Annotated in this window: 49 protein-coding genes, 1 tRNA gene and 1 pseudogene (1 of these 51 cut by a window edge); 19 read left to right on the forward strand and 32 right to left on the reverse strand. The window is 68.3% G+C overall.

Annotated features, from left to right (window positions below; genetic code table 11):
• A pseudogene (locus tag RHOFW104R8_RS07710) lies at positions 1 to 769 on the forward strand (glycosyl transferase); the annotation flags it as partial.
• Here RHOFW104R8_RS07710 and RHOFW104R8_RS07715 read toward each other — a convergent pair.
• Positions 766 to 1,659 carry an arginase family protein gene (locus tag RHOFW104R8_RS07715; protein ID WP_068094228.1) on the reverse strand — a complete coding sequence of 298 codons (894 nt, stop codon included), beginning with the start codon at positions 1,657 to 1,659 and terminating at the stop codon, positions 766 to 768. The pseudogene RHOFW104R8_RS07710 and the gene RHOFW104R8_RS07715 sit on opposite strands and share 4 nt — an antisense overlap.
• Positions 1,652 to 2,722, reverse strand: coding sequence for a GNAT family N-acetyltransferase (locus RHOFW104R8_RS07720; RefSeq protein WP_068094230.1), 1,071 nt, complete (start codon positions 2,720 to 2,722; stop codon positions 1,652 to 1,654). Before RHOFW104R8_RS07720 ends, RHOFW104R8_RS07715 begins: the two co-directional genes overlap by 8 nt.
• A gap of 95 nt (positions 2,723 to 2,817) precedes the next feature.
• Between RHOFW104R8_RS07720 and RHOFW104R8_RS07725 the strand changes: the two genes are divergently transcribed.
• Both RHOFW104R8_RS07725 and RHOFW104R8_RS07730 read left to right on the forward strand, forming a co-directional pair.
• A complete protein-coding gene (locus tag RHOFW104R8_RS07725; RefSeq protein WP_068094232.1) occupies positions 2,818 to 3,090 on the forward strand; it encodes an acyl carrier protein in 273 nt (90 codons plus the stop codon).
• Positions 3,090 to 4,322: a beta-ketoacyl synthase gene (locus tag RHOFW104R8_RS07730; RefSeq protein WP_068094236.1), complete on the forward strand. Its 1,233-nt coding sequence runs from the start codon at positions 3,090 to 3,092 to the stop codon at positions 4,320 to 4,322. The genes RHOFW104R8_RS07725 and RHOFW104R8_RS07730 overlap by 1 nt, the downstream gene beginning before the upstream one ends.
• A 408-nt stretch (positions 4,323 to 4,730) precedes the next feature.
• On the opposite strand, the gene RHOFW104R8_RS07735 is transcribed toward RHOFW104R8_RS07730, so the two are convergent.
• From RHOFW104R8_RS07735 to RHOFW104R8_RS07755, 5 genes are all read right to left on the reverse strand, one after another.
• Entirely contained in the window at positions 4,731 to 5,738 is a 1,008-nt protein-coding gene (locus RHOFW104R8_RS07735; RefSeq protein ID WP_068094240.1) for a hypothetical protein, read from the reverse strand.
• A 268-nt stretch (positions 5,739 to 6,006) separates the two neighbouring features.
• Positions 6,007 to 6,303, reverse strand: coding sequence for a HigA family addiction module antitoxin (locus RHOFW104R8_RS07740; protein ID WP_068094583.1), 297 nt, complete (start codon positions 6,301 to 6,303; stop codon positions 6,007 to 6,009).
• A 20-nt stretch (positions 6,304 to 6,323) separates the two neighbouring features.
• On the reverse strand, positions 6,324 to 6,602 hold the full coding sequence (locus RHOFW104R8_RS07745) for a type II toxin-antitoxin system RelE/ParE family toxin (RefSeq protein ID WP_063089526.1): 279 nt from the start codon (positions 6,600 to 6,602) through the stop codon (positions 6,324 to 6,326).
• Positions 6,603 to 6,855: 253 nt separating this feature from the next.
• Entirely contained in the window at positions 6,856 to 8,256 is a 1,401-nt protein-coding gene (locus RHOFW104R8_RS07750) for an aspartate aminotransferase family protein (RefSeq protein ID WP_068094244.1), read from the reverse strand.
• A 62-nt stretch (positions 8,257 to 8,318) separates the two neighbouring features.
• Positions 8,319 to 9,017 (reverse strand): MtnX-like HAD-IB family phosphatase, encoded by a 699-nt coding sequence (locus RHOFW104R8_RS07755; protein ID WP_068094248.1) that lies wholly within the window; start codon positions 9,015 to 9,017, stop codon positions 8,319 to 8,321.
• Between the two features lie 178 nt (positions 9,018 to 9,195).
• Here RHOFW104R8_RS07755 and RHOFW104R8_RS07760 point away from each other — a divergent pair, with 178 nt between their 5' ends.
• The 5 genes from RHOFW104R8_RS07760 to RHOFW104R8_RS07780 all read left to right on the forward strand — a co-directional run bounded on the left by RHOFW104R8_RS07760 (position 9,196) and on the right by RHOFW104R8_RS07780 (position 16,641).
• Positions 9,196 to 9,972 (forward strand): MipA/OmpV family protein, encoded by a 777-nt coding sequence (locus RHOFW104R8_RS07760; RefSeq protein WP_068094251.1) that lies wholly within the window; start codon positions 9,196 to 9,198, stop codon positions 9,970 to 9,972.
• 75 nt (positions 9,973 to 10,047) lie between these two features.
• Positions 10,048 to 11,442: a TolC family protein gene (locus RHOFW104R8_RS07765; RefSeq protein ID WP_082823563.1), complete on the forward strand. Its 1,395-nt coding sequence runs from the start codon at positions 10,048 to 10,050 to the stop codon at positions 11,440 to 11,442.
• Complete coding sequence (locus tag RHOFW104R8_RS07770; RefSeq protein WP_235604384.1) at positions 11,439 to 12,527, forward strand: efflux RND transporter periplasmic adaptor subunit; 1,089 nt, start codon at positions 11,439 to 11,441, stop codon at positions 12,525 to 12,527. Before RHOFW104R8_RS07765 ends, RHOFW104R8_RS07770 begins: the two co-directional genes overlap by 4 nt.
• Positions 12,528 to 12,538: 11 nt before the next feature.
• Entirely contained in the window at positions 12,539 to 15,589 is a 3,051-nt protein-coding gene (locus RHOFW104R8_RS07775; RefSeq protein ID WP_068094587.1) for an efflux RND transporter permease subunit, read from the forward strand.
• Positions 15,590 to 15,621: 32 nt separating this feature from the next.
• Positions 15,622 to 16,641 carry a YncE family protein gene (locus tag RHOFW104R8_RS07780; protein ID WP_068094256.1) on the forward strand — a complete coding sequence of 340 codons (1,020 nt, stop codon included), beginning with the start codon at positions 15,622 to 15,624 and terminating at the stop codon, positions 16,639 to 16,641.
• A gap of 8 nt (positions 16,642 to 16,649) precedes the next feature.
• Here the strand turns inward: RHOFW104R8_RS07780 and RHOFW104R8_RS07785 are convergent, their stop codons facing one another.
• Positions 16,650 to 18,044, reverse strand: a complete 1,395-nt coding sequence (locus RHOFW104R8_RS07785) for a HAMP domain-containing sensor histidine kinase (RefSeq protein WP_068094260.1) — start codon at positions 18,042 to 18,044, stop codon at positions 16,650 to 16,652.
• A complete protein-coding gene (locus tag RHOFW104R8_RS07790) occupies positions 18,041 to 18,706 on the reverse strand; it encodes a response regulator (protein WP_068094263.1) in 666 nt (221 codons plus the stop codon). The genes RHOFW104R8_RS07785 and RHOFW104R8_RS07790 overlap by 4 nt, the downstream gene beginning before the upstream one ends.
• A gap of 298 nt (positions 18,707 to 19,004) precedes the next feature.
• On the opposite strand from RHOFW104R8_RS07790, the gene RHOFW104R8_RS07795 reads away from it, so the two are divergent.
• The 6 genes from RHOFW104R8_RS07795 to mnhG are packed head-to-tail and all read left to right on the forward strand — an operon-like array spanning position 19,005 to position 24,960.
• Positions 19,005 to 21,911, forward strand: a complete 2,907-nt coding sequence (locus RHOFW104R8_RS07795; protein ID WP_068094269.1) for a monovalent cation/H+ antiporter subunit A — start codon at positions 19,005 to 19,007, stop codon at positions 21,909 to 21,911.
• On the forward strand, positions 21,911 to 22,252 hold the full coding sequence (locus RHOFW104R8_RS07800) for a Na+/H+ antiporter subunit C (RefSeq protein WP_068094272.1): 342 nt from the start codon (positions 21,911 to 21,913) through the stop codon (positions 22,250 to 22,252). The genes RHOFW104R8_RS07795 and RHOFW104R8_RS07800 overlap by 1 nt, the downstream gene beginning before the upstream one ends.
• Positions 22,249 to 23,847, forward strand: a complete 1,599-nt coding sequence (locus tag RHOFW104R8_RS07805; RefSeq protein WP_068094275.1) for a monovalent cation/H+ antiporter subunit D — start codon at positions 22,249 to 22,251, stop codon at positions 23,845 to 23,847. Before RHOFW104R8_RS07800 ends, RHOFW104R8_RS07805 begins: the two co-directional genes overlap by 4 nt.
• Complete coding sequence (locus RHOFW104R8_RS07810) at positions 23,844 to 24,332, forward strand: Na+/H+ antiporter subunit E (protein WP_068094278.1); 489 nt, start codon at positions 23,844 to 23,846, stop codon at positions 24,330 to 24,332. The genes RHOFW104R8_RS07805 and RHOFW104R8_RS07810 overlap by 4 nt, the downstream gene beginning before the upstream one ends.
• Complete coding sequence (locus RHOFW104R8_RS07815; protein WP_068094287.1) at positions 24,329 to 24,610, forward strand: K+/H+ antiporter subunit F; 282 nt, start codon at positions 24,329 to 24,331, stop codon at positions 24,608 to 24,610. The genes RHOFW104R8_RS07810 and RHOFW104R8_RS07815 overlap by 4 nt, the downstream gene beginning before the upstream one ends.
• Positions 24,607 to 24,960 (forward strand): monovalent cation/H(+) antiporter subunit G, encoded by a 354-nt coding sequence (gene mnhG / locus RHOFW104R8_RS07820; protein WP_068094288.1) that lies wholly within the window; start codon positions 24,607 to 24,609, stop codon positions 24,958 to 24,960. Before RHOFW104R8_RS07815 ends, mnhG begins: the two co-directional genes overlap by 4 nt.
• A 48-nt stretch (positions 24,961 to 25,008) precedes the next feature.
• On the opposite strand, the gene RHOFW104R8_RS07825 is transcribed toward mnhG, so the two are convergent.
• The 16 genes from RHOFW104R8_RS07825 to RHOFW104R8_RS07900 form a co-directional block, all read right to left on the reverse strand.
• Positions 25,009 to 25,206 (reverse strand): CsbD family protein, encoded by a 198-nt coding sequence (locus tag RHOFW104R8_RS07825; RefSeq protein WP_068094291.1) that lies wholly within the window; start codon positions 25,204 to 25,206, stop codon positions 25,009 to 25,011.
• A gap of 241 nt (positions 25,207 to 25,447) precedes the next feature.
• Positions 25,448 to 26,752 carry an McrC family protein gene (locus tag RHOFW104R8_RS07830; RefSeq protein WP_068094589.1) on the reverse strand — a complete coding sequence of 435 codons (1,305 nt, stop codon included), beginning with the start codon at positions 26,750 to 26,752 and terminating at the stop codon, positions 25,448 to 25,450.
• Positions 26,753 to 26,756: 4 nt separating this feature from the next.
• Complete coding sequence (locus RHOFW104R8_RS07835) at positions 26,757 to 29,285, reverse strand: AAA family ATPase (RefSeq protein ID WP_068094294.1); 2,529 nt, start codon at positions 29,283 to 29,285, stop codon at positions 26,757 to 26,759.
• 3 nt (positions 29,286 to 29,288) lie between these two features.
• Positions 29,289 to 31,574 (reverse strand): restriction endonuclease subunit S, encoded by a 2,286-nt coding sequence (locus RHOFW104R8_RS07840; protein WP_082823565.1) that lies wholly within the window; start codon positions 31,572 to 31,574, stop codon positions 29,289 to 29,291.
• Positions 31,571 to 33,028 (reverse strand): class I SAM-dependent DNA methyltransferase, encoded by a 1,458-nt coding sequence (locus tag RHOFW104R8_RS07845; RefSeq protein WP_068094296.1) that lies wholly within the window; start codon positions 33,026 to 33,028, stop codon positions 31,571 to 31,573. The genes RHOFW104R8_RS07840 and RHOFW104R8_RS07845 overlap by 4 nt, the downstream gene beginning before the upstream one ends.
• Before the next feature lie 6 nt (positions 33,029 to 33,034).
• On the reverse strand, positions 33,035 to 33,880 hold the full coding sequence (locus RHOFW104R8_RS07850; RefSeq protein WP_068094298.1) for an FRG domain-containing protein: 846 nt from the start codon (positions 33,878 to 33,880) through the stop codon (positions 33,035 to 33,037).
• Between the two features lie 2 nt (positions 33,881 to 33,882).
• Entirely contained in the window at positions 33,883 to 36,339 is a 2,457-nt protein-coding gene (hsdR, locus tag RHOFW104R8_RS07855) for an EcoAI/FtnUII family type I restriction enzme subunit R (protein ID WP_068094300.1), read from the reverse strand.
• Between the two features lie 242 nt (positions 36,340 to 36,581).
• Positions 36,582 to 36,657 (reverse strand) — tRNA-Ile (locus RHOFW104R8_RS07860).
• Between the two features lie 113 nt (positions 36,658 to 36,770).
• Positions 36,771 to 37,307 carry a lipocalin family protein gene (locus RHOFW104R8_RS07865; RefSeq protein WP_068094302.1) on the reverse strand — a complete coding sequence of 179 codons (537 nt, stop codon included), beginning with the start codon at positions 37,305 to 37,307 and terminating at the stop codon, positions 36,771 to 36,773.
• Positions 37,308 to 37,342: 35 nt separating this feature from the next.
• Entirely contained in the window at positions 37,343 to 38,425 is a 1,083-nt protein-coding gene (locus RHOFW104R8_RS07870; RefSeq protein ID WP_068094304.1) for a cyclopropane-fatty-acyl-phospholipid synthase family protein, read from the reverse strand.
• Positions 38,422 to 39,204 carry a DUF1295 domain-containing protein gene (locus RHOFW104R8_RS07875; RefSeq protein ID WP_068094307.1) on the reverse strand — a complete coding sequence of 261 codons (783 nt, stop codon included), beginning with the start codon at positions 39,202 to 39,204 and terminating at the stop codon, positions 38,422 to 38,424. Before RHOFW104R8_RS07875 ends, RHOFW104R8_RS07870 begins: the two co-directional genes overlap by 4 nt.
• Entirely contained in the window at positions 39,201 to 39,761 is a 561-nt protein-coding gene (locus RHOFW104R8_RS07880) for a DUF2878 domain-containing protein (protein ID WP_068094310.1), read from the reverse strand. Before RHOFW104R8_RS07880 ends, RHOFW104R8_RS07875 begins: the two co-directional genes overlap by 4 nt.
• Complete coding sequence (locus RHOFW104R8_RS07885) at positions 39,758 to 41,053, reverse strand: cyclopropane-fatty-acyl-phospholipid synthase family protein (protein WP_068094312.1); 1,296 nt, start codon at positions 41,051 to 41,053, stop codon at positions 39,758 to 39,760. Before RHOFW104R8_RS07885 ends, RHOFW104R8_RS07880 begins: the two co-directional genes overlap by 4 nt.
• Before the next feature lie 20 nt (positions 41,054 to 41,073).
• Positions 41,074 to 41,874, reverse strand: a complete 801-nt coding sequence (locus tag RHOFW104R8_RS07890) for a DUF1365 domain-containing protein (protein WP_068094314.1) — start codon at positions 41,872 to 41,874, stop codon at positions 41,074 to 41,076.
• Positions 41,871 to 43,169 (reverse strand): NAD(P)/FAD-dependent oxidoreductase, encoded by a 1,299-nt coding sequence (locus tag RHOFW104R8_RS07895; RefSeq protein ID WP_068094315.1) that lies wholly within the window; start codon positions 43,167 to 43,169, stop codon positions 41,871 to 41,873. Before RHOFW104R8_RS07895 ends, RHOFW104R8_RS07890 begins: the two co-directional genes overlap by 4 nt.
• 4 nt (positions 43,170 to 43,173) lie before the next feature.
• Entirely contained in the window at positions 43,174 to 44,073 is a 900-nt protein-coding gene (locus RHOFW104R8_RS07900; RefSeq protein ID WP_068094592.1) for an acyl-CoA desaturase, read from the reverse strand.
• 276 nt (positions 44,074 to 44,349) lie between these two features.
• Here RHOFW104R8_RS07900 and RHOFW104R8_RS07905 point away from each other — a divergent pair, with 276 nt between their 5' ends.
• The gene (locus RHOFW104R8_RS07905) at positions 44,350 to 44,838 is read left to right on the forward strand and encodes a TspO/MBR family protein (RefSeq protein ID WP_068094316.1); all 489 of its coding nucleotides are present in this window, start codon (positions 44,350 to 44,352) and stop codon (positions 44,836 to 44,838) included.
• A 9-nt stretch (positions 44,839 to 44,847) separates the two neighbouring features.
• Here RHOFW104R8_RS07905 and RHOFW104R8_RS07910 read toward each other — a convergent pair whose 3' ends face one another.
• The 5 genes from RHOFW104R8_RS07910 to RHOFW104R8_RS07930 form a co-directional block, all read right to left on the reverse strand.
• Complete coding sequence (locus RHOFW104R8_RS07910; protein WP_068094317.1) at positions 44,848 to 46,260, reverse strand: deoxyribodipyrimidine photo-lyase; 1,413 nt, start codon at positions 46,258 to 46,260, stop codon at positions 44,848 to 44,850.
• Between the two features lie 31 nt (positions 46,261 to 46,291).
• On the reverse strand, positions 46,292 to 46,957 hold the full coding sequence (locus RHOFW104R8_RS07915) for a ChrR family anti-sigma-E factor (RefSeq protein WP_068094318.1): 666 nt from the start codon (positions 46,955 to 46,957) through the stop codon (positions 46,292 to 46,294).
• Entirely contained in the window at positions 46,954 to 47,589 is a 636-nt protein-coding gene (locus tag RHOFW104R8_RS07920; RefSeq protein WP_068094594.1) for a sigma-70 family RNA polymerase sigma factor, read from the reverse strand. Before RHOFW104R8_RS07920 ends, RHOFW104R8_RS07915 begins: the two co-directional genes overlap by 4 nt.
• 269 nt (positions 47,590 to 47,858) lie before the next feature.
• Complete coding sequence (locus RHOFW104R8_RS07925; RefSeq protein ID WP_068094320.1) at positions 47,859 to 48,530, reverse strand: PQQ-binding-like beta-propeller repeat protein; 672 nt, start codon at positions 48,528 to 48,530, stop codon at positions 47,859 to 47,861.
• Positions 48,531 to 48,539: 9 nt separating this feature from the next.
• Entirely contained in the window at positions 48,540 to 49,760 is a 1,221-nt protein-coding gene (locus RHOFW104R8_RS07930; protein ID WP_068094322.1) for a DNA-binding protein, read from the reverse strand.
• Between the two features lie 150 nt (positions 49,761 to 49,910).
• Here RHOFW104R8_RS07930 and RHOFW104R8_RS07935 point away from each other — a divergent pair, with 150 nt between their 5' ends.
• From RHOFW104R8_RS07935 to RHOFW104R8_RS07950, 4 genes are all read left to right on the forward strand, one after another.
• Positions 49,911 to 50,564, forward strand: a complete 654-nt coding sequence (locus RHOFW104R8_RS07935) for a glutathione S-transferase family protein (protein WP_068094598.1) — start codon at positions 49,911 to 49,913, stop codon at positions 50,562 to 50,564.
• A 20-nt stretch (positions 50,565 to 50,584) separates the two neighbouring features.
• Positions 50,585 to 51,373, forward strand: a complete 789-nt coding sequence (locus RHOFW104R8_RS07940; protein ID WP_068094324.1) for a DUF899 domain-containing protein — start codon at positions 50,585 to 50,587, stop codon at positions 51,371 to 51,373.
• A gap of 3 nt (positions 51,374 to 51,376) precedes the next feature.
• Entirely contained in the window at positions 51,377 to 52,231 is an 855-nt protein-coding gene (locus RHOFW104R8_RS07945; protein WP_068098861.1) for a DUF2182 domain-containing protein, read from the forward strand.
• A 169-nt stretch (positions 52,232 to 52,400) separates the two neighbouring features.
• Entirely contained in the window at positions 52,401 to 53,255 is an 855-nt protein-coding gene (locus RHOFW104R8_RS07950; RefSeq protein ID WP_082823566.1) for a CHAD domain-containing protein, read from the forward strand.
• Between the two features lie 18 nt (positions 53,256 to 53,273).
• On the opposite strand, the gene RHOFW104R8_RS07955 is transcribed toward RHOFW104R8_RS07950, so the two are convergent.
• On the reverse strand, positions 53,274 to 55,079 hold the full coding sequence (locus RHOFW104R8_RS07955) for a GGDEF domain-containing protein (protein ID WP_068094330.1): 1,806 nt from the start codon (positions 55,077 to 55,079) through the stop codon (positions 53,274 to 53,276).
• Between the two features lie 18 nt (positions 55,080 to 55,097).
• Positions 55,098 to 55,894, reverse strand: partial view of a methyl-accepting chemotaxis protein gene (locus tag RHOFW104R8_RS07960; protein WP_068094332.1) — the 3' end only. Its footprint extends 841 nt past the window's final position; only the last 797 of its 1,638 coding nucleotides appear in the window; its start codon lies off the right edge, out of view; the stop codon is at positions 55,098 to 55,100.

The following is a 55,894-nucleotide window of genomic DNA, read 5'->3' on the forward strand; positions in this document are numbered from 1 at the left end:
GGTGGCCTCGACCGGGCGCGTCGCGTCCGCATCCGCTTCCATCGGCGGGGTGGTGGACCGCTTCGTGGCGGCCGCGTTCGTTCCCGGCTTCGTCGTATTCAGCCTGATCAGCGGCAAGCAGCCGCATTACCTGCTGCCGCTGCTGCCGGCGCTGGCCCTGGCCGGCGGGGTGCGCCTCGGCGCCGGCCGCTGGCGCGTGGTGGGCTGGCGCGTCGGGCTGGTGCTGGCGCTCATCGGCATCGCGGTGGCGATCGGCCTGGGCCGGCTGGCCACCGATCGCGCCGGCCGTGCGGGAGCCATCGCCTGCGGCGTACTCATCGTCATCGTGGGACTGGCGTACGTGTGGCAGCGGGCGCCGTCGCTGCCGGTGAGCCTCGCCGCGCTGGGCATGCTGGCGGCGCTGCTGCTGTGCAAGCTTGCCTTCGTGCTCGGCGCCGGCCCCCACTACGACGTCAAGACGGCGGCCCGGCGCGTGGCCGCCGCGCAGCAGGCGGGTGTCCCGCTGCTGTTCGCCGGGCCACAGTACGGCCTGCTCACCTTTGCCGGGCGGCTGACTGCGCCGATCCCGGCGACCACCGACCCGGCCGCTGTCGCGGCGTGGGCGCGCGTGCATCCGCAAGGGTGGGTCATCAGCGGCGAGCCGGGCTACCAGTACCCGGCCCCGCCGTTGTACCGGCAGCCCTATCGCGACGGCAGCCTGCGCATCTGGCATGCCGGCGACATCGTGGGGACGGCAGCGGCGCCACCGGTGGATCCTCGGCGTGGCTAGTAGGCGGCCCGGCCGGAACGCGCCGCGATCGCCTGCAGCAGTTCGAGGTTCAGTGCGTGCTGTTGCGCCTGCCAGCCGGCGAGCTGCGCGGGGTCGATCACCGGCTGCTCGTCCAGCGCAGACAGCTTGCGCTTCCACCATTGGCGGTAGCGGTAGTGCGAGACCTCGCCATTGATGTCGCTGCCGACCAGGCCGTGGCGCAGGCTGTCGATCAGCGCCCGCGCATGGTCGAGCTGCAGGCGGCCCTGGTCCCAGTTGGTGCGGGCCACCTCGGGCGCGAACGCGTCCTTGTCGATCGACAGGTAGCTCGGCGCGGCCTGCGTGCGCTGGTGCTCGACAAACGCGTCGACCAGCGCCGCAGGCGTATCGAAACCGTGGAACGCCCGCGCCAATCCGAGCCGGCGCGCCCAGCTGGTATCCACGCCGAGGCTCCAGTAGCTCAGCTTGCCGCGCCACAGCGGCGCGAGGTAGTTCTCCCAGGCGTGGCCGCCGCCGATGTCGGGCGAGGTAATGCCGAGCACGTGCACGTGGCTCACCTGCGGCAGCATCGCCACCTTGCGCACCCACGAGCCGCAATGCACGCCGAACGGGAAGCGCATGTTGTCCGGGTGGTTGTCCAGCACCACGACCTGGAACGGCGCGGCCGGCCGCAAGCGCGCGATCAGCGGCCAGCTGAGGTGGTGGAAATCGCCGCTGCCCAGGAACACGGTGCCGTACTCGGCCGGCAGCAGCTCGTCCAGCATGGTGCGGAAACGCCGCATGTCCGCCAGCGAGCAGCCGAAGCGGATCGACTCCTGCCAGTGTTCCAGCGGCAGCACCAGCCGGCCGGGCAGGGGGCCGACCGAGCGGTCGATGTCGAGCACGACGGGGCGGTTCGCGAGGTCATTCATCGGCGGCTTCCGCGGCCGCCTGCCAGTGGCGGTCGCTCTCGAAATGGCTGCCCAGCCGGCGCAGCAGCGCGCGCAGCAGGGGATTGCGGGCGTACACCGCATGGCGGGTGAAGGTCATGCGGGCGCCGAGGAAGGATTTCACCTCGGGGTCGGTCCAGCCGGCCACGTAATGGCTCAGGCCGCGCCGGCGCGCATGCCCGAGGTTGTGCATCCAGCTGACGAAGTACAGGTTGTGCTCGCGCGCCGCGGGGTAGGCGAGGCCGATGTACTTGTCGACCAGCTTGCCGCCGTACTCGTAGCACAGGTTCCAGCCGATCATCCTGCCTTGGTGGCGGTAGACGAACACCACGCCGCCGCTGGCCGCGTCCTGCAGCAGCAGGCGGAAGAAGTCCGCGCCGAGGCGGTCGAAGTGGATGGTGCTCTGCGCGTACACGTTGTCGAACAGCGCCTGGAACGCGGCCAGCGTCGCCTCGTCGCGGAAGCAGGCGTCGCCGGTGCGCAGCGTCTCGATCTCGAGATCGGCGCGCGAGCGCAGCTTGCGCCGGATGTTCTTCCGCCGGCTGTAGCTGAGCCTGGCCAGGTATTCGTCGTCCGAGCCGAAGTCGATCGGCACGAAGGCCAGCGCCTGGCCTTCCAGCAGCACGAAGCCCGCCGCCGCGCAGGCCGCGGCGAAGGCGCGCGCGTGGGCGTTGGCCGCGTCGTCCAGCAGCGGCGAATCCTGCGCGATGTCCTTCACGATCAGCAGGGCGCATTCGCCCCCGAAGGCGGCTTTCAGCCCCTGCGCCAGCGCCGCCGGCGCCACGTCCGGCGGCAGCGGCGCGTACTCGGTCACCGTGGTGCCCGCGAAGCGGGTGCGCCAGCGCAGCAGGCGGCTCCAGTGGCGGTACAGCGGCAGCGCGGCCACGCGGCGGCGCAGCGCGTCGTCGGCCGTGGTCAGCAGGTCGAACGGCGCCACGAAGGCCGGCATGCCCTGCGGCGAATGGTCCACCTCGAAGCCGGCCGGCGGCTCGGCCATGAACGCGGCGAGCAGCGCGTCCGGTTCCAGTTGCGAAATGAAAGGCATGCGTAAGCGAGTTTGCCTAGACTGTGCTGGCCAATAGCTTGACCGGCCCACCTTGCGCCGGCCTTCCATTGTCGCCCGCCACCAAGGACCCCGCCATGACCGGAACGATCCAGCAGCAAGTGTTCGAGCTCGTCGCCACACAGGCCAAGGTCGACGTGGCCAGCGTGAAGCCCGAGTCCACCCTGAAGGACCTCGGCATCGCCTCGCTGGAGGCGATCGAGCTGATCTTCGATATCGAAGAGCACTTCAACATCAACTTCCCCGACCAGCAGGGCGCCAATTTCGACAGCGACACGGCGCAGAGCCTGGTCGACGCCGTGCAGAAGGCGCTGGACGAAAAGGCCGCCGCCGGCGAGGGCGCGAAGTGATGCAAGGTGATCCGGCACGCCGTATCGCCATCACCGGGATGGGCGCGATCAGCCCGCTCGGCGTCGGCGCCGGGGCGCTGTGGCAGGGCCTGCGCGAAGGCCGCAGCGCGATCGGCCCGCTGCAGCATCCCGATGCCGGGCGGCTGCGCGTGAAGGTCGCCGCGCAGGTGCCCGGCAGCTTCGACCCGGCGGCGAACATCGACGAGCGCACCCTGCCGATGCTCGATCGCACCTCGGAATTCGCGCTGCACGCGGCGCGCGAGGCGGTCACGCAGTCCGGGCTGGACTTTCGCCAGGGCCAGCTCGGCCTGCGCACCGCAGTGATCGTCGGCACCGGCGTGGGCGGCGAAACCACCCAGGACGAACAGAGCCGGCGCCTGTACGGAGAGAATTCCAATCGCGCCCATCCACTGACCATCGTGCGGCTGATGACCAACGCCTCGGCCAGCCAGATCAGCATTGCCTGGGGCCTGCGCGGCCCCACCTTCGCGGTGGCCAGCGCTTGCGCTTCGGCCAATCATGCGATCATCCAGGCGGCGCAGATGATCCGCTGGGGCCTGGCCGACGTCGCCATCACCGGCGGCACCGAGGCCTGCCTCACCTACGGCGCGCTGCGCGCCTGGGAAGCGATGCGCGTGCTCGCCGACGACACCTGCCGCCCGTTCAGCGCGAACCGGCGCGGCCTGGTGCTCGGCGAGGGCGCCGGCATCTTCGTGCTGGAATCCATGGAACATGCGCAGGCGCGCGGCGCCACCATCCTCGCCGAACTGGCCGGCAGCGGCATGACCGCCGACGCCACCGACATCGTGATGCCCAGCGCCGATGGCGCGGCCGCCGCGATGGGCCAGGCGCTGGCCGACGCCGGGCTGAATCCCGCGGACGTCGACTACATCAACGCCCACGGCACCGGCACGCAGGCCAACGACGTCACCGAGACCCGCGCGATCCGGCTCGCCTTCGGCGCGCACGCCGACCGCCTCGCGGTGTCCTCGACCAAGTCCATGCACGGCCACGCGCTGGGCGCCTCCGGCGCGCTGGAGCTGGTGGCGGTGATCGGCGCGCTGCGCGACGGCGTGGTGCCGCCCACCGCGAACCTGGACCAGGTCGATCCGGCCTGCGACCTGGACTACGTGCCGAACGTGGCGCGCGAGATGCCGGTGCGCGCGGTGCTCAGCAACTCGTTCGCGTTCGGCGGGTTGAACGCGGTGCTGGCGTTGAAGCGGGCGCCGTGAGCGGCGGCGCCTCAAGCAAGCCCGCCTCCCGCTCGTCATTCCTGCGAAGGCAGGAATCGCAGTGCCTTAGCCTTTGTGTTGCTACAAGTCACAAAGCGGTTTCGTGCGCCTGCCGGTGCCCGAGTTACTTTCTCTTTGCGTGCTCAAAGAGAAAGTAACCAAAGAGAAAGAGCACCCCGATTGGCGCTTGCCGCCCATCCATGGGCGGCAAGTCTGTGAGGCGGGGCCTGGCTTTTCGGCCGGGCCTCCTGCCCGGTCGAAAAGGCATCGCCCTCCATGGCGATGCCCGCTGCGCGGCCTGATCGTCCACGCCTCACCGCCGCCGAGGAGCCCCGAAGAGTAGGCGCGCGTCGTGCGCGCCAGAAGCCAAGTGCCGCGAGCTTGCGGGCCATTGCCCCCGACAGCTTTTCACTTGACGGGTTTTGCGCTGATCACCGACGCACGTGAGATTTTTTCGCGCAGCATCTCCGCCTCGATGCTCAGAGTGACCAAGGATTTGCTCCATTCCGCATCTTGGATGGCTTGCTTGTCGTTCGGTGGTAAGTCGCCCATGACATCGGCAACGAACTGCAGCTGATCCGACTGACGGCGAACCGTGACGCGGAATCCATCCCCCTTATCCGTACGGTTGCCAATGATCGCGAAGTCGCCTTGAATATCCAGCACCTTGGAATGCTCACGCTCGGGCTGCGCAATTTCATGAGCTTCTTCAGCGGTAACCGGTACACCTTTGGTCTCGAACCTGTCGCCCGGGCGCGTGGCCTTCAAGAATCGGTTCGCCGTGATCTGTACATCCTCTTCAACGCTACGAAGCGCTGGCTGCCGAGTCATCGCATCACGCATGATTTCCATGCGCCGCGTCTCTTCCTGTGACTGCTGAATCCTGGCCTCGATATTCTTGCTGTCCAGTTCCGCGCGACTCTGCAGCTCTTTCTCTTTGATGCGGTGATTCAGCCACGCCTTGTACATCACGGGCGAGGTGATCATGAGCCCAATGCTCAGCACAGCAATCAATGCTTCCACACCGTTCATGCGTCCGATTGCCGCCTCTGTGATTTTAATGAGCTGATCCGACAGGTCCGCCGTGAACAGCGACGACCCCTTCTCGACTTTGACCACCACTTCAAGCTCGTCGCGCTCATCATCGCGTAAGCGACGCAGGTTTGCATCGCCGTATCGTACCCCCGCAAAGGCACGATTAATGTCCTTCTGAACATCGAGGAGCGGCGGCATGATGCGTGTGGGCACCGTGCTTTGCCAATCGTGTCCCTTCGCATCTAGCGACCAAACCGGCCAGCCCGCGAAGCGCAAACGCGCGGCATCGAGAGATGCTTCGCCGGAAACCGCTGCCTCCAAGGTATCCCATGCGTCCTCTTCGCTACGAATGACCAATGCGTTGCCGTCATCGTCACCCATGTATGTACTTGCTCCTGCCATTGCTTCTCTCCCCCTGTATCCAAAACGGGAGCAGAGTAGCTTGTCTGACAAACTGAGTGCACGCTCTGGACCTTTGAATTGACCGCGATGCTCGATGTGGTACTTCTGGCGCGCAGGATGCACGCCCGCTGTCCCGGGCCCTTCGACGGCGGTGGGAAAAAGGTGCCGCAAGGAAAAAGGTGCCAGGGACAAATAGCTGCAAAGCGAGGTCAGATTCAATTACCACAGCCCCACCATCCAGCACGGCTCACGCAGCCCGCGGCTGGATATGCGCCAAAGCCCCCTGCAACTCGCGCCGTGCGACCTCCAGTTCGTAACGCTTCTGCAGGTTCATCCACAGCTCGGGCGTGGTGCCGAAATAGCGGGCAAGGCGCAGTGCGCTGTCGGCGGTGATGCCGCGCTTTTCGTTGGCGATGTCGTTCACCCGTGCAGCCGTGACGCCAATGGCGCGCGCCAGCGCGTTGCTCGACAGGTCGAGTGGCCGCATGAACTCCTCGCGGAGGATTTCGCCCGGATGCACCGGCGGCAGCAGTTTGGTGGCCATGGTCGTTTCCATTCCCGTCGTCAGTGGTAGTCGCAGATTTCCACGTCGAAGGCGTCGCCGCCGTTCCATCGGAAGCACACGCGGAACTGGTCGTTCACCCGGATGCTGTGCTGGCCGGCACGATTGCCCTTGAGCGCCTCCAGACGGTTGCCAGGTGGTATCCGCAAATCTGCCAATACCGCCGCTGCGTCCAGGTACTCCAGCTTGCGGCGAGCAGGTCCTTCGATGTTCGCGAAGCGACGGACACGCGTGCCGTTGAACAAGGCTTCCGTATCCTCGTCGGCAAACGTCTTTATCATGAACTTACCGTATATCGAGTAACGATAAGTTGCAAGTCGGTGCGTTGCCGCTCTGATGCTTGCGGAGGCGGTGAGGCAAGGGCCTCCTCCCCCAACCCTTCTCCCGCAAGCGGACGGGGGGAGAGCGAGATCATCGCGAGCACCCCCTCACCCCAGCCCTCTCCCCGAAGGGGAGAGGGAGAAAGGCGAAGGACCGAAAAACAAAAGGCCCGGCGGTTTCCCCCCGGGCCTTTCGTTTGTACCGTGAGCGCGATCAGCCCTTCTTGGCCTTCGTCAGCAACTGATCCAGCAGCGACATCGCCAGATCGATCTCCTCGTGCGTGATGTCCAGCGACGGCGCGAAGGTGATCACGTTCTTGTACCAGCCGCCCACGTCGAGCACGAGGCCGATCTTCTTGCCGTTGTGTTCCAGGTCGCCGGCGAGGCCGATGTCGACCATCTTGTCGAGCAGGGCCTTGTTCGGGGTGAAGCCGTCCTCGGTGCAGATCTCGGCGCGCAGCGCCAGGCCGAGGCCGTCGACGTCGCCGATTTCCTTGTGCTTCTTCTGCAGCCCGCGCAGGCCTTCGAGGAAATGCGCGCCCTTCACCGGCACGGTTTTCTCGTAGTCCAGCTCGTAGCCCATCTTGATGACTTCGAGGCCCAGCGAGGTGCCCAGCGGGTTGGAGTTGAACGTGCTGTGCGTGGAGCCCGGCGGGAAGATCGTCGGGTTGATCAGCTCCTCGCGCGCCCACAGCCCGGACAGCGGGTTGAGGCCGTTGGTGAGCGCCTTGCCGAACACGATCACGTCCGGGGTCACGCCGAAGTGCTCGATCGACCACAGCTTGCCGGTGCGCCAGAAGCCCATCTGGATCTCGTCCACCACCATCAGGATGCCGTACTGGTCGAGCACCTTCTTCAGGTCCTTGAAGAAGTTCATCGGCGGCACGACGTAGCCGCCGGTGCCCTGGATCGGCTCGACGTAGAACGCGGCGTACTCGCACTGGTTGGTCTTGGGGTCCCACACGCCGTTGTATTCGGTCTCGAACAGGCGCGCGAACTGGCGCACGCAGCTGTCCGAATATTCTTCCGCCGTCATGCCCTTGGGGCGGCGGAACGGGTACGGGAACGGCAGGAACATCGCGCGCTCGCCGAAGTGGCCGAAGCGGCGGCGGTAGCGGTAGCTCGAGGTGATCGACGAGGCGCCCAGGGTGCGGCCGTGGTAGCCGCCCTCGAAGGCGAACATCAGGCTCTTGCCCTGCTTGTAGTTGCGCACCAGCTTCAGCGAATCCTCGATCGCCTGCGCGCCGCCCACGTTGAAGTGCACGCGGCCGTCGAGGCCGAACTTCTTCTTCGCGTCCAGCGCCACCGTCTTGGCCAGCTCGATGCGGGTCTGGTGCAGGTACTGGCTGGCGACCTGCGGCAGCACGTCGATCTGGCGCTTCAGCGCGTCGTTGAGGCGCTTGTTGCCGTAGCCGAAGTTGACCGCCGAATACCACATCTGCAGGTCGAGGAACGGCGTGCCGGCGGTGTCGTACATGTAGCTGCCTTCGCCGTGGCGGAAGATCTTCGGCGGGTCGACGTAGTGCACGGTGTCGCCGAAGGAGCTGTACTTCGCCTCATCGGCGAGCAGTTGCGCGTCGTCGATGAAACCGACGGCGTTCTTGTCGATTTTCATGGTCTGGGTCCGGGAAACGGTTTCTGGGGATGCTGCGGGGAAGGGGCAGGCGGCGCCGGCGGTCAGGCTGCCGCTGCCTCGTGGTAGCGCACGTGATGCACCAGGCTACCGTCGAGCAGGCGCGGCAGGTACTCCAGCGCGTCCTCGAAGCCGGTGATCGGCATGTAGGGGATGCCGGCGGCGCGGCAATGCTCGATCAGGCGGTGCTTGGCGAACACGAAGTCGACGCGGTCGGCCGCGCAGAAATCCGAGGCGCCGTCGCCGATCAGCAGGGTCTTCGCGCCGCCCTGGCGGGCCTGCGCCACGCAGGCGCACTTGCAGGTGCCGCTGCGGCAGCCGTCGGCCTGGAACGGCGAGGTCAGCTGCCACTGCTTCGGCGGCTCGGCCGGCGCCAGGTGGTTGGCGGCCAGCGGCAGATCGTCCAGGCCGTAGCGGCCGAGGATCTGGTGGATCGCGTAGTCGAGGCCGTCGCTGACGATGCGGATCGGCACGCCCAGCTCGCGTGCCTTCGCCACGAAGCCGGGGAACGCATGGTCGATCCACAGCTCGCGCAGGTGCTCGTCCAGCTCGGCGCGGGTCATCTGCAGCAGGTCGACCTGGCCGGCCATGCACTCGCGCGAACCGATGCGGCCGGCACGCCAGTCCTGCTCCAGCACTTCCCAGCCCGGGCGGCCGAAGCGGTCGAGCAGGGAGTCGATCACGTCCTCGACGGAAACGGTGCCGTCGAAATCACACAGGATGGTCCAGCCAGAGGGGGACATCGGAAACTCGCAACCATGACGATGGCTTGCAGGGTAGGCAGCCTGCCTTTCGGCCTCCTTTCCCTGCGTGCCCGCGCCGCGCGCCGCGACCAAACCGCAGCTGAGCGGCGCGCGGGCGCGGCCAACCGCCGGCGTCCCAGGCCGTTTAAGCTGCCGACCTCCCCGGCCCGTCCCCTTCATGCATCCCGATCGCCTGCCCCTGCTGCTTGCCTTGCTGTGCCTGTCGCTGGCGCCGGTGGCGGCGCGCGCCGACGACGGCGCGACCACCGTGGCGGTCGGCGCAGGCATGCAGCGCATGCCTGCCTGGGCCGGCTCGCGCCACGAGCGCGTGGACCCGATCCCGTTCGTGGACATCGAGCTGCCGCGCGCGGGCTTCAGCCTGTCCACCCAGAACGGCCTGCAGTTCGACCTGATCCGCGGCCAGCAGCTGCACGGCGGCCTCTACGGCAGCTTCCAGTGGGGGCGCGACCGCGACGATCTGCGCACGCTGGCCGGCAAGGTGCCGGCGCTGGCGTCGCGCGCCACCGGCGGCGGCTACCTGGAGTGGGACTTCACCCCGCAGCTGAACCTGAGCGCCTTCCTCAGCCACGACCTCGCCGGTGCCGGCGCCTACACCGAGCTGCAGCTCGAGTGGGACCCGCCCATGCCCGGCCTGATGGAGCAGTCGCTGCAGCTGCGCTGGCAGTCGATGAACGGCGCGGCGATGCGGCGCTTCTTCGGCATCACGCCCGACGCCGCGCAGGCGCTGGGCGTGCCGGCGTGGGCGCCGGGCGCGGGCAGCCAGCAACTGGCGCTGGCCTGGGACCTGTTCCTGCCCACCAGCCGTCACACCGGCCTGGCCGCCTCGCTGGAATACGCCCGCCTGCTCGGCAACGCCGCGTCCAGCCCGCTGGTGGCCCGCTTCGGCACGCGCAACCAGGTGTCCTGCTCGCTGGCCTTCGTCTACCACCTGTAGGCCGCCCGGAGCCCGTGCATGGCCAGGCCGCAGGCAGGTAAGAAAGAACTAAGCGGCCGCCGCCAGAATGACCGCATGCGCCTTCCCCGCCTGCTGCCATTCACTGTTGGACCGTCGTGTCCGCGCCTGCCCGGCCTGGGCCTCGTGCTGGCGCTGGCCGGCTGCGCCAGCTACGCGCCGCAGCCGCTGGGCACGGGGCAGGGCGCGGCCGACGTGGCGCACCTGACCGCGCCCACCGCGGCGATGTCGCTGCCGACGCTGGCCGCGCATCGCTTCGACCCGAGCGACGGCCTGGACGCCACCGAGGTGGCGATGCTGGCGGTGGCGAACAGCCCGGCCCTGAAGCTGCAGCGCGACGCGCTGGGCATTGCCCGCGCGCAGGCCTTCGCCGCGGGCCTGCTGCCCGATCCGCAGCTCAGCTTCGGCGCGGACTTTCCGCACGACTCCGGCAGCGGCCTCACCCGTGCCTACAACCTCGGTCTCAGCCAGGACGTGAGCGCGCTGCTGCTGCGCTCCTCGCGCCGGCACGCGGCGAACGCGCAGGCCGAACAGGTGAACCTCGACCTGCTGTGGGCGGAATGGCAGACCATCGCGCAGGCGCGCCTGCTGTTCGGCCAGGTGCAGGGCCTGCGCGCGCAGCAGGTCGAGCTGGATGCCGAAGTGCAGGCTCTGGCGCCGGTGGACCGGGCGGTGCAGGCGGCGCTGGCCGCGGGCAACCTCAACTACGACGGCGCCAGCGCGGGGCTCAACGCGATGGCGGACGCGCGCAAGCGCGCGGGCGACAACGCGGTGGCCCTGCACCAGGCCGAAAGCGACCTGCGCCAGCTGCTGGGCCTGGCGCCCACCGCGCCGCTGGAGCTGGCCGGCGCGCCGTACCAGGCCGAGCCCGATGCCGCGCAGCTGCAGGCGGCGCTGGCCGACCTGCCGCGGCGGCGCCCCGACCTGCTGGCGCTCGAGGCCGGCTACCGCGCGCAGGAGGCGCGGCTGCGCGGCGCCATCCTCGCCCAGTTCCCCGCGATCACCGTGGGCCTCACCCGCGCGCGCGACACCAGCAACATCACCACCAATGGTTTCAGCATCGGTCTGACGCTGCCGCTGTTCGACCGCAACCGCGGCAACATCGCGATCGAGACCGCCACCCGCCAGCAGCTCAAGGACGACTACGACGCACGCCTGCTGGCCACGCGCAGCGACATGCAGCGCCTCTCTGCCGACCTCGCCACGCTGGACCGCCAGCGGGCGGCGCAGATCGCGCATGCGCAAAGCCTCGACGCCGCGCGCCGTGCCGCGGAGCAGGCCTGGCAGCAGGGCCTGCTCGACTGGCCGACCTATCTCGCCATCCGCGGCAACGCGCTGGCCGCCGACATGGACCTGCTCGCGCTGCGGCAGGCACGCGCCACCGCCGCGATCGCGCTGGAGGCCTTGCTGGGCCACACGGATCTCGCCAATGAACGGACGTCCAAACCATGAAGCGAACCCTGATGGCGCGCGCCGTCGCGCTGGGCCTGATGACGCTGCTGGCCGCCTGCGCCAAGGGCGGCGGCGACGATGAACACGCCGGCGAGGCCAAGGGCGTGGCGCTGGTCACCACGGCGATGCCGGTGCAGCGCAGCTTCCACGACAGCGTGGCGGCCTGGGGCAGCGCGGCGGCCGATCCGCATGCCGCGCGCTCGATCAGCCTCGCGCACGGCGGCCAGGTGGTCGCGCTCAAGGTCAGCGCAGGGCAGACGGTCGGGCGCGGCCAGCCCTTGCTGGTGGTGACGCCCGATCCCGCGGCGCGCAGCGCGTACCAGCAGGCGCAGAGCGCGGCGACGCTGGCGCAGGGCGAGCTGCAGCGCACCGAACAACTGGCGGCACAACACCTGGCCACGCAGTCGCAAGTCGCCATCGCGCGCAAGGCGCTGGCGGATGCGCAGTCCGCGCTGGCGGCGCAGCAGGCGCTGGGCGGCGGCGCGGCCGAGGAAACCGTGGCGGCGCCGGACGACGGCGTGGTCACCGCGGTGCCGGTGACGCTGGGCGACCGCTTCGCCGCGAACGCACCGCTGCTCGGCTTCATGCCCGCGCATGCGCTGATCGCCGCGCTGGGCGTGCAGCCCGATGCCGGCACACGGCTGCGCGCGGGCATGCCCGTGTCCGTGCATGGCGTGTACGGCGACGGCGCAACCTTCACCGGAAAGCTCGTCATGGTGGGGCGCGCGGTCGACCCGCAGACCCACCTGCTGCCGGTGCAGGCCGAGCTGCCCGCCGGCGCCGATGCCACGCTGGTGGCCGGCGCCGCGATCGAGGCCGCGATCCAGAGCGGCGACTACACCGCCTGGGCGGTGCCGCGCGCCGCCGTGCTGCACGACGAGCAGGGCGACTACCTGTTCCAGTTCGACCACGGCAAGGCGCATCGCGTGGACGTGCAGCTGCGCCAGCCGGCCGGCGACAGCGTGGGCGTGCTCGGCAAGCTCGACGCGCAGCTGCCGGTGATCGTTCAGGGCGCCTACGAACTGGACGACGGCGCGGCTGTGCGCCAGGGCGATCGCCAGGCCGACGGCGAGCGCAAGCCGTGATCGCCGCACCGATGACGATCACCCAGTGGATGCACCAGCACCGGCGTTCGCTGCTGTTCCTCGCCTTGATCCTCGCCATCGGCGGCATCGCCGGCGCGTTCAACCTGCCGGTCTCGCTGTTTCCCAACGTGTCGTTCCCGCGCGTGCGCGTATCGCTGGACGCCGGCGACCAGCCCGCTGACCAGATGGTGGTCGCCGTCACCCGGCCGGTGGAGGAGGCGATCCGCCGCGTGCGCGGCGTGCGCGAGGTGCGCTCCACCACCAGCCGCGGCAGCGCCGAGATCAACATCGGCTTCGACTGGGGCGCGGACATGGGCCGCGCCCTGCTCGACGTGGATGCCGCGATGGGCGAGGTGCTGCCGCGCCTGCCGCCCGGCATCAACGTGGCGGCGATCCGGCTCGATCCCACGGTGTTCCCGATCCTCGCCTACAGCCTGCGCTCGGACACGCTCACGCCCGCCCAGCTGCACGACATCGCCGAGTTCCAGCTGCGTCCGCTGCTGTCCGGCGTCGGCGGCGTGGCCCAGGTGGACGTGCAGGGCGGCGACGTGGCCGAGTTCCACGTGGACGTGGACGTGGCGCGGCTGCGCGCGCAGGGCCTCACCCTGGCCGACCTCGATCACGCGGTGGCGAATGCCGCCACCATCCAGTCGATGGGCCGCCTGCAGGACCACTACAAGCTCTACCTGCTGCTGGCGAACAACCAGCCGGCCACCGCCAGGGCGCTGGGCGACATCGTGCTGCGCGCCGATGCGCACGGCGTGCTGCGCCTGGCGGACGTGGCCACGGTACAGATGAGCCACCAGCCGCAGTGGGTGCGCACCACGGCGGATGGCCACGACGCGGTGCTGATGCAGGTGTTCCAGCAGCCCAGCGGCAACAGCGTGCAGATCGCCCGCGACGTGAAGCAGCGCCTGGCCGACTACGGGAAGCAGGCGCCCAAGGGCCTGCGCATCGCCAACTGGTACGACCAGAGCCAGCTAGTGCTGGGCGCGGCCGGCAGCGTGCGCGACGCGATCCTGATCGGCATCGTGCTGGCTGGTCTGGTGCTGTTCGTGTTCCTGCGCAACGCGCGGGTGATCCTGGTGGCGATGATCGTGGTGCCGGGCACGCTGGCGATCACCGTGCTGCTGCTCGACCTGCTGCACATGAGCTTCAACATGATGACGCTGGGCGGCATGGCGGCCGCGGTGGGCCTGTTGATCGACGACGTGATCGTGATGCTGGAACACATCATGCGCCGGTTGCGCGACGGCACGGGGCCGGTGCGTGAGCGCATCGCTGGCGCGGCGTGGGAATTCACCCGCCCGCTCACCGGCTCCAGCGCGGCCACGGTGGTGATCTTCCTGCCGCTGGCCTTCCTCACCGGCGTCACCGGCGCGTTTTTCAAGGCGCTGTCGCTGACCATGGCCAGCGCGCTGGTGATCTCCTACCTGCTCACCTGGGTGGTGGTGCCGCTGCTGGCCGAGTGGCTGATCGACGAGCGGCATGCCGTGGAGCATCCGCCGGGCCGTTTCTCGCAACGCCTGCTGGCCGGCTACGAACGCACGCTGGGGCGCCTGCTGCAGCGGCCGGTGCTGGTGCTGGCCGGGGTAGTGCCGCTGCTGGTGGCGGGTGCGCTGGCCTATGGCCAGGTCGGCAGCGGCTTCATGCCGAGGATGGACGAGGGCGGCTTCGTGCTGGATTACCGCTCGCTGCCGGGCACCTCGCTGGACGAAACGGACCGGCTGCTGCAGCAGGTCGAGCAGATCATCCGCGCGAATCCCAACGTGGACACCTACTCGCGGCGCACCGGCCTGCAGCTGGGCGGCGGCCTCACCGAGGCGAACACCGGCGACTTCTTCGTGCGCCTGAAGAACGGCGCGCGGCCATCCACGGCCACGGTGATGGAGCAGGTCCGCCAGCAGGTCGTGGCCAGGGTGCCGGGCCTGGACGTGGACGTGGCGCAGCTGATGGAGGACCTGATCGGCGACCTCACCGAGGTACCGCAGCCGATCGAGATCAAGCTGTACGGCGACGACGAGGCCCAGCTCGGCACCACCGCGCAGCGGGTGGCTGCGGCCATCGCCAAGGTCGACGGCGTGGCCGAGGTGCGCAACGGCATCAACCCCGCGGGCGACGCACTGGACGTGCAGGTCGATCCGGTGAAGGCCGGCCTCGCCGGGCTCGACCCGGTGGCGGTGGCGCAACAGGTCTCCGACGCGGTGGCCGGCAACGTGGCCGCGCAGCTGCCGCAGGGGCCGAAGATGGTCGGCGTGCGCGTGTGGCTGCCGCCGAATGCGCGCGCGCAGCTGGAGCAGTTGCAGGCCTTGCCGATCCGCGCCGGCGACGGCCACGTGCTGCCGCTGTCCGCGCTGGCCACGATCCGCGCGGTGCAGGGCCAGCCGCAGATCAACCGCGACAACCTCAAGCGCATGGTGGCGGTGACCGCGCGCATCGTGGGCCGCGACCTCGGCTCTACCGTGAATGACGTGAAGCGGGTGCTGGCGAAGCCGGGTCTGCTGCCGCCGGGCATGTACCATGAGCTGGGCGGCCTGTACGCGCAGCAGCAGATCGCCTTCCACGACCTCACCGTGGTGATGCTGGCGGCGATCGCGCTGGTGTTCACCCTGCTGCTGTTCCTCTACGAGAGCTTCCGCGTGGCGCTGGCGATCATGGCCGCGCCGCTGCTGGCCCTGTCCGCCGTGTTCGTGGGGCTGTGGGTCACCGGCATCGAGCTCAACATCTCCGCGCTGATGGGCATGACCATGATCGTGGGCATCGTCACCGAGATCGCGATCTTCTACTTCACCGAGGCGGCCGACGCCGAACAGCGCATGCCGCTGCCCGACGCGCTGCGCTACGCCGGCCACCACCGCATGCGGCCGATCCTGATGTCCACCATCGCCGCGATCCTCACCCTGCTGCCGCTGGCGTTCGCGCTCGGCCAGGGCTCGCAGATGCAGCAGCCGCTGGCGGTGGCGATCATCGCCGGCATGTTGGTGCAGGTGCCGCTGGTGCTGCTGGTGATGCCGGTGCTGTACACGGTGCTGCGCCGGCGCGGCGCCGCGCCGGCGACCTGAACCGCCGTTTCCTAGCCACGAGGACCGCTGCCATGACCCTGTTGACCCGCACGCTCCTGTCTGCCGCGCTGCTGGCGTCGGCCTCCGCCGCCAGCGCCGCCACGCCGCCGCCCAGGCTGCTGAACCAGCTGCAGCTGGGCGGGCCGGGCGGCTGGGATTACCTCAGCTTCGACGCGGCGCACCGCCACCTGTTCGTCAGCCGCGGCGACCGCGTGCTGGTGGTCGATGTCGATGCCGGCCGCCAGGTCGGCAGCATCGCCGGCACCGGCGGCGTGCACGGCATCGCGCTGGCGCCGGCGTTGCACCGCGGCTTCACCAGCAACGGCCACAGCGCTTCGGTGACGGTGTTCGACCTGGACACGCTGCAGACCGTGGCCACGGTCGGCGGCACCGGCGCCAACCCCGACGCGATCCTCTACGACGAGGCCTCGCACCACGTGTTCACCTTCAACGGCAGGAGCCGCACGGCCAGCGTGATCGACCCGGCGAAGAACGCGGTGGTCGGCAGCATCGCGCTGCCCGGCAAGCCGGAGTTCGCGGTGGCCGACGGCGCCGGCCACGTCTACGTGAACATCGAGGACAAGTCGGAGCTGGTCCAGCTCGATTCGATCGCCGGCAAGCTGCTGCAGGCCTGGCCGCTGGCGCCGTGCGAATCGCCCAGCGGGCTGGCCCTCGACAACCCGCACCACCGGCTGTTTGCGGTGTGCGACAACCGCACGATGGCGGTGCTCGACGCGGTGGACGGCCACCACGTGGCCGATGTGCCGATCGGCGACGGCCCGGACGCGGTGGTGTTCGACGCGGCCGAGGCGACGGTCTACAGCTCCAATGGCGAGAGCGGCACGGTCACCGCCGTGCACGAGGACGACCCGGACCACTACCGCGTGACGGCGACCATTCCCACCCAGACCAGCGCGCGCACGCTGGCGCTCGACCCGAAGCTGCATCGGCTGTACCTCTCCGCGGCACGCCTCGGCGCGACCAGACAGGCCAACGGCCGGCCGACGGTCGAGCCGGACAGCTTCGGCATCCTCGTCGTCGGGCGGCCCTGAGCCGCCCGTCAGGGCAGCGGCGGGATCACCACGCGCACGCGCAGGCCGCTGCCGTATGGCGAGTCGAGCAGCTCGATGCTGGCGTGGTGCAGCTCGGCCGCGCGCTGCACGATCGACAGGCCCAGGCCGTAGCCGTCGCCGCGGCTGCCGGTCTCGCGGTGGAAACGCGCGAACACGCCGGCGCGGTGCTCGGCGGGAATGCCGGGGCCGTCGTCGGTCACGTCGACCAGCGCGCCCTGCGCGGTGCGGTCGAGCGACAGCTGCACCCGCCCGCCGGCCGGGGCGTGGCGCAGCGCGTTCTCCAGCAGGTTGCGCAGCAGCGCCGCGAGGGCGGCCTCGTAGCCCTGCACCGCCACCTGCGGCATCAGCCGCGCGAAGCTCAGCTCCGCGCCGCTCTCGGCGATCACCGGCGCCAGTTCCTCGATGACGTCCATCGCCACGGCGACCAGGTCGACCCGGCTGCGCTGGCCCGATGCGGCGCCCGCTTCCAGCCGGGCCAGCGCCAGCAGCTGCTCGACCCGCCGCGCCAGCGCGGCGAGGCCGTGCTGGGCGCTGCCCAGCGCGAGGTTCAGTTCGGCCGGGTCGGTGCTGGTCATCGCGCTTTCGAGGTTGATCGTGGCCGAGGCCAGCGGCGTGCGCAGCTCGTGCGCCACGTCGGCGCTGAAGCGTCGCTCGCGCTCCAGGGCATCTTCCAGCCGGGTCAGCTGTTCGTTCAGCGCCGCCAGCACCGGCTGCAATTCCTGCGGCGCGTCGCCCAGCAGCACCGGCTCGTGGCTGCCCGGCTCCCGCGACGACAACGCACGGGTCAGCGCCTCCAGCGGGCGCAGGCCGCGGCGTATCGCCCAGCCCACCAGCAGGGCCAGCAGCGGCAGGCCCACCAGCAGCGGCAGGCTGTGCTCCAGCCACACCGCGTGCATGATCTCGTCGCGGCTGTCGTAGCGCTCGCCGGTGCGGATCACCACGCGGTTCGCGGTGTCGTGCAGGGTGAACACGCGCCAGCGGTACGGCCCTAGCCGCACGTCCTGGAAATCCGCGTCGCCGGCCTGCGGCGGCGGCATGCCGGCGAGGTTGGCGGTGGCCAGCACCATGCGGCCGGTGCGGTCGAACACCTGGAAGCCGACCTCGGACTCGTAGGTGTAGCGCTGCCGCGGCGGGCTGCCGACGAGGCGGGCCTCGATCGGCACCAGCAGGCGGTCGGCATCGCGGCGCTGCAGGGCGTCCAGGTCGGCATGCGCGATCAGCACCTGCAGCGTCCGCGCCGACTGCGCCAGCCGGCCGTCGGACAGCTCGCCCACTTCGCGGACAGTGCGCTTGAAGCTGAGCACGCCCAGTGGCAGCAGCACCGCGGCGAGCACCACGATGATCAGCCAGCGCAGCCGGCCGTGCAGGCTCGCCGGCCTCACTTCGGCTCCCGCGCGATCATGTAGCCGAAGCCGCGCACGGTCTGGATGGTGTCGAAGCTCAGCTTGCGGCGCAGGGTGTGCATCAGCACCTCCAGCGCGCTGGAGCCGACCACGTTGTCCAGGCCGTACAGGGAATTTTCCAGGTTCTCGCGGCGTACCAGCCGGCCGGCGCGTTCCATCAGGATCTGCAGCAGGGCGAACTCGCGCTTGGTCAGCTCCACCCGCTGGCCGCGGAAAACCACCTCGGAGGTGCCCAGGTCCAGGCTCAGCGCGCCGGCCTCGATGCGGTTGGCGGCCAGCCCCTGCGTGCGGCGGGTCAGCGAGCGGATGCGCGCGGCCAGTTCCTCCAGGTGGAACGGCTTGGTCAGGTAATCGTCGGCGCCGGCGTCGAGGCCGCTCACGCGGGCCTCCAGGCCGTCGCGCGCGGTCATCACCAGCACCGGCGTCTTGACGTGCGCGCGGCGCGCCTCGACCAGCACGTCCAGGCCGTCCTTGCCGGGCAGGCCGAGGTCGAGCAGCACCAGGTCGGCGGTCTCGTCGCGCAGCGCGAGCAGCGCCTCGCGGCCGTCGCGCAGCCAGCTCACCGTATAGGCGAGGCGTTCCAGCGCGCGCTGGATCGCCGCGCCGAGCTGGAGATCGTCTTCCACCAGGATGATGTGCACGGACAGGTTCCTCCAGCCGACCTGCGCGCAGGTCGGCGCATGCGGGGATTATCCAGCCATCCGCTTACGAAGTGCTTAAGCCGGGCCGTCATGCGTTGCGGCGCATTTGCCGCCCGTTCGGGCCGGACGATAGAATCGGGCGGCGTGACGTGTGGCCATTCGGGTGATTGCAAGGATCGCCCGCGGTACGGCATGCGGTGGCGTTGTCCCGCCATGGCATGCGGATGCCCATGAAGTGCCGGGGTGCCCGTCCCGTTGCCGGCGGCACCGACGACCTTTCCAATGAGCGCTGCGACCGATGCCCGACAACGCCCTGCCCAGCGCCATCGTCTGCCTGCCCTTCGCGGCCAGCGTGGCGGTGTCCCTGCTGCGTGGCCGCTGCGGCGGCCACAAGCTGGCGGCGTGGCTGATGACGGCCACCGCGCTGCTCGGACTGGTGCTTTCGCTGTGGCTGTACCCCGCGCTTGCCGCCGGCGGGGTATGGCGCCAGGTCATCCCGTGGGCGCCGGGGCTGGACCTGGTGCTGCGGGTGGACGGTTTCGCCTGGCTGTTCATGCTGCTGGTCTGCGGCATCGGTGCGCTGGTGGGGCTGTACGCGCGCTACTACATGTCGCCGGACGATCCGCTGGCGCGCTTCTACGCGTTGCTGCTGGCGTTCATGGGCTCGATGCTGGGCATCGTGACGGCGGGCAACGTGATCCAGCTGGTGTTCTTCTGGGAGATGACCAGCCTGTTCTCGTTCCTGCTGATCGGCTACTGGCACCACGGCGCGTCGGCCCGCGACGGCGCGCGGATGGCGCTGATCGTCACCGCCGGCGGCGGCCTGTGCCTGTTCGCCGGCGTGCTGCTGCTGGGCCATATCGCGGGCAGCTATGATCTCGACGCGATCCTCGCCGCCGGCGACGCGGTGCGCGCACATGCGCTGTACACGCCCACGCTGCTGCTGGTGCTGCTCGGCGCGTTCACCAAGAGCGCGCAGTTCCCGTTCCACTTCTGGCTGCCGCAGGCGATGTCGGCGCCCACCCCGGTGTCGGCCTACCTGCATTCGGCCACCATGGTGAAGGCCGGCGTGTTCCTGCTGGTGCGCTTCTGGCCGGTGCTGGGCGGCACCGGCGAGTGGTTCTGGATCGTCGGCGGGGTGGGCCTGGTCACGCTGGTGCTGGGCGCGTACTCGGCGATGTTCGAGCAGGACCTGAAAGGCGTGCTGGCCTATTCGACGATCAGCCACCTGGGCCTGATCACCATGCTGGTCGGCCTGGGCAGCGCGCTGGGCGTGGTGGCGGCGATCTTCCACATCGTCAACCATGCCACCTTCAAGGCCTCGCTGTTCATGGCCGCCGGCGCGGTCGACCACGAGGCCGGCACGCGCGACCTGCGCCGGCTCGGCGGGCTGCGCCGGGTGATGCCGGTCACCGCCACGCTGGCCCTGGTCGCGGCGGCGGCGATGGCCGGCGTGCCGCTGCTGAACGGCTTCCTGTCGAAGGAGATGTTCTTCGCCGAGACGCTGGCCGGCCGGCATGGCCCGCTGCTGGACGTGCTGACGGCGGTGCTTGCGGTGGCGGCCAGCGCGTTCGGCGTGGCCTACTCGATCCGCTTCGTGCGCGGGGCGTTCTTCGGCCGCCTGGCTACTGGCCTGCCGCGCCAGCCGCACGAGCCGCCGCTGTGGATGCGCGTGCCGATCGGCCTGCTGGCGCTGGCCTGCCTGCTGGTGGGCGTACTGCCGGCGCGGGTGATCGGGCCGTCGCTGCGGCTGGCGGCCGGCGCGGTACTGGGCGACGGCATGCCGGCCTACAGCCTGGCGGTGTGGCACGGCCTGACCACGCCGCTCGTGATGAGCGTGTGCGCGTTCGTGGCCGGCTGCCTGCTGTTCGCCGGCCTGCGCCGCCGTTTCGCCGGCCTCGAGGCGGCGCCGCTGACCGGGCGGCTCAGCGGCAAGCGCATCTTCGAGCGCGCACTGGCGGTGTTCGCCGCAGATATCCCGCGGCGGATCGAGCGCCGCTACCCGAGCCGCCGGCTGCAGCCGCAGCTGCTGCTGATCGTGCTGCTGGCGTTGCTGGCCGGCACCTTGGCGGCGACCAGCGCGCCGTTCGGCTTCCATCCGCGCTGGTCCAGCGTCGACCCGGCGTTCGCGCTGCTGTGGCTGCTCGGCGCGGCCTGCGCGATCGGCGCGGCGAGCCAGGCCAAGTTCCACCGCCTCGCCGCGCTGGTGCTCACCGGCGGCGCGGGGCTGGTGTCGTGCGTGAGCTTCGTGTGGCTGTCGGCGCCGGACCTGGCGGCGACCCAGCTGCTGGTCGAGGTAGTCACCACGATCCTGATCCTGCTCGGCCTGCGCTGGCTGCCCAAGCGCATCGAGGGGCTGGCGCCGGAGAGCCGCGCGCACCGCTTCCGTCGCCGGCGCGACGTCTTCATCGCGATCGCGGTGGGCCTGGGCGTGGCCACGCTCGCCTATGCGGCGATGATGCATCCGGTGGCCGACTCGATCTCACGCTTCTTCCTCGAGCGGGCCTATACCGAGGGCGGCGGCCGCAACGTGGTTAACGTGATCCTGGTCGACTTCCGCGGCTTCGACACGCTGGGCGAGATCAGCGTGCTGGCGATCGTGGCGCTGACCGTGTTCGCCCTGCTGCGCCGCTTCCGTCCGGCGGCCGAGAGCATCGACGCGCCGCTGCAGCAGCAGCGGCAGGCGGCGCCCGACGCGGACCAGCCCGGCCGCGCGCCCGACCATTCGCTGACCGACTACCTGATGATCCCGGGCCTGATCATCCAGCTGATGTTCCCGCTGATCCTGCTGTTCGGGCTGCACCTGTTCCTGCGCGGGCACGACCTGCCGGGCGGCGGTTTCGTCGCCGGCATCACCGTGTCGGTGGCGCTGATCCTGCTGTACATGGCGCGCGGCGCACGCTGGGTGGAGGCGCACCTGCGCGTGCTGCCGGTGCGCTGGATCGGCGCCGGCCTGCTGCTGGCGGCGGGCACCGGACTGGGCTCGCTGGCGTTTGGCCGTCCCTTCCTCACCTCGTATTTCCGCTACGCGGAGCTGCCCCTGCTGGGCCAGCTGCCGCTGGCCTCGGCGGTGCTGTTCGACCTCGGCGTGTTCTGCGTGGTGGTGGGCGCCACCACGCTGATGCTGATCGCGCTGGCGCACCAGTCGCTGCGCCGTCCGCGCCAGGCGGCGGATGCGCCGGCCGCGGCGGGAGGGCCGGGCTGATGGAACTGGTGCTTGCCGCTGCGATCGGCATCCTCGCCGCCTCCGGCGTGTGGCTGCTGCTGCGCCCGCGCACGTTCCAGGTGATCATCGGGCTGACCCTGATCTCCTACGCGGTGAACCTCTTCATCTTCTCCATCGGCGGCCTGCGCACCGGCGCCGACCCGGTGCTGCAGGGCGCGGCCGGCGACCTCGCGCAGTACGCCGACCCGCTGCCGCAGGCGCTGGTGCTCACCGCGATCGTGATCGGCTTCGCCACCACCGCGCTGTTCCTGGTGGTGCTGCTGGCCTCGCGCGGGCTGACCGGCAACGACCACGTCGACGGCGAGGACGGCACGCCGTGAACAACCACCTGATCATCGCGCCGATCGTCACGCCGCTGCTGGTGGCCGCGCTGCAGCTGCTGGTGGGCGAGAAGCGCCGGCGCATGGTGCTGGCGCTGAGCATCGCCTCGTGCGTCGCGCTGGTGCTGCTGGCCGCCGCGCTGATGCTGGCGGTGTCCGGTGACGGCGCGCCGGCGGCGGTGTACCGCCTCGGCGACTGGCCGGCGCGTTTCGGCATCGTGCTGGTGGCCGACCGGCTGTCGGCGCTGATGGTGCTGCTCACCGGCGTGCTCGCACTGGCGCTGCTGCCGTACGCGCTGGGCCGCTGGCAGCACCGCGGCGGCCACTTCCAGCCGCTGCTGCAGTTCCTGCTGATGGGCCTGAACGGTGCCTTCCTCACCGGTGACCTGTTCAACCTGTTCGTGTTCTTCGAGGTGCTGCTGGCGGCGTCCTACGGCCTCGCCCTGCACGGCTCGGGCGCGCGGCGGGTCAGCGCGGGGCTGCACTACATCGCGGTGAACCTCACCGCCTCGATGCTGTTCCTGCTCGGCGTCAGCCTGATCTTCGGCGTCACCGGCACGCTCAACATGGCGGCGCTGGCCGAGCTGATTCCGCACGTGCCCGAGCGCACCCGCGCGCTGCTGCATGCGGGCGCGGCGCTGCTCGGCGTGGCGTTCCTGATCAAGACCGCGATGTGGCCGCTGGGCTTCTGGTTGCCGCGCACGTATGCGGCTGCGTCGCCGGCGGTGGCGGCGATGTTCGCGCTGATGACCAAGGTCGGCATCTATGTCTTGCTGCGGCTGGGCCTGCTGCTGTTCGGCGCCGGCGCCGGTCCGGCGTCCGCCCATTTCGGCAGCGGCTGGATGCTGTGGGGCGGGGCGGCCACCGTGGCTGCCGGCGTCGTCGGCATGCTGGGCGCGCGCGACCTGGCCAAGCTGGCCGGCTACAACGTGGTGATCTCCTCCGGCACCCTGCTCGGCGCGATCGGCCTGCAACAGCCGGCGGTGACCGCCGGCGCGCTGGCCTACCTGGTGATCTCCACACTGGCGATCGCCGCGTTCTTCCTGGTCGTCGGCCTGCTCGCCTCCGACGGCGACGACGAGACCGACGACAGCCTGAGCCTGGAGCCGTACGAGCAGCCGGGCGAAACGGCAGCGAACGAAAGCCTGTACGCGCAGGAGGACGAGCGGCCGGTGGTGATCCCCGCGCCGATCGCGATGCTGGGCGTGAGCTTCAGCGCCTGCGCGCTGCTGCTGGCGGGGTTGCCGCCGCTATCCGGCTTCCTGGCCAAGTTCGCGCTGCTGGCGCCGATGCTCGACGGCGGCGCGCGGTCCGGCGCGGGCGTGCTGTTCGCGCTGGTCGTCGTGGCCGGTTTCGGCACGGTGATCGCGCTGTGCCGCGCCGGCATCCAGATCTTCTGGGTCGAGCCGGAGCGGATCTTCCCGAAGGTGCATCTGGTCGAGAGCGCCTCCATCGCGATCCTGCTCGGCCTGTGCCTGCTGCTCACCGTGCTGGTCGAGCGGCCGCTGCGCTACCTGCGCGACACCGCCGGCCAGCTGCATGCGCCGGCCGGCTACGTCCACGCGGTGCTGCCGCCGGGGGAGGCCGCGCCATGATCCGGCGCTGGCTGCCGTACCCGATCCTGTCCGCGCTGCTGCTGGCGGTCTGGCTGCTGCTGCAGCAGAGCGTGGCGCCGGGCACGATCCTGCTCGGCGCGCTGTTGGGCGTCGCGCTGGCGAAGGTGTTCGGCCTGCTGCGCCCGCCGAAGGCGCGGCTGCGCCACTATCCGCTGCTCGGCCGGTTGTTCCTGCGCGTGGTGCTGGACATCTTCCGCTCGAACCTCGCGGTGGCCCGGCTGATCCTGCGCCGCGACAGCCGCACGCGCTCCGGCTTCGTGGCGATCCCGCTGACCCTCACCGACCACCACGGTCTCGCCGTGCTGGCGTGCATCATCACCTCCACGCCGGGCACGATCTGGGTCAGCTACGACCCCGACGCGAACATCCTGCTGATCCACGTGCTGGACCTGGTCGACGAGGCGGGCTGGATCGATTCGATCAAGCGGCGCTACGAGCGCCCCCTGCTGGAGATCTTCCAATGAGCCACGGCCTGCTTGGCGCCGCCGTCATCGTCGCGCAGATCCTGCTGCTGCTGGCGATGAGCTTCTCGATCATCCGCATGGTGCGCGGCCCGCGCGCGCAGGACCGCGTGCTGGCGCTGGACGCGCTGTACGTCAACGCGATGCTGCTGCTGCTCACCGTCGGCATCCGCAGCGGCAGCCTGCTCTACGTCGAGGCCGGCCTGATCATCGCGCTGCTCGGCTTCGCCGGCACGGTGGCGCTGTCGAAATTCCTGATGCGCGGGCAGGTGATCGAATGAGCCGCCTCGACGCGCTGCCGCCGTGGGCGGCGATCCTGGTGGCGGCCTTCGTGCTGCTGGGCGCGCTGTTCGCCTTCGTCGGCTCGCTCGGCCTGCTGCGCCTGGAGAACTTCTACCAGCGCGTGCACGCACCGACCCTGGGCACCACGCTGGGCACGTTCTTCATGCTGGCCGGCTCGATCACCTGCTTCTCGGTGCTGCACGGCCGGCCGATCTTCTACGAGATCCTGATCGGCGTGTTCCTCACCCTGACCACGCCGATCACCCTGATGCTGCTGGTGCGCGCCGCGCTGTACCGCGACCGCGAGGAAGGCTCGCAGGACGTGCCGCAGCTGACGCCGAAGGACTGACGCGCGGAGCCGCCGCAACCGCAGCGACCCCGTGCGATACCGGCGGGATTACAGCGTCCGCTCGAAATCCCGCACCTGGCGCTTGGCCTCGTCGCGCGCGATGCCGTAACGCTCCTGCACCTTGCCGACCAGATACTCGGTATTGCCCTCGGCCCGGGTCAGGTCGTCGTCGGTCAGGTCGCCCCACTTGGCCTTGATCTTGCCGGTGAGCTGTTTCCAGTTGCCCTGGATGCGGTCGTCGTTCATGTCGTGTCACTCCGTTTGCGAATAGGGATGACAGGCGTGCCGTTGCAACCCGTCGCGGACCACTATCCGCACGGTGGCGTTAGGGCCAGGTGGTGGCGACGTGCATGGGTGGGGCGGGCGTTCAGGCGGTGGTGCATGGCGGAGGGTTCTAACCCGAGCGATGAACGCCGTTCGTGGCCGATTCCCACCAGTGGTCACACGGTGATTAGGATTCCGGTGTACGGATCATGATTGATTGGTGCTACTGAACGACTTCATCGGTGTGTGCAACCCAAAAGCCCGACGTCAGCGACAGATCCTCAACCAATCGATCGTTCTGCAGATCGAACGGCACGACCCGAAGGTGTAGATGCTGCGAATAGGTGAACACCGGCAACGGCTGCTGGAACCTGTGGGTCATGGGGTAGATCAGCAGCATCTGTCCTTCCGCGGGTAGGTAGCGGTGGCCGTAGGCGAAGAGCTGATAGAAGTCGGACTGGCTGAGGCCGTACTTATCCTTGGTGCCACCCAAGGCCTGGTCAAGCAGCTTCCACTTGGTATCCAGTACCCAGGTCCGCTCACCCTGCTTGATGAGAAAGTCGGGTTTGAGCTGAAACCAGTTCTGGCTGTCGTGTTCGCACAGGTACTGGCTGGACGCCTGCGTCTTGATTGTCGCGTCACGGGGTAGCGTCTTGCGCAGGCAGGCCTCGACATAGCGTTCGAAGATCTTCTCCATCGGGAACAGCAGGCTGGTGCCATGCCACTCGCCCATGACCGACAGCGGGGTCCGCTCGCCGAGTATCAATGCGCACCACGGACGTGCTGGTTGGTAGTGCGTGAGTAGGCGATCGCTGCGCCAGCGGCGGAAGTCCTCGTTGACATTGCGGCTGCGTGGCACCGGCGCGAGAAAGGTCGCCAGCTCGTGGGCTAGCCGCCAGTTGCCAGCGTCGCGGGTCAGCCGACAGACTCGGTCCAGCGCTAAGCACAGCAGCCGATTCTCGGGTCGGTCGGCATCAAACACGTCGTGCTCGATCTGGAACAGGTGGTCGCGTCCCGGCGGCTGGCGCAGCTGGCGCGGTACATCCAGCCGGCCGCGCAGAAAACGCTGCTCTTCCTGCACATGGTGGTAGTCGAAGCGCAGGCCGCGTTTTACGAGCTTGTCCAGCGCTTGCAGGAACTGACGCATCACCCATTCGGTCAGCGGTGCGTCAAAAGTCTGGATCTCGGTGGGCGACGTTTCACGGGCTGGCACATCCAGGCAACGTGCCAGCATCTTTCGCAGCAGCCGGCGGGCCGCGTCGCGGTTGTCGCCGTGTTCTGCCGTCTTTGGCAAGATCTCGATGCGCGTTCCGCAAGGCGTCTCGATCACGCCGACATAGCTGTCCAGCCGCAACCAGCGGCGATCATCCACCTGCACCAAAGCAGCGCCGGACTTCTGCAGTCGTGCGCTCTCACGGCACAGCCAGTCGAATGCCGATTCCGATACACGGGCGACGTCTAGCGAGCCCTCTGCAACGGCTGACGTGGTTAGCCGAGCGTATTCCCTGACGACGACAGGCTGGCGCACCTGTTCAGACCTTGCCGTCACCGAGAATGCCCAGGTAAGTCTGGGGCTTATTGAAGGCTTCTTCGTCCAATCGCCATGCCTTGGCTTCCGGTACGACGTCGCCCGTGTTGCCGAACAACGAGTCCATGGAATAAGTGGCGGGCACGACGAAACGGAATCCCTTGTCTTTGCGATGGTCGTTCAGGACCCACGCAATGCGCTGCCAGTCCTCAAAGAAGTATTCCTGAAGGAGCGGGATGATCTGCTTCAGGAAGATGCTCGACAGCCTCGACAGGTCGTTGCTGTTCTCGAGCGACATGAAATAGGCGTGACCAATCTGGTGGTCACGATCGAGCAAGATCTCGATGCGGCGGTTCATCGTTTCAAGTACAGCCGACATGTCGATTTCGGCCACTTTGATGCCTGTCAGCTTGTCCGGCCTGGGGGGCATTTCCACAAAGTCGAAGCGTCGACGAAGCGCTATATCGAGGCCGGCCAGTGAACGGTCAGCCGTATTCATGGTGCCGATCAGGTACACGTTATCCGGCACGCTGAATGGATCTTTCGAGTAGGGCAGCAAAACCTCGAGCGCCTCGGCAGCACCTGAGCGCTTGGATGGCTCGATCAGCGTGATCAGCTCGCCAAAGATTCGCGAGACATTGCCCCGATTGATCTCGTCGATGATCAACACGCGCGGCCGGTCAGGACCGGCCCCCGTGTCTTCGGATTTCAGAAGCGCGCGAAACTTGTCGTAGTTGATCGAGCCCGCTCGCAGCTCGTATACGGTCATCTGACTGAAGCGGTTTTCCATCAGCGCGCCGTAGGGCAAGGCGGGCTTATAGGCGCGCAGCCAACGTACAGTTCGCGCCTGGGAGTAGTTGTCACTCTCACGAGCAACCAACTCATAGTCGGCGGTGATCTCGCCAATGGCACGGAACTTCAAGTTGCCTTCGCTCACGACAACGAGGTCGCCCTTCTTCATCTGGCGGACAAAGGTATTGATGGCCGTGATCGGGTAGTCACCCAGCGAGAGCTGCTCACCGGAGGCGGCAAAGACCTTTTGGATATCTTCGCGGGATTGGCACTGAGAAAAGTCTGCATTGTTGCCAAAGCCCATCAGGGCAAGGCCTTTCTCCATGCACTCCTCGTAGATGTGTCCCTCGGTGTTGGAGTCGCCCAGCGACAACTTCCAGATGCGCCGCCCCGACAGCTCCAGTGGAGCGTCGTCGCTCCTGCGTACCAGCCGGGTGCGCGCGGATTCACAGAGCTCCTTGAAGACGCCGTCTTCCACGTCATAGCGGATCTGCCTGGTATCGGGATCAGAGCTCGCGCTCAAACCCTCGACGAAGTTCTCGTAGCTGAAGCTCTGGTGGAACGTCACGAACTGCACAAGGCCTTCCTTCGCCAGTTCGTCGTAGCGCTGCTTGAGCTCCTTCCGGCGCTCGTCGCTTTCGTCATCACCCAACCGCAAGAGAAATGAAGGGTCGAGGATCTCCAGAGCCTTCTCGATGGCCTGGTAGGTCTTCCCCGTCCCCGGCGGTCCGAAAAGGATCTGATTCAAAGGGGGGCGCTCGGCGGCACAGTCTTTCGCCGAGGTCGCAGTGGAGGTTGTTGCAACCGGTGCCACCGGACCGACTGCATGGGTCGCCACCTTGGAGGACAAAAGGTAGGTCCCATTACCGTCCTGAGTGACGGTGATGACGTCACCTGCCGCTGCACCAATGTCCTTGAAGTAGCTGCCCAGCCGGTGACGTAGTCGACCGCTGCCGGGGCTTGAAACGCGTATGTCGGTGTCGAACTCCAGGCCCGAGTCGGTGCGGAAGTGCGCCGTGTCGGCGGCGTCTTCCGGCGTCTTGCCGCCGTACATGGTCTCCGGGAACGGCGCGGAGATGAGGTTGACCGGGAGATAGCCGTGCTTGACAGCTCCCTCGCTCAGCTTGACGACAAACGGTGTGTTGGCCACCCAGTCTTTCCAGAGCCGTTCGCTGAACGCGAAGATGCTCTCATCCGCCTGGCGCAATTTCGCGAGGGATCGATAGAGCTCACTTTGAGGTGTCGTGCTATCGGAAGCCGGCAGGCCGAGAAGGTGCAAAAGAGGCTTGCGCACGTATACGCAGGGGATGCTCGGGTTCTGCAGCGGCTGATAGTGAAAGGCAATTTTCCAGCGATAGGCCGCGCCAAGCGGGCTGCTGTCGATCTCGTCCAGGCGACCGTCACGAGCAGCCTTGGCCACGGCTACCACATGGCCACGGATGGCCTGAAATGCCTCTTCAGGGGAGCTGCCGAATCGGCGGTACCACCCGTAGTGCTCGTCGTAAGCCAGCGCCGTGTCGCCATCGCGCGCCACGGTGTCCTTGCGGGAGAAGATCGCGAACTTGAAAGCGGAGCCCCCCGCGATGCTGCCGTAATCAATCAGCCGGAATTCCAGCCAATAGATGAAGCAGTCCTTGTCACCCGCCGTGGTGTACTGGGCCAGGGTCATGGTGCGTAGCCGCTCCAGCGGCCACACCTGAAGAAACTCGCGCCACAACGTGTCGTCCGGGCTGAAGGCCATGGGTCAAAACTCCATCGTGGTTTGTTGCATCGTGCGCGGCGGGTGACCGAGGGGGACGACATCGTTCTGGCGCATCCACCCCAGCCATTTGTGCAGCTCGGCGGGCGCAAAGCGCTGCTTGCTGGCGTGCCAGTGCTCGCGCACCTCTTTGACGATCCAGTCGTCGTCCAGCGTGTGACCATCAAGCAGGGCGTCGTTCCAGGCAGCAAAAAGGGTGGCGATGATCTCGACCTGTTCGGTCTTCAAGCCACCCATCAAGTCGATCAGTCGATCCATCTCTTCGCGCAAAGGGCCAAGCACGGCGACGCCTTCTTCGGCCAACGCCTTGAGAGCCTTACCGGGCACGTAGCTCACCTTTTCCTTACCGGAAGGAAGCGTCTCGACGCGGTGGGTGTACCAGTCAGCGGCCTCGGCCTGCTTCTCCAACGCGTAGATGCCGGTGTCCAGCGGGCCGGCTGCTTGGCGCATGTAGCGGCCACTCAGATTCAGGCCAAGGCGCGACTCGGCCAGATAGAGGTGCTTCATGTGCGCGGTACGGCCGAAGTTTCGCTTGGAGGCGAGATGCGAGACCACGTAGCCGCTCACGGCAGCGCGTGGATGTTCGATGTTCACCGTTGGAGCAGGGGCCAGCGCTTCGTGTAGCAGTGCGTCGAGCAGGCGACTGCGGGTGGTTTCGCTGGTGGTGAGGCTGGCTTCCAGCTGGTCACACAGCATCATCAGCTCGTCGAGTTTGGCGACGATACGGTGCTGTTCCGCGAGTGGCGGCAGTGGCAGTAAGGCTCGCCGCATATCCGACACGTTTACGTGTCTCGCGCCAATTCCCTTGTGCCGCTCTAAGAGTCTTTCCAACGATGAGGGCTCCGATATAGCGAGTTGAAAGTACTTTGGAGTCATTAAATCCGAGGGACGAAAAAGCATGACTCTTTGGCCCATACAGCAGCGCATCCCCTCGGGGACCACCGCCGATTCGCCAACGCTGCCCTCCCTCGCAAAGATGATGTCGCCGGCCTCTGGTGTAAGGCGGCGGATGCGGTCCCGATAGACTTCTTCGCTTACGAAGCGAAGCTTGGCGTGTAAGACGGTGCCGCCCTTGACGCTGTTGGTGTCAAGACAAGCGATTCCGTGCGAACTAAACACAGGGGTGGAATGCGGGCAATCCACGATTGCTGCGCATATTTCTTCTGTGGTCGCCCATATCCAGTTGACCGGAAGCTCATACGGCGTTGCGCTATCAGCGGTGTGGCGGCGGCTCTCATCTCTATCGTCTGATTTCCGCTTTGCTGATTTGAGTAATTCTTGCTGGACCTGTTCGCAATCGTGGCGTTGGGCCACGAGCTTGCCGCGGACGGCGAGGTTGAGGATGGTTTGGCGGAGTTGCTTGATCTGGTCGGGGCGGGTGGTGAGAGCCGGGAGGGAGTCGAGGGCGAAGCGGGCGTCGGCGCGGAAGGTGTCCGGATCGGGCGCGTTGAGGCGAGTCAGGCTTGCCGCGGCCAGCCGGTCGCGCGTGGCCTCGCGCTGCGTCCGCGCTGCTTCCAGCTGATCGCACAGCGCCATCAGCTCATCGACCTTAGCGACGATGCGGTGTTGTTCGGCTAGCGGAGGTAGTGGGAACGGCGAATAGGCAAAGTAGTCGGTCGGCACACGCTTCTGCCCCGCAGTGCCTGTCATCCTGGGGATGCCTGATTCGATGAAGTGCGGACTCTTGAGGAAAATGAGCACGTAGTCCGGATTGATCAACAACGGCCGAACGATGTGCAACTCCGTTGTTCCACTCCCTAACTTCCCGGACAAATTCCTGAATACGGTGGACTTGCCGTTCTCGAAGCAGGGCGTGATCTTCGCCAGTCCAACATCACCCTCCGAAAAATGCGTATAACCCTTTTTGATTTCCCGCCATACGCGAACCTCATGGCCATTCGGTGCCCCGTACTCAGCGGCAATCAAGTTCATCGGGACAAAGGACGCCTGCATATCATCAGCCGCGTCGTTGCGCGGGCTCAATATCCCGATCTCGGCGATCTGTGACCACGTCCAATCGGATGGGATCGCAAAAGGCGCTTCTTCAGGTGGCGGGGCCGACTTTGCCTTTCTGACGGTCTCTGTTTGGATAAGCCGCGTCTTCTCGGCAGTGACCCTCTCCAGCAGTTTGCTGGCGGGCTCGTCGCCAGACTCCTGCGCCACCAACTTTCCCCTTACCGCCAGGTCCAGCACGAACCGCCGCAGCTTTGCGATCGCATTCGGCGCGTCTGCGATTCGCGCGTAGTGCGTCAACAAACCTTGGACATTCATCGCGCCAGCGCCTCGGCCAGGATCGCCTTGAGCTGGTCGCGCAACCGCGCCGTCTCGGCTTCGGCGGCGTCGAGGTCAACGAGCAGGGTCTCCGGGTCTCCGTGGTCTTCGGCTTCGGTGTGCGGGTTCCTGATGTCGAGGTTGTAGCCGCGGGCTTTGATCTCCTTCGCCGTCACTTTCCATGCCTGCGGGGTTTCGACACGGCCTTCGCGGCTGGCGCCGCCCCACCAGTCGACGCAATCCTGCAGGTGCTCGATCCTGATTGGCCGGGTCATGGAGTAGGCCTTCTGGCCTTCGGGCACGCGGTGCTCGTAGTACCAGATGTCCTGCGTGGGGCTGCCCTTTTCGAAGAACAGCAGGTTGGTGCCGATGCTGGCGTAGGGTTTGAACACGCTGTTGGGCAGCCGCACGATGGTGTGCAGGTTGCACTCTTCCAGCAGGTGCTCCTTGAGGCGGGTCTTTACGCCTTCGCCGAACAGCGAGCCGTCCGGCAGCACGATGGCCGCGCGGCCGCCGGGCTTGAGCAGGCGGATGAACAGCGCCAGGAACAGGTCGGCGGTTTCCTTGGTGCGGAAATGCGCGGGGAAGTTGGACTCGATGCCGTCCTCTTCCTTGCCGCCGAAGGGCGGGTTGGCAAGGATGATGTCGACGCGCTCCTTCTGCTCCCAGCTGATGTAGGGCCGGGCCAGGGTGTTGTCGTGCTGCACGAAGCTGGGGTCTTCGATGCCGTGCAGCAGCATGTTGGTGACGCACAGCATGTGCGGCAGCGGCTTTTTCTCCACCGCGCGCAGGCCCGCTTGCAAGGCCTTTTCGTCGGCCACCGATTTCACGTAGCGGTCGCGCATGTGGCGGATGGCGCATGTGAGAAAGCCACCCGTGCCGCAGGCCGGATCGAACAGCTTTTCGCCGGGGTGCGGGTCGATGCGGTCGACCATGAAGGCGGTAACCGCGCGCGGCGTGTAGTACTCGCCGGCGTTGCCCGCGTTCTGCAGATCGTTGAGCAGCTGCTCGTAGACCTCGCCGAAATGCTTGCGCTCGGCCAGGTCGTTAAAGTCTACGGTGTTGATCTTGTTGATCACCTGACGCATCAGGTGGCCGGACTTCATGTAGTTGTAAGCATCACCGAACAGGCTGCGGATGACGCGGGCGCGGTTGGCCTGCTTGCCTAGCGCGGGCAATTCCTTGAGCGCGGGAAACAGGTCGTCGTTGACGAAGGCCATCAGCGTGTCGCCGGTGTCACCCTCGGGATCGGCGGCCCAATTACGCCATTGCAGGCGCGGCGGGATCGGCGAGGTGAAGCCGTCCTGCATCAGCTCCAGCTGCTGATCCTGATCGTCGATGATCTTGAGGAAGAACATCCAGCACAGCTGGGAGAGGCGCTGGGCATCGCCATCGACGCCGACATCCTGGCGCATGAGGTCCTGGATGGATTTAACAGTGGTGCGGGCTGACATCGATTACTAACCTAAATGCTTGAGGAGCTTGAAGAGCGGATCGCGAGAGTTGGGGTAGAGAGCGGTGCGCGCGACCTTTGGGAAGTCAGGATCTGCCCAAAAGCAGCGCAGATCGAGACAAAACTTGGCAATCAGCCTCCTACCGAAATCGATTTCGTAGTGCCTGTAGTTCTGCTTCTGTTCGAAGTCGGGCATCTCCGGGTATTCACCGAGTAAGTAGCCCTCCTGGATATACGGGCGAACAGCGTTGGGCGGGCAGATGCCTGCCAGCTTGACCGTCTGCAGGCCCGCTTCAGCGCTCGCACTGATTACACCGCTGATATTGGGCACGGCGAGCACATAGACGAACGCTGTTGGCCCTCTTCCCACGGATGCAAAAGAGGCAGCAATCCGAATGGATTGCGACACATCGAGGAGTGGTGTGCCGCATTTCTCATAGTGCTGGAGAATCGACCAACGAAGAAGGCGGTGCCTCGCGACGCGCTGTCTGCCTAACGCCTCGCTGAATTCAAGGGTTTCCATCAAGCGGCGTTCGTAACGTTTGAGCTCCTCGAACCTCGATCTCAACTCCTCAGGAACCGGGGGGATGAGAGGTTTTTCAGGATCAGAGCGAAGAATGCTCGGCTTCAACGTGGTGTTACGCGCACTGTTCTTGAAGTCGGTGGGTTGTCCTCGGAAAAAGAGCACGTGCTCCTGGTTATAGAACTGGAGCTCGGCGACTTTCTTCGCTAGCTCAAGATAGGACGAGACTGGATGGCCATCGCCTGCTCGAATTTCACTGTTTGTCGCTTGCTTTATCTTCTTGGTGTCGTCAAAGAAGGCGAAGACTTTGGCTTTTCCGACCTCTTCCATGGCTATGCTGTCTCGTCGTAAAGCGCGTTCTGAAGCTCGTGCACAGCGTGCTCGAAGCCGGCCTTGCCGCCGAAGGGTTTGATGAGCTGAATGGGCGTGCCCATCGCGTTGAACGGAGGGATCTCCAGCACCCGCACATTATCCAGATCGGTGACCACGCCTTCATCCCGGTATTTGTCGAGCAGCGCTTCCAACACCGCGCGGGCTTGCGGGCCGTATTTGGTGAACACGTCGCGCTTGGTCACGTTGTCGGCACGCTCGCGTCGGCTCATCGGTGGCTGGTCGAAGGCGATGTGACAGATCAGGTCGAAGGGATCAAGATCCTTGCCCACCTCTTGCTGCAGCGGCTCCAGCAGTAGGCCTTCCTCGGCCAGCTCGGCAATCAGCGACTCCTTGCGTTCGGCTTCGCGCCAGCGGCGCAGGAAGGCATCCAGACTGATGAAGTGGCGGCGAATGGTGTTGCGGCTGTAGTCGCGCAAGGACTCGGTGACCAGCTTGCCGGATTCATCGAGGTATTCCACGCGTTCCAGCACTACGGTGACCGGGCGCTGCCTGACGTAGAACTTGCGGGGACGGTCGTCCTCGACGCTGGGCGGCGGAATCTGTGGCGGTGATTGATCGACGATGGTCTCTTCGTCGGTGGGCTGCGGCGGTAACGGCGTGCCGTCCTCATCAAGAGGCACATCATCGGGAGGAACCGGCGAGTCGTAGGCCTCGGGCTGGTAGATTTGCACTGGTTCGCCGTCGAAGTCGGGGTCAGCGAAGTGGTTAGTGGCTTTGCGGAAATCGACCAGAGTGAAGTAGTACTTGTGGGTGTCCTCGTGGACGCGCGTGCCACGACCGACGATCTGCTTGAACTCGGTCATTGAGCCCACTTCGCGGTCGAGCACGATCAGGCGGCAGGTCTGCGCGTCCACTCCCGTGGAAAGCAGGCGCGACGTGGTAACGATCACCGGCCAGGTCGACTCGGGGTCGATGAAGTTGCCAAGCTGCGCAGTGCCCTCAGCATCGTCGCCGGTGATGCGCATGACATAGCGTGGGTTCACCTTCACGAGGTCGGCGTTTTCGTTGACCAGCGCTTGGCGCATGCGCGCGGCGTGCTCGGTGTCGACACAGAACACGATGGTCTTCTGAAAGCGGTCGCCGCTCTGCTTCAGGTAATCGGAAATCCATTTCGCTACGCGCTGGGTGCGCTCATCAATCACCAGAGTGCGGTCGAAGTCCTTCTCGTTATAGAGCCGGTCGTCAATCGCGTAGCCATGCTTGTCGGTTTCGCCGCGCTGCGGGCGGTAACCCTGCACGTCGACATCCAGATGCACCTTGATCACCTTGTACGGAGCCAGGAAGCCGTCGCTGATGCCCTGCTTGAGCGAGTAGGTGTACACCGGCTCGCCGAAGTAGTGGATGTTGGAGACGTACTCGGTCTCCTTGGGCGTGGCGGTGAGGCCGATCTGGGTCGCGTTACCGAAGTACTCCAGAATCTCCCGCCAGGCCGAATCTTCGGCTGCGCTCCCGCGGTGGCACTCGTCGATCACGATGAGATCGAAGAAGTCCGGCGAGAATTCGCGGAACAGCTTCTGGCGTTCTTCCGGCCCGGTGATCGCCTGGTACAGGCCGAGATAGATTTCGTAGGCCGGGTCGATGCGGCGCTTCTTGTCCAGCGCCAGCGTCAGCTCGATCTCGCTGCCGTCCGCGCGCTCGATCGTCTTGCTGGCGGTGCTGAGCTTGGCCATGGCCGCGCCGAATGGGCGGAAATCGTTGACCATGGTCTGATCGATCAACACGTTGCGGTCGGCCAGGAACAGGATGCGTTTCTTCTGCCCCGCCTTCCACAGCCGCCAGATGATCTGGAACGCGGTATAGGTCTTGCCAGTGCCGGTGGCCATCACCAGCAGGATTCGGTTCTGCCCCTTGGCGATCGCCTCGACGGCGGCGTTGATGGCGTTGCGCTGGTAGTAGCGTGGCTCCTTGCCGCTGCCATCCTCGTAGTATGCCTGCAGGACGGTACTTTCCTGTGCGGGCTGCAGGCCCTTCCAGCTTCGGTAATGGTTCCACAGTTCGTGCGGGCTGGGGAACGCGTCCATCGACAGCGACTGCTCAAGCGGCACCGAAACGCCACTGCGGTCGTGGAACTGGAAACCTTTGCCGTTGGAGGAGAAAACGTACGGGATATCGAGCGTGGCGGCATAGCCCAGCGCCTGCTGCATGCCGTCGCCGACGGTATGGGACTGATCCTTGGCTTCGATCAGCGCCAGCGGGAGATGCTTGTAATACAGGACGTAGTCAGCCCGCTTTGCCTTGCCTCGGGTGACCAGCCGGCCGCGCACGATGATGCGACCTTTGGTAAAGCCCACTTCCTCGCGAATTTGTGTCTGCACGTCCCACCCGGCAGCCACCAGCGCTGGGGTGATGAATTTGGTGCAGACATCGCGTTCGCTCAGTTTCGCCCCTGCGTCCACTGCCCTAGGCCCCTGGTTGCCCGTTCGAAGCGCGGGTGTTCCCAGAGCTTAACAAAGGATGCCTCAAATAATGCCTTCTGAGAGCTTTGGAATTGGTCGGTTGGAAACAGACCCTAGGGAGATCTGTGTGCGATGCCTGTGGAGTTGGCAGCCGTCTAGAGATCCCGCATAAGCTAACCAGCTCCTGTGGATGGCAGCGCCAAACTTTTGAAGAACGCATGGCGGGCGCCACGCGCGCAGGATGGTGGGCCCACCAGGACTCGAACCTGGAACCAAGGGATTATGAGTCCCCTGCTTTAACCATTGAGCTATAGGCCCGCGAGCGTGGGAGTTTACCGTAGGGCGCGGCGCGCCCACGAGATCGGACCTTCGCCGGAACGAAGAAGCCCCGCGTCGGCGGGGCTCCCTGGCGGGCGCGGCGGGTTGTTCGGTCATTGCCGGGCTTGCTGCGGCACCTTGCGGATCTTGTCCATGGGGTAGCCCAGCGCCTGCACCCGGGCCAGCAGCGCGTCGTAGTCGGCCTGCGGAATGGTCGGCGTGCGCGCCATCACCCAGGTGTAGTCGCGCGCGTCGCGGGCCACGATGACCTGGCTGTAGTCGTCCTTGAGGTAGGCCACGATGTACTGCGCCTTCAGCGGCCAGAACACCTGCACGCCCCACACCGCATTGCCGCTGCCGGGCTTGACGATGCCGGTGGAGTGGATGTCCTTCTTCTCGCCGTCGAAGCTGCCTTCGCGGAAATGGAACGAAGTGGCGACGTCGCCATTGGGCTTGAGCGCGTAGACCTCCAGCGCGTCGTAGGCGTTTTTCTCGAAGCGGGTGGGGATGCTGGCGATCACGTACCAGTTGCCCATGAAGCGGGGCAGGTCGACGTGGGCCACCGGGGTGATCGGCGGCAGTTCGCTGGCGCAGGCGCTGGCGTTCAGCAGCACGGCGCAGGCCATCAGCAGGGTCTTCGAAAGTTTCATGGTCGCTCCGGGCGAAGGTGGTGAGGGGCGCGCAGTCACGGCCGCGCGAAGCGGTAGTGCGCCACCAGCCACTCCTGGCCGTCGGCGTAGCCGAACAGTTCGGCGCAGGACATCCAGAACATGCGCCAGCGCTGGAACCACAGCGGCGCCGCCTGCCGTCCATAGGCTTCGGCGAGTACGTTCATCACCTGCTCGCGGTGGGCATCCTGGTTGGCCAGCCAGTGGTTGGCGGTGCGCTGGTAGTGCGTGCCGTCGACGTGCCAGCGCTGTTCGAGGTGCAGCGCGGACTGGAACCACAGCAAGGTGTCCGATGCCGGCATCAGCCCGCCGGTGAAGAAATGCCGGCCCATCCAGTTGTCGTCGCCCGCGGTCTCGAACGGGTACATCGCGGTCTTGTGCGCGAAGATGTGCACGAACAGCTTGCCGCCGGGCCGCAGCCAGCCGGCGATACGCTGCAGTAGGGTCTCGTAGTTGCGCATGTGCTCGAACATCTCGATCGACACGCAGCGGTCGAACTGGGCTGCTTCCAGTTCCAGCCGGTTCACGTCGCAGGTCGTCACGCGCACGTTGAACAGCCCGCGGCTGCGGCACTGTGCCTCGATGTATTCCCGCTGCTGGTTGGAATTGGAGACGGCCCTGATCCGCGCATTCGGATAGCGCTCGGCCATCCACAGGGTCAGCGAACCCCAGCCGCAACCCAGCTCCAGGATCCTCTGCCCATCGGCCAGTTCGGCGCGTTCGCTATATAGCGCCAGCATGGCCTCCTCGGCTTCGTCCAGCGACTCGTCGCCGCGCGGGTAGTGGCAGCCGGAATATTTCAGCCGCTTGCCCAGGCACAGCTCGAAGAACGCCGGCGGCAGTTCGTAGTGTTGCGCGTTGGCCTTGTCGGCATGGATCGCCACCGGGCTGTGCCGCAGCATCGCGATGCGTTCGGAGTAGCGTGCGGCCTGGGCGTCGAGGCCGCCGGCCTGCTCTTCGCGCAGGCGCTGCGCGCACAGCCGGCGGATGCCCCGGCGCAGCAGGGCATCGGGGATATGGCCACGTTCGGCCATGCCCAGCAGGCCCGGCGCCGGGCGCTCGCCCGGCAGTTCGGTGATGGCGGGGGCGGCGGTATTCATCGGTCGTTCCTCCTGGGAAACCAGGGAATCAGCATCGGGGTGGTGCGCTGGTATTCGCGGTAGTCCTCGCCGCGACTGCGCAAGGCCTGCGCCTCGGTGTACGGCACGCCGCTGATCCAGCGCAGGAACACGTACATCAGCAGCGGACCGGACCAGGCCAGCCAGGCGATCGGCGAACCGATGGCGAGGCCGACGTAGGCGAACCAGTGCAGCCACTCGAAGAAGTAGTTCGGGTGGCGCGACCAGCGCCACAGGCCCGCACGGCAGGTACGGCCCCGGTTGGCCGGGTCGCTGCGAAAGCGTGCCAGCTGCGCGTCGGCGATCGACTCGCCGATCACGCCGAGCAGCCAGATCGCCGCGGCGACGAGCAGCCACAGGCCGGAAGCTTCCGGGTTGCGCGACACCGCCACGAACGGCAGCGCGAACAACACGACCAGCACGGCCTGGAACTGGAAGAAGGCGAAGAACCTCCACTGGCTGCCGTGCCAGTGCGCGCGCAGGTTCCGGTAGCGGCCGTCCTCCGGCTCGCCGCGCACCCGTCGCCACAAATGGACGGCCAGACGGCCGCCCCACAGGCCGCCGAGAACGGCCAGCAGCAGCCGCGTCCACGGCGCGCCGCTGCCGGTGATCGCCAGCAGCACGGCACTGCCGCCCACGCCGGCGGCCCACAGCGCGTCGACGATGCCCGCATTGGCGTGGGTGCGCTGCCAGCGCCAGCCCAGGCTCATCATGGCCGCCGCGAGCGTCCACACGATCAGCAGTTGCCAGCAGGCATTCATGCGGCCTGTCCTCGTGCCGGCCGGGACGAAGCGGTCGTGCGCGACGACGTCGAGACGCGCCTCGCCAGCCAGGCCAGCGCGGGGGTCGCCAGCGCCCAGCCGGCGGCAAGCACCAGCAGGCCGCGCCAGGCCGGCTCGGCGAAGCTCACCACCTGCCAGCCGCGCGCGGCGCCCAGATAGGCCAGCGGGCCGCCGGCCAGTCCCAGCAGCGCCGCCAGCCACAAGTGATTCTGCAGGTGGCGCAGCGACTGGCTGAAGGTCAGCGCGAAGGTGATCCACAGCGCCAGGATCCACGCCGGGGCCAGTCGCGGATTCGGCCAGCCGCTGGCATAGCTGACCAAGCCATAGCGGATCATCCCGCCGTCGAGCAGGACACCGAGCACCGTTGCGGCCGCGATCAGGCTGAGATCGACGCGGATATTCCGCGCCAGGGCCAACTGGGCCACTGCGTAGACCAGCATGCCGAGCACGCCCGGCCAGGCCATGCCGTGGCCGGCACCGATCACCGCGGCAAACCACACTGCCTGGTAGCCGATCAGGCTGGGCCAGAAGCTCATGCCGGCATCTCCACGCCAGCGGCCAGCCCGGGCAGCACGGCGGCGCGGCGATGGCCGGGCTTGGCCAGCAGCAGCTGCGCCACGCCGATCGAGCGCTCGCGGAAGCCACCTTCGCAATACGCCAGGTAGAACTCCCACATCCGGATGAAGCGCTCGTCGAAGCCCAGCGCACGTACCTGCGGCAGCTTCGCCATGAAGCGTTCGCGCCAGGCTTTCAGGGTCAGCGCGTAGGAGCTGCCGAAGTCGTCCAGCCGGGTCAGCGCCAGGTCGCTGGCGCGGGTCTTCGCCGCCAGCAGCGCGTTGATCGACGGGATGAAGCTGCCGGGAAACACGTGGCGCTTGATGAAGTCGACCGATTTCACGGCCTGCGCGTAGCGGTGATCCTCGATGGTGATCGCCTGCAGCAGGGCCAGGCCATCCGGTTTCAGCAGGCGGCCGAGCTTTTCGAAATAGACGTCCAGGTAGGCCGCGCCGATCGCCTCGACCATCTCGATCGAGACCAGCTTGTCGTAGTGGCCGTCGAGGTCGCGGTAGTCCCGCAGCAGCAGGGTGACGCGATCACCCAGGCCCGCAGCCGCGACGCGGGCGCTGGCCAGCGCATGTTGCTCGCGCGAGATGGTGGTGGTGGTGACATGGCAACCGTAATGCGTGGCCGCGTACAGCGCGAAGCCGCCCCAGCCGGTGCCGATCTCGATCACCCGGTCGGTCGGCTTCAGGTCCAGCTTGCGGCAGATCCGCTCCAGCTTGCGCGCCGAAGCGGTCTCCAGCGTGTCGGCCGGATCGGTCCAGAGCGCGGACGAATACATCAGGTCGCTCGACAGGAACAGGCCGAAGAAGTCGTTGCCGAGGTCGTAGTGCGCCGCGATGTTGCGCCGGCTGCCGTCGCGGGTGTTCCGGCGCAGCGTGTGCCAGGCGCGCATCGCCATGCCGCCGAGGCGGGCCAGCCCGCTTTCCATCCCGTCGAGCAGGTCGCGGTTGCGCAGCAGCAGCTGGATCAGCCCCACCGGATCGTCGCAGCGCCAGTGGCCGTCCATGTACGACTCGCCGGCGCCGACGCTGCCGTTGCGCGTCACCGCGCGGTAGAACTCGGGGTCCAGCACCCGCAGCTGGATCGAAAGATCCGGATGCGCACCGGCCGGGTCGCCCAGCTCGACCGTGCCGCAGGCGTCCATGAGCAGCAGCCGGCCGTGCCGCAGGCCGCGCAGCCGGCGGAGCAGTTGCTGGCGCAGGAAGCGGTCGATGGCGCCGAAGGGCGCGTTTTCACCTGCAAGGGTGGTGGCGATGTCGTTCATGTCGGGTCTCGGGGATGTCTTCACTCGGAATCACGGGAATGCAGCGAAGGGTGGTCGTGCACCGGGTTGCGCTTCAGCCACAGCCGCAGCGCCTGCCAGTGGATGGCGCCGACCACCTGCGCGGTCATCAACGGGTAACGCCACAGCACGCGCGCCAGCGACGCGCCGCCGAGCGGCCGGCGCGTGAGGTTCAGCGTGGCGTCGAACGTGCGTGCACCGTCGCGCAGCACGTTCATGTGCACGCGCAGGTCGTCGCCGGGCACGGTGAAGCGCCAGTCGTAGGCGCAGTCCATCGGCATGAACGGCGAGACATGGAAGGTCTTGGCGAATGTCCAGTGCAGCGCGCGACCGTGGATGCGCGCGTGCTCGATCGGCAGCACGTAGGCGTGGCGCTCCTTCCATGGCGTGTTGGTGACCTCGGCCAGCACCGCCACCAGGGTTTCGCCGTCCAGGGCGTAGCAGTAGTAGAAGCTGACCGGGTTGAACACCAGGCCGAAGTAGCGCAGGTGGGTGAGCAGGCGCACCGGCCCGGCCGGGCGCTGGCCGGTGGCCTGCTCGACGCGGCGGCGCACCGCTTCGGCCAGCGGCACGCCGGCGGGGCCGAGATAGTCGCTGCGGCGGAACTGCGCCACGTTGCCGTGCGCGGTCGACCACAGCCAGCGCCGGGCGAACACCTGCTCGACCTCGTCCAGATCCAGATACAGCTGGGCCATGCGATAGGCGAACGCGTGCGGGTGCGGCGCGTGGCGGCGATGGCGCACCACGCCTTCATACACCGCGCTGCGCGGCTGCCACTTCGTGCTGGCGGTTTGCGCCGTCACGCCACCAGCTCCGCTTCGCGCGCCATCGTTGCCGGCATCGGCCCGGTGCGCAGCGGCCAGTGCACGCCAAGCGCGGCGGCGACTTCCACCGCGCTGCGCATGCCGTCCTCGTGGAAGCCCCAGCCCCACCAGGCGCCGGCGAACCAGGTGCGGCGAGCGCCCTGGATTTCCGCCTTGCGCGCCTGCGCCTGTACCGATGCGCGGGTGTAGACCGGGTGGTGGTAGCGCATGCACGCCAGCACCTTGTCCGGGTCGATCGCCGCTGTGCGGTTGAGCGTGACCACGAACGGTTCGGGCGAATCGATGCCCTGCAGCAGGTTCATGCAGTAGCTGACCGTGCAGGCAGCGTCGGCATCGCGTGGCAGCCAGGCGTTCCACGCCGCCCACGCCTTGCGCCGGCGCGGCAGCACGCTGGCGTCGGTATGCAGCACGGTGTCGTTGGCCTGCCAGGCGATCGCGCCGAGGATCGATTGCTCGCGCTCGCTCGCATCGGCGAGCAGGGCCAGCGACTGGTCGCTGTGGCAGGCCAGCACGATCTGCTCGAAACGCTCGGTGCCGGCGGCGCTGTCCACCTCCACCCCGTCGTGCTGCCGCCGGATGGAGAACACCGGGCAGTTCAGCCGCTCGCGCACCGGCCAGTGCGCGCGCAGCGCCGCCACGTAGGTCGACGAGCCGTCCTTCACCACGCGCCACTGCGGACGGTCGCTGAGCTGCAGCATCTGGTGGTTGGCCATGAACTGCACCAGGTAGCGCGCCGGAAACTGCAGGATCTGCGTGGGCGGCGACGACCACAGCGCCGACGCCATCGGGACCAGGTGCTCGTCGCGGAACGCCGCGCCGTAGCGGTGCTGATCCAGGTAGGCGCCCAGCGTGGTCGCGTCATCACGCTGCGACAGCAGCGCCGGGGCCTCGCGATAGAAGCGGGCCAGGTCGCGCACCATGCCCAGGAAGCGCGGCGACAGCAGGTTGCGGCGCTGGCAGAACAACGTGTCCAGCGTGGCCGCGTTGTACTCCAGCCCGCTCGCCTCGCTGTGCACCGAGAAGCTCATCGTGGTCGGCTGCGAGGCCACGCCGAGCTGCGCGAACATCTGCGTCAGCAGCGGGTAGTGCGCCGGGTTGTGCACGATGAAGCCGCTGTCGATGCGGTAGCGCCGGCCGGCCTGCTCCACCGCGTGGGTGTGGGTGTGCCCGCCGAAATAGCTGTTCGCCTCGAACAGGGTGACCTCGTGCTGGCGCGACAGCAGCCACGCCGAGGCCAGCCCCGCGATGCCCGATCCGACCACGGCGATGCGCATGGCTTCAGTACCTCGCCCTGGCCAGCACCCAGGCCGGCACCGGCTTCAGGCCGCGCACCAGGCCAAGCGCCGCCATCAGCTTGAGCCCGTACCAGGTCAGGTCCACTTCCCACCAGCGGAAGCCCTGGCGGCTGGAGCCGGGAAAGAAATGATGGTTGTTGTGCCAGCCTTCGCCGAAGGTGAGCAGGGCCAGCCACAGGTTGTTGCGGCTGTCGTCCTTCGTCTCGAAGCGGCGCCTGCCGAGGCGGTGCGCCAGCGAGTTGATCGTTACGGTGGCGTGGAACAGCACGATGGTCGAGACGAAGAAGCCCCACACCAGCATCTGTCCGCCGCTGGTGCCAAGCTGCGGCGCGATATCCTGCAGCAGTACGCCCAGGCCATACAGCGCCAGTGCCAGCAGCACCGGCACTGCAATGTCATAGCGATCCAGCCAGCGCAGTTCCGGATACCCGGCCAGATCCGGTACCCGCGACAGGTCGGTGCGGAAGTTGCGCGGCGTGAGGAACCAGCCGACGTGGCTCCACAGGAAACCGTGCACGCCCGGCGAATGCGGGTCGTTCGCGGTGTCGGCGTGGCGGTGGTGCTGGCGGTGGTGCGCGGCCCACCACAGCGGCCCGCGCTGCACGCAGGAGGCACCGATCGTGGCGAACACGAACTGCACCGTGCGCGAAGTCTGGAAGCTGCGATGCGAGAAATAGCGGTGGTAAAACCCGGTCAGCGCGAACATGCGCAGCGCATACAGCGCCGCCGCCACGAGCAGCGCAATCGGCGACACGCCCACCCAGGCCACGCCGAGGCAGGCCAGGTGCATCGCCACGAACGGCACGGCACGCAGCCAGTCGATGCGGTCCTCGCGCGCCTCGTCCACCTCCACCACCGCGCTGGTATCGAACCAGCGGCGCAGCGTGCGCAGCAGCCAGGCGGGCTTCGGGCTGGCCTGATGTGTCGCGCCGCCGGTCGAGGCTTCGACTCGGCGGGGCAGCGCAATCCGGGGCGGTCGGGGAGTGGCCATGAAAGGTGCCTGTCAGCGGTATCAATGACAGATACGGCGGAAGCCGCGTAGCGGATGCATGGGCGGTGAAGCGGACGCACTTCACGCCGCTTCGCCACGGCCTGTGTGAAGAAGCGGATCCGGAAGACCGCGCAACTCGTATGTGATGACACACGCCGGGAGAGACGCATGTCGGGCATGAAACAGATCGTTGGAGTGATCGGCTGGCTGTTGCTCAGCTTCGCCGCCGCCGCGACCGGTGCGATGGCCTCGGTGCAGGCCGCCACTTTCTACCGGCGATTGGCGCAGCCATCGTGGGCGCCGCCCGCGTCGGTGTTCGGCCCGGTGTGGTCGGTGCTGTACGTGCTGATGGGCATGGCCGCCTGGCTGGTCTGGCGCAACGGCGGTTGGCGCCGGCAGCATGGCGTGCTCGCGCTGTTCGTGATCCAGCTGATGGCCAATGCGCTGTGGAGCTGGCTGTTCTTCGGCTGGCACCGCGGTGCGCTGGCCTTCGCCGACATCGTGCTGCTGTGGCTGCTGATCGTCGCCACCGCGATCGGCTTCTGGCGCGTGCGGCCACTGGCTGGCGCGCTGCTTCTGCCGTACCTGGGCTGGGTCGGCTTCGCCATGGCGCTGAACTACGCGGTGTGGCATCTCAACCCGTCGACGCTGGGCTGATACTGCTGCTTAGCGGATGGACGCATAGGCGTCCAGCGCCTGCTGGCGTGACTGGCCCAGGTCGATCATCGGCACCGGATAACCGCTGCGCTTGAGCAAGGCGGTGTCGGTCCACGGTTCGTGCAGCAAGGGCAAGGGCGCACTGGCCAGTTCAGGCAACCAGCGGCGCAGGTAGTCACCGCTCGGGTCGAATTTTCTTGCTTGCGTCACCGGATTGAACACGCGGAAGTAAGGCGCGGCGTCCGCACCGCAGCCGGCCACCCATTGCCAGCCCAGCGTGTTGCTGGCCAGGTCGGCATCGACCAGGGTGTCCCAGAACCAGCGCGCGCCGTGCCGCCAGTGCTGGCGCAGGTTCTTGGTCAGGAAGCTGCCCACGATCATGCGCACGCGGTTGTGCATCCAGCCGGTGTGCCACAGCTCGCGCATGCCGGCGTCGACCAGCGGGATGCCGGTGCGGCCGCGCCGCCAGCGTTCGAGCAGCGCGTGGTCCGCGGGCGCCCACGGGAAATCGTCGAAGCGCGGATTGAAGTTGCCGGCGGCTGTGTGCGGAAAGTGCCAGAGCAGGTGGTGGGCGAATTCGCGCCAGCCGAGTTCGCGCAGGTAGGGTTCGAGATCGGGGCGGCGCTTCGCATCGGTGGCACGGGCGCGGCGATCGAGTTCGAAATGGATCTGCTGCGGCGAGATCTCGCCGAAGTGCAGGTGCGGCGACAGCCGCGAGGTGCCGTGGCGTGCGGGCAGGTCGCGTGCGTGCGCGTAGTCGCCGATAGCGTCGTCGGCGAAGAGCTCCAGCAACTCGCGCGCGCCCGCGGCGCCGGGTCGCCAGCTTTCGGCCAGCCCGCCGGCCCAGGCGATGCGCGGCAGCAGTTCGAGCGCGGCCAGCGGCAAGCCGCCAGGCAGCTCGTGCCAGCCCGGAACGCGCGCTGCGGGCAGCGGCTCCGTCACCTGCAGTAGCGGGCGCAGGTTGCGCCAGTACGGCGTGAACACCTTGTACGGGTCACCCTGCCGGGTGGCGGTCTGCCAGGGTTCGCGCCACAGCGTGGCGTTGTGGCTGTGCACCGCGATGCCCTCGGCCCGCAGCGCGCTCTTGACCCGCGTGTCGCGCGCGATCGCGGCCGGTTCGTACAGCCGGTTCCAGTACACCGCGTCGGCGCCGCTGCGGCGGACCAGTTCGCGCAGTACTTCAAGCGGGTCGCCACGGCCCAGGTGCAGGCCAGCTCCATTCGCGCGCAGCTCCCGCTCGAGCGCGGCCAGCGAGTGGTGCAGCCACCAGCGGCTGGCGGCGCCGGCCGCCCACTCGCCGTCGTCGCCGGGTGCGTGGATGAATACCGGCAGCACCCGCGCGTGCGCGGCGCACGCGGTGTCGAGTGCCGGGTTGTCGGCCACGCGCAGGTCGCGCCGGAACAGCACCAGCGCCGTGCTCATCGGCTCGCGCTCCGTCGAGAAAGCACTGCGTTCAGAAACCGAGCAGCGGCTGCAGCGTGCGGGCGACCCAGCCGGAGAACTTCAGCGGCGCATCGGTCGCGGCCACGCAGATGCACGGCACGCCCGGCGAAGTCACCGGCTGGTGCTGCGTCCGGCCGTCCAGGTCGGCCACGTCGCCGGGGCCGAAGTGGCCGAGCATGTCGTCGTAGGCGCCGTCCAGGATCACGGTCAACTCATTGCCGCCATGGCTGTGCAGCGGCAACTTGCTGCCGGGCGCGATGCGCAGCAGCATCAGGTCGCCGCCGGCGATGCCGCTGGCGCGAATGCGCTGAACGCCGGGCGCCACGCGTTTCCAGCGCAGCGCGCGCACGGAGTGGCCGAACCACGGCTGCAGCGCGCCGGGCAGCCGGTCCGGGTCGGCTTCCTCCTCCACGAGGTCGGCCGGTGCTGCCGCCGGTTCGCTCGCCGGTTCGGCGTCCAGCAACGCCAGCATGGCGGCGCGCGCATCGTCGGTCGGCGCGTCGATGCGTTGCTGCTGCATCAGCACGCCACCGATCCGATCGGCGTCGAGCAGGCGCACCCGGCATGCTGCGCAGCGCTCCAGGTGGGTGGAAGCGACCACCGCCAGCGCCGTCGGCAGCGCGCCGGCGGAATAGCTGAGCAGGGTGGCGTCGTCGAGATGGTGGCTCGGTTTCATCGCGCGCCTCCCATGCTGCCCTGCAGCTTCGCGAAAGCGCGCCGCAGCGAGGATTTGACCGAGCCCAGCGGCATATCCAGCTCGCGTGCGATTTCGCTGTGGCTCTTGCTTTCGAGGTAACACATGCGCACCAGCTTGGCCTGCACGGCGGGGAGTCGGTCGATCGCCTGCTTCAGGGCGTCCTGGTCGATCAACGATTCGGGCGCCGAGTCGCGCCGGTCGGACTCGGCATGATCCAGCCGATCCAGCCCCTCCTGGATCGGCAGCCAGTGCGGCTCGCGCCGCACCTGGTCGATGTACAGGTTGCGCGCCACGCGGTACAGCCAGGTGGCGAGGCTGGCCCGCGCCGGATCGAACAGGCCGGCCTTGCGCCACAGCGTCAGCAGCGCCTCCTGCACCAGTTCGTCCGCGAGCGGCTCGGCTACCCCCAGGTTGCGCAGATAGCGCTGCAGCCGCGGCGAGAAATGATCGTAGATGCGCATGAAGCTGGCGCGGTCGCGCTGCGCCGACACGGCCGACATCTGGGTCGACCAGTACTGCGCATCGGGGGCGGCGTTGCTCACGGGAGGGGCCACGACTCGTTTCGCCCGGAAAGGCGCTACCTCGGCAACGGCTTGGTCGGAATCCATCATACGCAACTTCCCGCCTGCGACGACCGCCGGACGATCCGGCCGTTTTGCATGCTTGATGCCGATGGCATACGGCGAGCGAGGGAAATCGGATGCACCGGGCCGATGCCGCATGCCGTGATTGACCGCGCGGTGCAGCAACGGCCTCATCGGGAAGCACGCCACCAGCGCGTCGCCGCCGTGCCATTCGCGTTCGAGCGGTACGGCTCGAACGGGGCGCCCAGGCCGCGCCGGAGTTCCATCACGCGCGGATGCGCGCCGACGCTGCTCACCTACTTGCCCGCGGCCCCGGCGGGTGCCTCGGCGGTCGTGCGGCGGGGGCGGCGCACGGCGCGCAGCTTGCCGCTGTTGCCGCCGCCGCAGAAGAAACGGTCGGCGCCGTCGGACTCGAGTCCCGACACGACGATGTCGGGCAGCATCCGCAGGCTTTCCTGCACGGCCCCGGTGCGGGGGTCGATGCGCCGCAATTCGCTTTCGTCGTTTTCCCAGGTGCCGTGCCAGAGTTCCCGCCCGGCCCAGGTGACGCCGGTGACGAAGCGGTTGGATTCGATGCTGCGCAGGACCGCGCCGGTCGCGGGGTCGACCTGGTGGATTTTGCGCGCGCGGTACTCGCCCACCCACAGCATGCCTTCGGCCCACGCCAGCCCCGAATCGCCGCCGCCGCCGGGCGCCGGGATGGTGGCGAGCACGCGGCCGCTTTCCGGGTCGATCTTCAGGATGCGGTCCTCGGCGATCTGGTACAGGTGGCGGCCGTCGAACGCCGTGCCGGCGTGGGCGGCGACCTCGAGCGCGCGCTGTGTCGTCCCGCTCGCCGGATCCAGTGCGCACAGCCGGTCGCCGGTGGCAAGCCAGACGTGGTGGCCGTCGTAGCTCACTCCACCCACCTTGTCGATGCCCGGGAAGGGGCCGTACTCGCGGACGATGTCGGCGTTCGATCGTTTCATGCGCGCATCCTAGTCGCCCGGCAGCGGGGTGGGGAGTAACAACACCGTCGCGAATCCCGGCAGCGGCGGCGTGCTCCAGCGGCGCGCCCGTCCGCGTCCGAGCGGTTGTACCTTGCCGACGGCGGCCAGCGCGTCGAGCGCGCGCTGCACGCTGCGCTGGCTGGCGCCGAGCGCCAGCGCCAGTGCCGAACTCGACCAGGCCTCGCCGTCGGCAAGCAGGGCCAGCACCGCCGCGTGCGCCTCCTCCACCGGTCGCGCCAGCACCACCACCTCGCGCGCGGCGGGCGGCACTAGCACGAAGCCGTGCGGCGTGGCACGCACCTCGGCCAGCGGCGCGAGCGCCGCGCGCAGTCGGCCGATCTCCACGCGCAGGCGCGCGCGGTGCGTGTCGTCGGCGTAGCGGGTGCGGAAGGCCCGCGCGATCAGCATGTGCCGGGCCACGTCGTCGGGCCACGCCTCGCCCAGCGCGCGGGCCAGCGCGAACAGCACCGGCCGCCGCGCCAGCGGCACCACCGCGGCAGCCGTGCGCACCGCATGGCGGCAGGCGTCGACCACCAGCGTGCTCGACGCCAGCAAGGCCTCGACCTCGTCCAGCCGCAACGACCGCTCGCCGCCGCGCGCGAGCAGGCGCGCCGCCGGCGCCTCCAGCGTGCGCGCGATGTCGGCCACCTCCGCCGCCAGCGCCGGGATGCCGGCCTGGCGCGCGGCGCGGTCGGCCCGGGCCAGCGCGGCGCGGGCCTCCAGCGTGCGCAGGCGATGCAGCGCGATGCCCGCCTCCAGCAGCGCATGGGTGGCCGCCAGCGCAGGCGGCCACGGCGCGGGATCGAGCCCGGCGAGGGCGCGCCCGGCCTCGTCGAGGCGGCCGATCAGCAACAGGCGCCGGATGTCGAGGCAGCGCGCGTGCGCGGCGTTCGCGCGGTCGCCGTGCGCTTCCAGCGTGGCCCGCGCGGCGTCGAGCGCCTTCGCCGGCCAGGCGAGGTCGCGCGAGGCGAGCGCGACCTCGGCCGCGGCCACCACGCAGCGCGCGCGGGCCATCGCCTCGTGCGGGCCGAACGCGCGCGTGGCACGGCGCAGCAACGCCTTGGCGCGCACGTAGTCGCCGAGCTGCGCCATCGCGATGCCGCGCAACGCCAACGCCGGCGCGTCGTCGCGCAGCGCGACCCGCTGCAGCGCGCCGAACGGGTCGCCCGCCGCCAGCGCGCGGGCCGCGGCGGTGATCAGCGAGTCCATCGGCGCGGACTCATTCCGGCGAGCCTTGCGAATCCCGCCACACTTGTCACTCCCACCCCTCGATGGCCCGGCCGCAGTCTAGCCCACGACCGCCGACCAATGCGCCGCCGCGAGCGGCGCCGGCATGACACCAACACGAGGAGCAACGACATGGAAAAGATCGCCGTATGGGGTTTCAGCTGGGTGCCGCCTTTCGCCCAGGGGCTGGTGCGCGACCTGCGCGTGCGCTGGGCGCTGGAGGAGGCGGGGCTCGCTTACGAGAGCCGCTGGATCGATGCCGAGGAGCGCAAGTCCGAAGCCTTCCGGCGCAAGCATCCTTTCGGCATGGTGCCCGTGCTGGATTCCGCCGACGGCACCTTCACCGAGTCGGGCGCCATCGTCCACGCCATCGCCGAGCAGAGCGAAGCGCTGATGCCGGCCGGCCGGCGCGCCGAGACGCTCACCTGGATGTTCGCCGCGCTCAATACCGTCGAACCGGCGCTGTGGAACCTGTTCGTGCTCGACCAGCTGCACGGCGACGAGGCATGGGCAGGGCTGCGGCGGCCCGGGGCGGTCGACGAGGCGAAGGCCCGGCTGGCCGCGCTGTCGGACTGCCTCGACGGGCGCGAGTACCTGCTCGACCGTTTCACCGGGGCCGATCTGCTGATGGCGACCGTGCTGCGGTTCGTGCGGCACACAGATCTGGTGGCCGGATTCCCGCTGCTCGACGCCTACGTGAAGCGTTGCGAGGCGCGGCCGGCGTTCCAGGCGGCGTTGCGCAACCAGGCGGCCGGCTACGCGCGCCACGCGCCGGTCGCGGCCTGAGTCCGGACCGGAGAACAGCGATGAACCATCACCCCATCACCACATGTGAAGCATGGCTGGCCGCGCGACTGGAGCTGCTGGCCGAGGAAAAGGCACTGACCCGGCGCAGCGACGAACTCGCGCGCCGGCGCCGGCAGCTGCCGTGGGTGCGCGTCGACAAGGCGTACCGCTTCGACACCGACGCGGGCGCCGCCACGCTGGAGCAGTTGTTCCAGGGCCGCTCGCAGCTGCTCGTCTACCACTTCATGTTCGGACCCGACTACATGGCGGGCTGCCCGTCCTGCTCGATGATCGCGGACGGCTTCAACGGCTTCGCCGTGCACCTGGCCCACCACGACGTGATGCTGACGGCGGTGTCGCGGGCGCCGCTGGCGAAATTGCAGGCGTACAAGCAGCGCATGGGCTGGACCTTCCCCTGGGCGTCGTCGTCCGGCAGCGACTTCAACGCCGATTACGGCGTCGGCTTCACCGAGCAGCAGCAAAGCGAAGGCTACGAGTACAACTTCCAGCAGACGCCGCCCATCTCGCGCTCGACGACGGACGCGCCGGACACCTTCGCGGCGATGTGCGGCGTCGACGGGCGGACCTTCCTGCGCGAGCTGCCCGGCATGAGCGCGTTCGTGCTCGAGGACGGCGTGGCCTACCACACCTATTCCACCTACGCGCGCGGGCTGGACGGCCTGTGGGGCGCGTACCAGTGGCTGGATCGCGCGCCGCTGGGCCGCAACGAGGACGACGGCATCTGGTGGCGCCGCCACGACGAGTACGCCGCGCCGGCGCAAGGCGCGAGCGAGTCCTGCTGCGCCTGAGCGATGGATGCCGCGTCCGCCATCGGTGCCGGGGCGCACCCGTCGTGCAAGGTTTCCTGGCGTACTTCCCGGCGGGTCTTTGGCGGCGTCTCGGCGCTGCTTTTCGCCGCCAGTACGGGGACAGCCATCGTCGCGTGCACGTCGATGCCGGCAGTGGGCACACTGCCGATGCCCGGCGGCTGGGCGCTGTCGATGGCCTGGATGCGGATGTGCGGGCAGACATGGTCCGGCGCCGTGGCGTCGTTCCTCGGCATGTGGGTCGTGATGATGGCGGCGATGATGCTGCCGTCGCTGCTGCCGGTGCTGTGGCGCTACCGCCGGGCCATCGGCGATGGCGGCACTGGCCCGTATCGCCAGGTGGCGCTGCTGGGCGCCGGCTACTTCGCGGCGTGGAGCGCGCTCGGCCTGGCCGTATACCCGCCGGGCGTCGCGCTGGCGGCGCTGGCGATGCGGCTGCCGGTCTGGGCGCGTGCCGTTCCGGTGGCGACCGGCGTGGTCGTGCTGGCTGCCGGCGCGTTGCAGTTCAGCGCATGGAAGGCGCGTCGCCTTGCCCGGTGCCGTGAGGAGATGCCGGGACGCGGCCGGCCCTTGCCGGCGGGCGCCGGCATCGCCTGGCGCCACGGCCTGCGTTGCATCTGCAGCTGCGCCAACCTGACGGCCCTCCTGCTCGCCATCGGCATCATGGACCTGCGCGCCATGGCCGCCGTGACGGTCGCCATCACCCTCGAGCGCGTCGCCCCGGCAGGTTGGTGCGTCGCGCGAGCCATCGGCGCCGTTGCCGTCGGGGCGGGGTTGGTGCTGATCGCACAGGCTGCGATGCCGATCCTGCCGGCAATCGGTGGGCTCGTTTTCCATTAGCGACGAGTGCCGGTTGCTGGCCGTGCCGGCAAGCGATGCCGGCGAGCCGGTGCCGCAAGGACACGCTGCGGGCGTTGGCCCGATGGGGGCTATTGGTTGAAGCGTGGCACAGGCGCACACTCGCGCGACTGGCGGCCGGTTCGGTCGTCTTTCCGACGAATGGGGCTCCATGTCCGTTCCGAAGACTCATTTTCAAGACCCGGCCCACGTACCTGCGGCACTCGCCGGCGCGTTGCTGGCGGCAATGGCGGAAGGGCTTGGCCGGAGGGTCGGGCGGGCGCTGGCCGATGCCCGGCACCGGCACAACGGGATCCACCGGGCGCGCAAGGGCCTGCGCGTCCAGCGGGCCCTGCTCGCGCTGCTGAGGCCGGCGCTGGACCCGGCCGGGCGCGCCCGGCTGGACCGGATCGATACCCGGCTGAAGCGTCTTTGCAGAGGTCTCTCGCACCTGCGCGATGCCCATGTGGCCGTGCTCGCCGCCGAGGCCCTGGACGATGCGCCCTCGCCGCGGCTTCGGCAAAGGCTGGTGAAGGAATTGACCCGGCAGCGTGACCGGATCACCCGCCATGCACTGCGCCTCGATCCGGCGTTCGCCGCACGACGTGGCGCGGTGGCGGCGGTCCGCGCCGAGCTGGCCGCCCTGCCCTGGCAACGGCTCGATACGCGCGCCATGAAGCAGGCAATCAGCCGCAGCCAGCGTCGCGTCGAGCGCGCGGCGCGCAAGGCGAACCGTTCGCCGACCACGCCGAACCGTCATCGCTGGCGCCGGCGTCTGCGCCGGCTGCGCCTGCAAGTCGAGTCCATCGAGCAGGCGCAGGACCTTGGTGCCGCGATCACGCTCGATGGACTGCCGGGCAGCCATCGCCTGAAGCAGCAGGCCGATCGGCTGGGGCGCCTGCAGGACGTGCAGCTGTTGTGCCGGCTGGCGCGGCGGATCGATCGCGTCCGCAACGACCAGCGCCTTCGCACCCTGCTCGCCGTCGCGATGCGTGCGGCGCGCGCCGGCTACGCCGAGGCGGGTTGACGCCAGACCGCGTCCCGTTCAGATGGCCGGCTCCGGCAGTTCGCCGCCCATGACGGCGAGCACATGGAAACCCAGCCGCTCGCGCTTGGCGTGGCGCTTGGCGCGCGCGGCCAGCGTGGCGATCAGTTCGGGACGGCGCGGCGCCTGCGCGGGCACCTGCACCGCGCCGATCGACACTGTGGTCAGCGCGAAGAACTGCCGTGCGCCGCGGCGGTCCTCGCCCTCGATGCCGCCCAACGCGAGGTCATCCTCGTCGAACAGCGTGCGGGCCCGCTCGTTGAACTCGGCAATGATGCCCCGGCAGCGCGTTTCCCAGTCTCCGCTCTGGAACAGGATCATGAAGTCGTCTCCGCCGATGTGGCCGACGAAGTCGTGCCGCGCATCGATGCTGGCGGTGAGGATGGCGGCCAGCAGGCGGATCATCTCGTCGCCGCGGAAGTAGCCGTACTGGTCATTGAAGGGCTTGAAGTCGTTGAGGTCGATGTAAGCGGCGACGAATGGCCGCTGCTCGCGCATCAGCCGCTCGATGTGGGCGGTGACTGGAATGTTGCCGGGCAGGAACGTCAGCGGATTGGCATAGCGTGCCGCCTCGATCCGCTGCTCGGTGACCCGCCGCACCAGCGACTCGCCGGTGCCAAGGCCGAGGTAACGCCCTTCGCGGGTGATGATGAAGCCGTCGGTGAGATAACGCTGGTCCTCGCCGCGCAACACGTCGGTGAGGCTGTCCAGCGATTGCTGCTCGTCGCAAAGCAGCGGTTCGGCGTGCATGAAACTGACGCAGGACTTGCGCCCGAAAAGCTCGCGGGCGAACGGTTGCGCCATGCGTTCGGCGAACACGCGGCGATTGATCAGGCCGACCGGCCGGTCGCGGTCGGTCACCGCCACCGCATGCAGCGACTCGTTGCGGCCGAACAGCGTGGCCACGTCGTCGTTGAGCTGCTGCATGGTGAGGCTCGGCGCGGCGATCACCAGGTGCCCGGCGTGCAGCGGCCGTTGCGTGACCGGCCCGCGGGGGCGCGGCGGCACCGGGACGGCATGGATGCGGATGGCGTCGCGCGCCTCGTCCCGCACCTCGGCGGCGAGGAAAGGCTGGGGTACGCCGAGCAGGTAGCCCTGCGCGTAGGAGATGCCCAGCTCGCGCAGCATGCGAAGGTCTTCCGCCTCTTCCACGCCTTCGCCGACCAGATCCGCGCCGAGCGTTTCGGCCACGCTGCACAGCGCGCGCACGATGGCGAGCTTTTCCGCGCTGCGCGCCAGCCCGTTGACCAGGTAACGGTCGATCTTCACCACGTCCGGGTGCAGCTCGTTCCACATCTCGAAGTTGGAGTGGCCGTTGCCGAAGTCGTCCAGCGCAATGCGCGCGCCGCGGGCGCGCAAGTAGCCCAGCGCATGGGCCAGCTCGGCGGGATTCTCGACGATATCGCGTTCGGTGATCTCCACCGTGATGCGCTCCATCCCGATGCCCGCGCCAGACAACGCCTCGATCACCTGATCCGGTCGCAGGCCGCCGTGCAGCACGGCCTGTGCGCTGAGATTGACCAGCAGCCGGCCTTGGCCGCCCTGGGCCGCGAACGCGCTGCACACGGTGCGTGCAGCCAGCAGTTCGAATTCGCCCAGCCGCCCCTTGGCGCGCGCCAAGTCCAGCATGTCCAGCACGCTGAGGCCGCCGGCGGCCTCGGCCGGGCGGCTTAGGCCCTCGTGCGCGACCACCGTCATGGCCTCCAGCCGCACGATCGGTTGGAACATCGCGCGCAGGCCGGTACCGCCCGTGATCTGGTCGAGCAGTGAGGCGTTGCGGTGGTCCAGGCCGTGGGCTGGGGTCATGGCGGGGGAGTTCCGTGCTCAGGCGAGCGCCTCGGTTGGCAGCAGGACAAGCCGTTCCCTGGCGGCAGCTCGATCCGGAGCCGGTGCGGTCGTCTCGTCCAGGAGGGTGAAGAAGCCCACGTCGCGCACCAAGGCAGTGACGCTCTCCAGCATAGCGCGGCTGGCGGCCGCGGCCTGCTCGCCGAGCGCCGCGTTCTCCTGGGTCATCGCGTCCATGGCGATCACCGCCTGGCTGACCGCGGCGATCTCGTCCCCCTGCGTGCGGCCTGCAGCGAGGATGGCCGTCACCGTCCCGGCCAGCCGGTCGACGCTGCTGCCGATGTTCTCGATCACCTCGCCGGTGCGGTTCACCCGCTCCAGGCCGCTGCGCACGGCTTCTTCGCTGCCGGCGACCAGGCGGCGAATGTCGCGCGCGGTCTCCGCGCTGCGCTGCGCCAGTTCGCGGACCTCCGTGGCAACTACGCCGAAACCCTTGCCATGCTCGCCGGCACGCGCAGCCTCGACTGCGGCGTTGAGCGCCAGCAACCGGGTCTGGAAGGCAACCTGGTCGATGAGATCGAGCATGTCACCCATGCTGCGGCTGCTGCGTTCGATCGAGCCCATGGCATCGATCGCCTCGCCTATCGCGGCGCGGCCCAGCCCGGCCTGGCGGCGTGCCTCGTCCACCGCGCGATCGGCCTGCGTGCCGAGCTGCCGATGTCCGGTCAGGGTGGCGGCGATGCGGGACATGGCACCGGAGGCCTGCTCCAGCCGCATCGCCTGCAGCTCGGTGCGCTGGCTCAGTGCGTCATTGCCGTCGGCCATGCTCGACGCGC

The organism is Rhodanobacter sp. FW104-R8 (assembly GCF_001617365.1).
GTDB lineage: Bacteria > Pseudomonadota > Gammaproteobacteria > Xanthomonadales > Rhodanobacteraceae > Rhodanobacter.

Coding starts and splice junctions, on each gene's coding strand:
- RHOFW104R8_RS07930 (WP_068094322.1), bottom strand. CDS start 49,760: ATGGACTCGCTGATCACCGCCGCGGCCCGCGCGCTGGCGGCGGGCGAC.
- RHOFW104R8_RS07910 (WP_068094317.1), bottom strand. CDS start 46,260: ATGAGCACGGCGCTGGTGCTGTTCCGGCGCGACCTGCGCGTGGCCGAC.
- RHOFW104R8_RS07735 (WP_068094240.1), bottom strand. CDS start 5,738: ATGGGTGACGATGACGGCAACGCATTGGTCATTCGTAGCGAAGAGGAC.
- RHOFW104R8_RS07880 (WP_068094310.1), bottom strand. CDS start 39,761: ATGAGCTTCTGGCCCAGCCTGATCGGCTACCAGGCAGTGTGGTTTGCC.
- RHOFW104R8_RS07955 (WP_068094330.1), bottom strand. CDS start 55,079: ATGACCCCAGCCCACGGCCTGGACCACCGCAACGCCTCACTGCTCGAC.
- RHOFW104R8_RS07850 (WP_068094298.1), bottom strand. CDS start 33,880: ATGGAAGAGGTCGGAAAAGCCAAAGTCTTCGCCTTCTTTGACGACACC.
- RHOFW104R8_RS07780 (WP_068094256.1), top strand. CDS start 15,622: ATGACCCTGTTGACCCGCACGCTCCTGTCTGCCGCGCTGCTGGCGTCG.
- RHOFW104R8_RS07815 (WP_068094287.1), top strand. CDS start 24,329: ATGAGCCACGGCCTGCTTGGCGCCGCCGTCATCGTCGCGCAGATCCTG.
- RHOFW104R8_RS07775 (WP_068094587.1), top strand. CDS start 12,539: ATGACGATCACCCAGTGGATGCACCAGCACCGGCGTTCGCTGCTGTTC.
- RHOFW104R8_RS07760 (WP_068094251.1), top strand. CDS start 9,196: ATGCATCCCGATCGCCTGCCCCTGCTGCTTGCCTTGCTGTGCCTGTCG.
- RHOFW104R8_RS07835 (WP_068094294.1), bottom strand. CDS start 29,285: ATGGCCTTCAGCCCGGACGACACGTTGTGGCGCGAGTTTCTTCAGGTG.
- RHOFW104R8_RS07915 (WP_068094318.1), bottom strand. CDS start 46,957: ATGAAACCGAGCCACCATCTCGACGACGCCACCCTGCTCAGCTATTCC.
- RHOFW104R8_RS07765 (WP_082823563.1), top strand. CDS start 10,048: ATGCGCCTTCCCCGCCTGCTGCCATTCACTGTTGGACCGTCGTGTCCG.
- RHOFW104R8_RS07845 (WP_068094296.1), bottom strand. CDS start 33,028: ATGTCAGCCCGCACCACTGTTAAATCCATCCAGGACCTCATGCGCCAG.
- RHOFW104R8_RS07945 (WP_068098861.1), top strand. CDS start 51,377: ATGGATGCCGCGTCCGCCATCGGTGCCGGGGCGCACCCGTCGTGCAAG.
- RHOFW104R8_RS07935 (WP_068094598.1), top strand. CDS start 49,911: ATGGAAAAGATCGCCGTATGGGGTTTCAGCTGGGTGCCGCCTTTCGCC.
- RHOFW104R8_RS07770 (WP_235604384.1), top strand. CDS start 11,439: ATGAAGCGAACCCTGATGGCGCGCGCCGTCGCGCTGGGCCTGATGACG.
- RHOFW104R8_RS07940 (WP_068094324.1), top strand. CDS start 50,585: ATGAACCATCACCCCATCACCACATGTGAAGCATGGCTGGCCGCGCGA.
- RHOFW104R8_RS07720 (WP_068094230.1), bottom strand. CDS start 2,722: ATGCCTTTCATTTCGCAACTGGAACCGGACGCGCTGCTCGCCGCGTTC.
- RHOFW104R8_RS07885 (WP_068094312.1), bottom strand. CDS start 41,053: ATGAACGACATCGCCACCACCCTTGCAGGTGAAAACGCGCCCTTCGGC.
- RHOFW104R8_RS07800 (WP_068094272.1), top strand. CDS start 21,911: ATGGAACTGGTGCTTGCCGCTGCGATCGGCATCCTCGCCGCCTCCGGC.
- RHOFW104R8_RS07755 (WP_068094248.1), bottom strand. CDS start 9,017: ATGTCCCCCTCTGGCTGGACCATCCTGTGTGATTTCGACGGCACCGTT.
- RHOFW104R8_RS07730 (WP_068094236.1), top strand. CDS start 3,090: ATGCAAGGTGATCCGGCACGCCGTATCGCCATCACCGGGATGGGCGCG.
- RHOFW104R8_RS07810 (WP_068094278.1), top strand. CDS start 23,844: ATGATCCGGCGCTGGCTGCCGTACCCGATCCTGTCCGCGCTGCTGCTG.
- RHOFW104R8_RS07905 (WP_068094316.1), top strand. CDS start 44,350: ATGTCGGGCATGAAACAGATCGTTGGAGTGATCGGCTGGCTGTTGCTC.
- RHOFW104R8_RS07950 (WP_082823566.1), top strand. CDS start 52,401: ATGTCCGTTCCGAAGACTCATTTTCAAGACCCGGCCCACGTACCTGCG.
- RHOFW104R8_RS07795 (WP_068094269.1), top strand. CDS start 19,005: ATGCCCGACAACGCCCTGCCCAGCGCCATCGTCTGCCTGCCCTTCGCG.
- RHOFW104R8_RS07725 (WP_068094232.1), top strand. CDS start 2,818: ATGACCGGAACGATCCAGCAGCAAGTGTTCGAGCTCGTCGCCACACAG.
- RHOFW104R8_RS07715 (WP_068094228.1), bottom strand. CDS start 1,659: ATGAATGACCTCGCGAACCGCCCCGTCGTGCTCGACATCGACCGCTCG.
- RHOFW104R8_RS07875 (WP_068094307.1), bottom strand. CDS start 39,204: ATGAATGCCTGCTGGCAACTGCTGATCGTGTGGACGCTCGCGGCGGCC.
- RHOFW104R8_RS07925 (WP_068094320.1), bottom strand. CDS start 48,530: ATGAAACGATCGAACGCCGACATCGTCCGCGAGTACGGCCCCTTCCCG.
- RHOFW104R8_RS07745 (WP_063089526.1), bottom strand. CDS start 6,602: ATGATAAAGACGTTTGCCGACGAGGATACGGAAGCCTTGTTCAACGGC.
- RHOFW104R8_RS07825 (WP_068094291.1), bottom strand. CDS start 25,206: ATGAACGACGACCGCATCCAGGGCAACTGGAAACAGCTCACCGGCAAG.
- RHOFW104R8_RS07920 (WP_068094594.1), bottom strand. CDS start 47,589: ATGATGGATTCCGACCAAGCCGTTGCCGAGGTAGCGCCTTTCCGGGCG.
- RHOFW104R8_RS07870 (WP_068094304.1), bottom strand. CDS start 38,425: ATGAATACCGCCGCCCCCGCCATCACCGAACTGCCGGGCGAGCGCCCG.
- mnhG (WP_068094288.1), top strand. CDS start 24,607: ATGAGCCGCCTCGACGCGCTGCCGCCGTGGGCGGCGATCCTGGTGGCG.
- RHOFW104R8_RS07740 (WP_068094583.1), bottom strand. CDS start 6,303: ATGGCCACCAAACTGCTGCCGCCGGTGCATCCGGGCGAAATCCTCCGC.
- RHOFW104R8_RS07840 (WP_082823565.1), bottom strand. CDS start 31,574: ATGAATGTCCAAGGTTTGTTGACGCACTACGCGCGAATCGCAGACGCG.
- RHOFW104R8_RS07865 (WP_068094302.1), bottom strand. CDS start 37,307: ATGAAACTTTCGAAGACCCTGCTGATGGCCTGCGCCGTGCTGCTGAAC.
- RHOFW104R8_RS07895 (WP_068094315.1), bottom strand. CDS start 43,169: ATGCGCATCGCCGTGGTCGGATCGGGCATCGCGGGGCTGGCCTCGGCG.
- RHOFW104R8_RS07750 (WP_068094244.1), bottom strand. CDS start 8,256: ATGAAAATCGACAAGAACGCCGTCGGTTTCATCGACGACGCGCAACTG.